Annotated in this window: 54 protein-coding genes and 1 tRNA gene (1 of these 55 cut by a window edge); 31 read left to right on the top strand and 24 right to left on the bottom strand. The window is 61.3% G+C overall.

What is annotated here, in order from left to right; translation table 11 throughout:
• The first annotated feature begins 64 nt into the window (after positions 1–64).
• The 6 genes from ACP154_RS02580 (at position 65) to ACP154_RS02555 (ending at position 6,373) form a co-directional block, all read left to right on the top strand.
• Positions 65–742 (top strand): histidine phosphotransferase family protein, encoded by a 678-nt coding sequence (locus ACP154_RS02580; RefSeq protein WP_107711521.1) that lies wholly within the window; start codon positions 65–67, stop codon positions 740–742.
• Positions 743–844: 102 nt separating this feature from the next.
• Positions 845–3,613, top strand: a complete 2,769-nt coding sequence (locus tag ACP154_RS02575) for a chemotaxis protein CheW (RefSeq protein ID WP_421857159.1) — start codon at positions 845–847, stop codon at positions 3,611–3,613.
• Between the two features lie 12 nt (positions 3,614–3,625).
• Positions 3,626–4,075: a chemotaxis protein CheW gene (locus tag ACP154_RS02570; protein WP_107711519.1), complete on the top strand. Its 450-nt coding sequence runs from the start codon at positions 3,626–3,628 to the stop codon at positions 4,073–4,075.
• 15 nt (positions 4,076–4,090) lie between these two features.
• Positions 4,091–4,456, top strand: coding sequence for a response regulator (locus tag ACP154_RS02565; RefSeq protein WP_107711518.1), 366 nt, complete (start codon positions 4,091–4,093; stop codon positions 4,454–4,456).
• A 13-nt stretch (positions 4,457–4,469) separates the two neighbouring features.
• Complete coding sequence (locus ACP154_RS02560; RefSeq protein WP_421857162.1) at positions 4,470–5,546, top strand: protein-glutamate methylesterase/protein-glutamine glutaminase; 1,077 nt, start codon at positions 4,470–4,472, stop codon at positions 5,544–5,546.
• Positions 5,543–6,373, top strand: a complete 831-nt coding sequence (locus tag ACP154_RS02555; RefSeq protein ID WP_421857164.1) for a CheR family methyltransferase — start codon at positions 5,543–5,545, stop codon at positions 6,371–6,373. Before ACP154_RS02560 ends, ACP154_RS02555 begins: the two co-directional genes overlap by 4 nt.
• Before the next feature lie 7 nt (positions 6,374–6,380).
• On the opposite strand, the gene ACP154_RS02550 is transcribed toward ACP154_RS02555, so the two are convergent.
• From ACP154_RS02550 to fliI, 3 genes are all read right to left on the bottom strand, one after another.
• Positions 6,381–7,049: a hypothetical protein gene (locus tag ACP154_RS02550; RefSeq protein ID WP_421857166.1), complete on the bottom strand. Its 669-nt coding sequence runs from the start codon at positions 7,047–7,049 to the stop codon at positions 6,381–6,383.
• 128 nt (positions 7,050–7,177) lie between these two features.
• A complete protein-coding gene (fliJ, locus tag ACP154_RS02545) occupies positions 7,178–7,597 on the bottom strand; it encodes a flagellar export protein FliJ (protein ID WP_107711515.1) in 420 nt (139 codons plus the stop codon).
• 9 nt (positions 7,598–7,606) lie between these two features.
• Complete coding sequence (gene fliI / locus ACP154_RS02540; RefSeq protein ID WP_421857168.1) at positions 7,607–8,917, bottom strand: flagellar protein export ATPase FliI; 1,311 nt, start codon at positions 8,915–8,917, stop codon at positions 7,607–7,609.
• A 349-nt stretch (positions 8,918–9,266) separates the two neighbouring features.
• Here fliI and ACP154_RS02535 point away from each other — a divergent pair, with 349 nt between their 5' ends.
• From ACP154_RS02535 to ACP154_RS02520, 4 genes are all read left to right on the top strand, one after another.
• Entirely contained in the window at positions 9,267–10,712 is a 1,446-nt protein-coding gene (locus tag ACP154_RS02535; protein WP_421857170.1) for a KamA family radical SAM protein, read from the top strand.
• Between the two features lie 277 nt (positions 10,713–10,989).
• Positions 10,990–11,691, top strand: a complete 702-nt coding sequence (gene ctrA, locus ACP154_RS02530) for a response regulator transcription factor CtrA (RefSeq protein WP_022701410.1) — start codon at positions 10,990–10,992, stop codon at positions 11,689–11,691.
• A gap of 142 nt (positions 11,692–11,833) precedes the next feature.
• On the top strand, positions 11,834–12,793 hold the full coding sequence (locus ACP154_RS02525) for a zinc transporter ZntB (protein WP_421857172.1): 960 nt from the start codon (positions 11,834–11,836) through the stop codon (positions 12,791–12,793).
• Positions 12,794–13,099: 306 nt separating this feature from the next.
• Positions 13,100–15,748, top strand: a complete 2,649-nt coding sequence (locus ACP154_RS02520; protein WP_421857174.1) for a TonB-dependent receptor — start codon at positions 13,100–13,102, stop codon at positions 15,746–15,748.
• Between the two features lie 81 nt (positions 15,749–15,829).
• Here the strand turns inward: ACP154_RS02520 and ACP154_RS02515 are convergent, their stop codons facing one another.
• Positions 15,830–16,957 carry a PQQ-dependent sugar dehydrogenase gene (locus tag ACP154_RS02515; RefSeq protein ID WP_421857176.1) on the bottom strand — a complete coding sequence of 376 codons (1,128 nt, stop codon included), beginning with the start codon at positions 16,955–16,957 and terminating at the stop codon, positions 15,830–15,832.
• Positions 16,958–17,033: 76 nt separating this feature from the next.
• Entirely contained in the window at positions 17,034–18,164 is a 1,131-nt protein-coding gene (locus tag ACP154_RS02510) for a GNAT family N-acetyltransferase (protein ID WP_421857178.1), read from the bottom strand.
• 102 nt (positions 18,165–18,266) lie between these two features.
• On the opposite strand from ACP154_RS02510, the gene rmuC reads away from it, so the two are divergent.
• From rmuC to ACP154_RS02495, 3 genes are all read left to right on the top strand, one after another.
• Positions 18,267–19,754 (top strand): DNA recombination protein RmuC, encoded by a 1,488-nt coding sequence (gene rmuC, locus ACP154_RS02505; protein ID WP_421857180.1) that lies wholly within the window; start codon positions 18,267–18,269, stop codon positions 19,752–19,754.
• 61 nt (positions 19,755–19,815) lie between these two features.
• Complete coding sequence (gene def, locus ACP154_RS02500) at positions 19,816–20,340, top strand: peptide deformylase (RefSeq protein WP_107711509.1); 525 nt, start codon at positions 19,816–19,818, stop codon at positions 20,338–20,340.
• Positions 20,337–20,915 (top strand): hypothetical protein, encoded by a 579-nt coding sequence (locus ACP154_RS02495; protein WP_421857183.1) that lies wholly within the window; start codon positions 20,337–20,339, stop codon positions 20,913–20,915. The genes def and ACP154_RS02495 overlap by 4 nt, the downstream gene beginning before the upstream one ends.
• Positions 20,916–21,017: 102 nt before the next feature.
• Here ACP154_RS02495 and truA read toward each other — a convergent pair whose 3' ends face one another.
• From truA to ACP154_RS02480, 3 genes are all read right to left on the bottom strand, one after another.
• Positions 21,018–21,776, bottom strand: coding sequence for a tRNA pseudouridine(38-40) synthase TruA (gene truA, locus ACP154_RS02490; RefSeq protein WP_421857185.1), 759 nt, complete (start codon positions 21,774–21,776; stop codon positions 21,018–21,020).
• A gap of 2 nt (positions 21,777–21,778) precedes the next feature.
• Entirely contained in the window at positions 21,779–22,711 is a 933-nt protein-coding gene (gene fmt / locus ACP154_RS02485; RefSeq protein ID WP_421857187.1) for a methionyl-tRNA formyltransferase, read from the bottom strand.
• 66 nt (positions 22,712–22,777) lie between these two features.
• Positions 22,778–23,737 carry an SDR family NAD(P)-dependent oxidoreductase gene (locus tag ACP154_RS02480; protein ID WP_421857189.1) on the bottom strand — a complete coding sequence of 320 codons (960 nt, stop codon included), beginning with the start codon at positions 23,735–23,737 and terminating at the stop codon, positions 22,778–22,780.
• A 142-nt stretch (positions 23,738–23,879) separates the two neighbouring features.
• On the opposite strand from ACP154_RS02480, the gene ACP154_RS02475 reads away from it, so the two are divergent.
• Together ACP154_RS02475 and ACP154_RS02470 are read left to right on the top strand one after the other, a co-directional pair.
• Complete coding sequence (locus tag ACP154_RS02475; RefSeq protein WP_421857191.1) at positions 23,880–24,254, top strand: Kazal-type serine protease inhibitor domain-containing protein; 375 nt, start codon at positions 23,880–23,882, stop codon at positions 24,252–24,254.
• A gap of 101 nt (positions 24,255–24,355) precedes the next feature.
• A complete protein-coding gene (locus ACP154_RS02470) occupies positions 24,356–25,168 on the top strand; it encodes a glucose 1-dehydrogenase (RefSeq protein WP_421857193.1) in 813 nt (270 codons plus the stop codon).
• Positions 25,169–25,170: 2 nt separating this feature from the next.
• Here ACP154_RS02470 and ACP154_RS02465 read toward each other — a convergent pair whose 3' ends face one another.
• The 10 genes from ACP154_RS02465 to rpmH form a co-directional block, all read right to left on the bottom strand.
• Positions 25,171–26,874, bottom strand: coding sequence for an amidohydrolase (locus ACP154_RS02465; protein WP_421857195.1), 1,704 nt, complete (start codon positions 26,872–26,874; stop codon positions 25,171–25,173).
• Between the two features lie 49 nt (positions 26,875–26,923).
• Positions 26,924–27,499: a hypothetical protein gene (locus ACP154_RS02460; RefSeq protein WP_107711502.1), complete on the bottom strand. Its 576-nt coding sequence runs from the start codon at positions 27,497–27,499 to the stop codon at positions 26,924–26,926.
• Positions 27,496–28,668, bottom strand: a complete 1,173-nt coding sequence (gene dapE / locus ACP154_RS02455; RefSeq protein WP_421861407.1) for a succinyl-diaminopimelate desuccinylase — start codon at positions 28,666–28,668, stop codon at positions 27,496–27,498. The genes ACP154_RS02460 and dapE overlap by 4 nt, the downstream gene beginning before the upstream one ends.
• A gap of 48 nt (positions 28,669–28,716) precedes the next feature.
• Complete coding sequence (gene dapD, locus ACP154_RS02450; RefSeq protein WP_421857197.1) at positions 28,717–29,547, bottom strand: 2,3,4,5-tetrahydropyridine-2,6-dicarboxylate N-succinyltransferase; 831 nt, start codon at positions 29,545–29,547, stop codon at positions 28,717–28,719.
• Positions 29,544–30,263: a pyrimidine 5'-nucleotidase gene (locus ACP154_RS02445; RefSeq protein WP_421857199.1), complete on the bottom strand. Its 720-nt coding sequence runs from the start codon at positions 30,261–30,263 to the stop codon at positions 29,544–29,546. The genes dapD and ACP154_RS02445 overlap by 4 nt, the downstream gene beginning before the upstream one ends.
• Positions 30,260–31,237 carry a DUF1036 domain-containing protein gene (locus ACP154_RS02440; RefSeq protein WP_421857201.1) on the bottom strand — a complete coding sequence of 326 codons (978 nt, stop codon included), beginning with the start codon at positions 31,235–31,237 and terminating at the stop codon, positions 30,260–30,262. The genes ACP154_RS02445 and ACP154_RS02440 overlap by 4 nt, the downstream gene beginning before the upstream one ends.
• Positions 31,238–31,296: 59 nt before the next feature.
• A complete protein-coding gene (yihA, locus tag ACP154_RS02435) occupies positions 31,297–31,863 on the bottom strand; it encodes a ribosome biogenesis GTP-binding protein YihA/YsxC (protein WP_421857203.1) in 567 nt (188 codons plus the stop codon).
• Positions 31,864–31,959: 96 nt separating this feature from the next.
• Positions 31,960–33,981: a membrane protein insertase YidC gene (gene yidC, locus ACP154_RS02430; RefSeq protein WP_421857205.1), complete on the bottom strand. Its 2,022-nt coding sequence runs from the start codon at positions 33,979–33,981 to the stop codon at positions 31,960–31,962.
• A 15-nt stretch (positions 33,982–33,996) separates the two neighbouring features.
• On the bottom strand, positions 33,997–34,392 hold the full coding sequence (gene rnpA, locus ACP154_RS02425; RefSeq protein WP_133723932.1) for a ribonuclease P protein component: 396 nt from the start codon (positions 34,390–34,392) through the stop codon (positions 33,997–33,999).
• Between the two features lie 23 nt (positions 34,393–34,415).
• Positions 34,416–34,550 carry a 50S ribosomal protein L34 gene (gene rpmH, locus ACP154_RS02420; RefSeq protein WP_022701434.1) on the bottom strand — a complete coding sequence of 45 codons (135 nt, stop codon included), beginning with the start codon at positions 34,548–34,550 and terminating at the stop codon, positions 34,416–34,418.
• Positions 34,551–34,920: 370 nt separating this feature from the next.
• On the opposite strand from rpmH, the gene ACP154_RS02415 reads away from it, so the two are divergent.
• From ACP154_RS02415 to ACP154_RS02405, 3 genes are read left to right on the top strand one after another with little or no spacing between them, the layout of a single operon-like run.
• Complete coding sequence (locus ACP154_RS02415) at positions 34,921–35,679, top strand: TVP38/TMEM64 family protein (protein ID WP_421857207.1); 759 nt, start codon at positions 34,921–34,923, stop codon at positions 35,677–35,679.
• A complete protein-coding gene (locus ACP154_RS02410; RefSeq protein WP_421857209.1) occupies positions 35,676–37,097 on the top strand; it encodes a dihydrolipoyl dehydrogenase family protein in 1,422 nt (473 codons plus the stop codon). The genes ACP154_RS02415 and ACP154_RS02410 overlap by 4 nt, the downstream gene beginning before the upstream one ends.
• A 26-nt stretch (positions 37,098–37,123) precedes the next feature.
• On the top strand, positions 37,124–38,590 hold the full coding sequence (locus ACP154_RS02405) for a sensor histidine kinase (RefSeq protein ID WP_421857211.1): 1,467 nt from the start codon (positions 37,124–37,126) through the stop codon (positions 38,588–38,590).
• A 49-nt stretch (positions 38,591–38,639) separates the two neighbouring features.
• Here ACP154_RS02405 and ACP154_RS02400 read toward each other — a convergent pair whose 3' ends face one another.
• On the bottom strand, positions 38,640–38,807 hold the full coding sequence (locus ACP154_RS02400) for a hypothetical protein (protein ID WP_158267812.1): 168 nt from the start codon (positions 38,805–38,807) through the stop codon (positions 38,640–38,642).
• 73 nt (positions 38,808–38,880) lie between these two features.
• Positions 38,881–39,066, bottom strand: coding sequence for a hypothetical protein (locus ACP154_RS02395; RefSeq protein ID WP_107711491.1), 186 nt, complete (start codon positions 39,064–39,066; stop codon positions 38,881–38,883).
• Positions 39,067–39,328: 262 nt separating this feature from the next.
• Between ACP154_RS02395 and ACP154_RS02390 the strand changes: the two genes are divergently transcribed.
• Positions 39,329–39,814, top strand: a complete 486-nt coding sequence (locus tag ACP154_RS02390) for a GNAT family N-acetyltransferase (RefSeq protein ID WP_421857213.1) — start codon at positions 39,329–39,331, stop codon at positions 39,812–39,814.
• Positions 39,811–41,280 carry a RimK family protein gene (locus ACP154_RS02385; protein ID WP_421857215.1) on the top strand — a complete coding sequence of 490 codons (1,470 nt, stop codon included), beginning with the start codon at positions 39,811–39,813 and terminating at the stop codon, positions 41,278–41,280. Before ACP154_RS02390 ends, ACP154_RS02385 begins: the two co-directional genes overlap by 4 nt.
• Positions 41,281–41,332: 52 nt before the next feature.
• Here ACP154_RS02385 and ACP154_RS02380 read toward each other — a convergent pair whose 3' ends face one another.
• A complete protein-coding gene (locus tag ACP154_RS02380; RefSeq protein WP_421857217.1) occupies positions 41,333–43,084 on the bottom strand; it encodes a gamma-glutamyltransferase family protein in 1,752 nt (583 codons plus the stop codon).
• Positions 43,085–43,470: 386 nt separating this feature from the next.
• On the opposite strand from ACP154_RS02380, the gene ACP154_RS02375 reads away from it, so the two are divergent.
• The 5 genes from ACP154_RS02375 (at position 43,471) to ACP154_RS02355 (ending at position 49,307) form a co-directional block, all read left to right on the top strand.
• The gene (locus ACP154_RS02375) at positions 43,471–44,511 is read left to right on the top strand and encodes a P1 family peptidase (RefSeq protein WP_421857219.1); all 1,041 of its coding nucleotides are present in this window, start codon (positions 43,471–43,473) and stop codon (positions 44,509–44,511) included.
• Between the two features lie 169 nt (positions 44,512–44,680).
• The gene (locus tag ACP154_RS02370) at positions 44,681–45,184 is read left to right on the top strand and encodes a hypothetical protein (RefSeq protein ID WP_107711486.1); all 504 of its coding nucleotides are present in this window, start codon (positions 44,681–44,683) and stop codon (positions 45,182–45,184) included.
• 25 nt (positions 45,185–45,209) lie between these two features.
• Positions 45,210–47,228 (top strand): TonB-dependent receptor plug domain-containing protein, encoded by a 2,019-nt coding sequence (locus ACP154_RS02365; protein ID WP_421857221.1) that lies wholly within the window; start codon positions 45,210–45,212, stop codon positions 47,226–47,228.
• A 137-nt stretch (positions 47,229–47,365) separates the two neighbouring features.
• Positions 47,366–49,060 carry a methyl-accepting chemotaxis protein gene (locus ACP154_RS02360; protein WP_421857222.1) on the top strand — a complete coding sequence of 565 codons (1,695 nt, stop codon included), beginning with the start codon at positions 47,366–47,368 and terminating at the stop codon, positions 49,058–49,060.
• A gap of 170 nt (positions 49,061–49,230) precedes the next feature.
• A tRNA-Arg gene (locus ACP154_RS02355) sits at positions 49,231–49,307 on the top strand.
• Positions 49,308–49,577: 270 nt separating this feature from the next.
• On the opposite strand, the gene ACP154_RS02350 is transcribed toward ACP154_RS02355, so the two are convergent.
• Positions 49,578–49,778 (bottom strand): helix-turn-helix transcriptional regulator, encoded by a 201-nt coding sequence (locus ACP154_RS02350; protein WP_421857223.1) that lies wholly within the window; start codon positions 49,776–49,778, stop codon positions 49,578–49,580.
• Positions 49,779–49,902: 124 nt separating this feature from the next.
• On the opposite strand from ACP154_RS02350, the gene ACP154_RS02345 reads away from it, so the two are divergent.
• From ACP154_RS02345 to ACP154_RS02320, 6 genes are all read left to right on the top strand, one after another.
• Positions 49,903–50,592, top strand: coding sequence for a hypothetical protein (locus tag ACP154_RS02345; protein ID WP_421857224.1), 690 nt, complete (start codon positions 49,903–49,905; stop codon positions 50,590–50,592).
• Positions 50,593–50,654: 62 nt separating this feature from the next.
• The gene (locus ACP154_RS02340) at positions 50,655–51,446 is read left to right on the top strand and encodes a hypothetical protein (protein WP_421857225.1); all 792 of its coding nucleotides are present in this window, start codon (positions 50,655–50,657) and stop codon (positions 51,444–51,446) included.
• Positions 51,447–51,839: 393 nt separating this feature from the next.
• Complete coding sequence (locus ACP154_RS02335) at positions 51,840–52,763, top strand: DUF5655 domain-containing protein (RefSeq protein WP_421857226.1); 924 nt, start codon at positions 51,840–51,842, stop codon at positions 52,761–52,763.
• A 30-nt stretch (positions 52,764–52,793) separates the two neighbouring features.
• The gene (locus tag ACP154_RS02330; protein ID WP_421857227.1) at positions 52,794–53,423 is read left to right on the top strand and encodes a HEPN domain-containing protein; all 630 of its coding nucleotides are present in this window, start codon (positions 52,794–52,796) and stop codon (positions 53,421–53,423) included.
• Between the two features lie 117 nt (positions 53,424–53,540).
• Entirely contained in the window at positions 53,541–53,705 is a 165-nt protein-coding gene (locus ACP154_RS02325) for a hypothetical protein (protein ID WP_421857229.1), read from the top strand.
• Between the two features lie 117 nt (positions 53,706–53,822).
• Positions 53,823–53,999: a hypothetical protein gene (locus tag ACP154_RS02320; RefSeq protein ID WP_421857231.1), complete on the top strand. Its 177-nt coding sequence runs from the start codon at positions 53,823–53,825 to the stop codon at positions 53,997–53,999.
• 328 nt (positions 54,000–54,327) lie between these two features.
• On the opposite strand, the gene ACP154_RS02315 is transcribed toward ACP154_RS02320, so the two are convergent.
• Both ACP154_RS02315 and ACP154_RS02310 read right to left on the bottom strand, forming a co-directional pair.
• Positions 54,328–55,374 (bottom strand): SAVED domain-containing protein, encoded by a 1,047-nt coding sequence (locus ACP154_RS02315; RefSeq protein WP_421857233.1) that lies wholly within the window; start codon positions 55,372–55,374, stop codon positions 54,328–54,330.
• Positions 55,375–55,384: 10 nt separating this feature from the next.
• Positions 55,385–56,843 carry the 3' portion of a nucleotide-binding domain-containing protein gene (locus tag ACP154_RS02310; RefSeq protein WP_421857235.1) on the bottom strand. The gene runs 65 nt beyond the window's last position, so 1,459 of the gene's 1,524 nt are visible here — the last part of the coding sequence; its start codon lies beyond the right edge, outside the window — the gene reads right to left on this strand; it ends in the stop codon at positions 55,385–55,387.

The following is a 56,843-nucleotide window of genomic DNA, read 5'->3' as shown; positions in this document are numbered from 1 at the left end:
GCGCCTGATCCTGACGCAGGGCGTTAACCCTTTTTCCGGTGAGAATCGCATTAAGCATAGAGCCATGAGCACTCAGATCGCCCCCACCGCCGCCGAACTCGCAGCCTTGCTGTCCTCCCGCGTCTGTCATGACATAGCGGGACCAACCAGCGCCATGGGCGCAGCTCTCTCTGTTCTGGATGATGACAGTGCGCTGGATATGCGCGACGACGCCATTGCGTTGTTGCGTACGGGCGCCAAGCAGATCCGAGCCAAGCTGGAATATGCGCGTGTGTGTTTTGGCGCCGCCGGCTCCCGGGGCGGTGAAGTCGCTCTGTCCGAGATTCAAACTCTAGCGAATCCGATGTTTGAGGATTCCCGCCCTGATCTTGTCTGGCCGTCAGAAAACACTGCGATCAGCAAGACCGCAGCCCGTGTCCTGCTGAACCTGATCTGGATCGGTGTGGATAGCCTGCCACGGGGCGGCGAGGTGATTGTCGAAACGTCCGCCAGTGCTGACGGGGGCGCGCGTTTGCGGGTCATCGCCAAAGGCGCGCGCTTGCGGCTGGACGAAGCCTATCAGAAAGCCATTCGCGGCGAGCGTCCTGAAGACGGGTATGACGGTCGCTCCGTGCAGCCGTACTATGCTGGACTGATCGCACGTGAAAGCGGCGGTCGGGCGGAAGCCCAGCTGGAAGGCGACCGGGTTGAACTCGCGGCTTTGATCGGCCCTGAAAGCGGTCAGGTTCAGGCCGCAGAATAATTCATTACATCTTTCGTCAGAATGCGCAGGTTCCCAACCTTGCGTTAACTCTGGGCGTGACAGTCTTGGTGACAAAGCCGCTTTGTAACACCGGGGCTGACCATGGATGAATTGATCGGCGAGTTTCTCGCAGAGACGTCGGAAAGCCTCGACGTCATTGACGAAGAGCTTGTAAAATTTGAGGCGGATCCAACGGATCGCGCGACGCTGGACAACATTTTCCGGCTCTTGCACACCATCAAGGGGACGTGCGGCTTCCTGGGTCTGGAAAGACTGGAAGCCATCGCCCATGCCGGGGAAACCCTGCTGGGCAAGTTCCGCGACGGTGACATGATTGCGGACTCCACGGCGGTGACTGTGGTCCTCAAATCGCTTGACCGGATCAAAGAGATCACAAACGGCCTCGAACAAAACGGCGTTGAGCCAGCGGGCGAAGACCGTGACCTGATTGAGCGCCTTGAAGCGCTCTCCATGGGCAAGGGTGATCCGGGAGAGGCTGGCGGCGCTGCTGCTCCGGTTGCTGAAGCGGCGCCAGAACCGGAAGTTCAACCTGAACCCGAACCTGAGCCGGAACCCGAGCCAGAAATAATGGCGGAAGACGCGCCGGCGGGCTTTGACGCCGATCTGGGGCGTGATCTGCGCCCGGGTGAAGTGTCGCTGGCGGATCTGGAAGCCGCATTCATGTCAACGCCGGGCCCGGAATTTGAGGCGGAGGCTGAAGCTGAAGTTGAAGCCGAGTCCGATAATGACGCCGAAGCGGAAGAGCACGAGGCCGAGGTGAAGGCCGAGGCTGAGCCTGCGCCCAAAGCGGCGGCCGCTCCGGCTGCGGCGAACAAAGCGCCCGCCAATGATGATGCTGGGCAGCAGACCTCGCACAGGTCCCAGGCAACGATCCGCGTGAATGTGGATACGCTTGAAAACCTGATGACGACGGTGTCCGAACTGGTCCTGGCGCGGAACCAGCTGCATCAGATTGTCCGTGATTCAGACGATTCAGCCCTGAAAACACCGCTTCAACGTCTGTCCTCTGTCACGGCGGAACTGCAAGACGGTGTGATGAAGACCCGCATGCAGCCGGTCGGCGACGCCTGGCGCAAGCTGCCGCGCATCGTGCGCGATGTCAGTCAGGAGGTCGGCAAGAAGATTCGCCTGATCCAGGAAGGCGAAGACACTGAATTAGACCGTCAGGTTCTGGAGCTGATCCGTGACCCGCTGACCCACATGATCCGCAATTCCTGCGATCATGGCCTGGAGACCCCCGAAGAACGGGTGGCCGCCGGCAAGAGCGAAATGGGCACTGTGAAGCTGTCCGCCTATCACGAAGGCGGCGCCATCATCATGAAGATCATTGATGACGGCCGGGGCCTCAACGCAGAGAAAATCCGGCAAAAGGTTCTTGAAAAGGGCCTCGCCACCGAAAGCGAACTCGAAACGATGAGCGAAGCGCAAATCCAGCGCTTCATCTTCGCTCCGGGCTTCTCGACGGCTGCCGCTGTCACCAACCTGTCCGGCCGCGGCGTCGGCATGGATGTGGTGCGCACCAATATCGAGCAGATCGGCGGCTCCATTGATCTGTTCTCCGAACAGGGCAAAGGCACGACCTTCACGATCAAGATCCCGCTGACGCTCGCGATCGTCTCCGCTCTGATCGTGAAATCGGGCGATCAGCGCTTCGCAGCGCCTCAGCTCTCCGTGCGTGAACTGGTGCGGGTCGGTGCGGGTTCATCTGTGGCGGTCGAGACCCTGAACGGCGCCAACATGATCCGCCTGCGTGACAGGCTGCTGCCGGTCATCGCCTTGACCGAAGTGCTGAACACGGCGCCGCACACCTCGGCTGAGGAAATGACGGGCTATGTGATCGTGCTCGAAGCGGCGGGACGCAAGATCGGCCTTGTGGTTGATGACGTTCTGGACACCGAAGAGATTGTGGTCAAACCGCTCTCCGGGCCGCTGCGCAGCATCAATGTCTTCTCCGGAGCCACCATTCTCGGCGATGGTTCGGTGATCATGATCCTTGATCCCAACGGCCTGGCCCAGGAAACGTCATCCGCAGAAGACGAAGAGAAGAGCGAAGCGGCAAGCGAGGAAGCCGCAGCCGCCGAAGCGGCCAACGGCCGACAGCGTCTGTTGCTGGTGCGCGCCGGCGGAGAAGAACCCAAAGCGGTTCCCGTCAGCCTCATCACGCGTCTGGAAGACTTTGAATCCAACACCATCGAGCAGACCGACGGCCGTTTCGTGGTTCAGTATCGAGGGCGCCTGTTGCCTCTGGCGCATGCTGGCGGCATGGACACCTTCAAGACCGAAGGTCGACAGCCGGTTCTGGTGTTCGCCGAAGACGGCCGCTCTGCGGGCGTGGCCGTGGACGAAATTCTCGATGTTGTGGAAGAGCGTCTCGACCTGGAAATGGGCTCCGAGCGTCCTGGCGTGATCGGCTCCGCCATCATCAAGGGCAAAGCCACTGAAGTGCTTGATATCGCCTGGCACATGCAACGCGCCTGGGCGGGCGCGCCGCAGCGCAAGGGCCGCACCGGCACGGGCCGCAATGCCGTCTTGCTGGTGGAGGCGGACGCCTTCTCCCGGCGCATGCTGGCCCCGCTTCTGGCGGCGGCGGGCTATGACGTCACGGTCGCCGGCGGTCTGCATGAAGCGCGCGACGCTGCGACAATGGGCGCGGAATACGATGTGCTGGTCGGTGATCCGGCTGCACTTGCGCGTCTTCAGGAAGAAGGCGTTTACACCAATGTGCCTAGACTGGGCGTGGGTGAGCACGATTACGCGACGCCGAGTGATGGTTTTGTCGCCATCATGCCGGCCGGGGATCGCGGCGGCCTGATTGCAGCGCTGGACCAAGCAGCGCGCAGCGCGGCCTAAAGGAGAACAGGCATGTCTGTTGAAGATAGCTTCGAATACGTCACGGTCCGGATCGGCGATCAGCTGTTCGGCGTCGAAGTTAAGCAGATCCGGGAGGTGTTTTCTCCGCAGGATGTCACGTCTGTGCCCCGGGCTCCGGGCGAGATCGCCGGTCTTTTGAACCTGCGTGGCCGTATCGTCACCGCCGTGGACGCGCGCCATCGTCTGGGCTTGCCGCCGCGTGAACCTGGAGCCTCGGCCATGGCGCTGGGTCTTGAGGAAGGCACCGAGCTGTTTGGCGTGCTGGTGGATCAGGTTGGTGAAGTGATGCGGCTGAAACCCGATACGCTCGAGCCGACGCCTGCACACCTCGATCCGCAATGGCGCGCCTTGCTCAAAGGGGTGCACCGCTTGGAAAAAGATCTGTTGGCTGTTCTGGACATCAGAGCGTTGATCGCCTGGCAAGCCGGTCTTGCGGCTTAATCGAGGAGCTTGGGTATGAAGACCTGCCTTGTAGTGGATGACAGCCGGGTGATCCGGAAAGTGGCGCGGAAAATCGTTGAAGATCTCGGCTTCACGTGTGAAGAGGCGGCTGACGGTCAGCAGGCTCTGGATTTTTGCAAGAAAACCATGCCGGATGCGGTGCTTCTGGACTGGAACATGCCGGTCATGAACGGGCTCGACTTCCTGATCAAACTGCGTGAAGAGCCGAATGGGAAGAAGCCGGTCGTGGTGTTCTGCACCACTGAAAACGACATGTCCCACATCACTCAGGCGCTGCGCGCAGGTGCTGATGAATACGTCATGAAGCCGTTTGACGGCGACATCATCGAATCCAAATTTGCTGAGACCGGCCTGGTCTAGAACGGATGCTTGCGTGAGCGTTTCTCCATCTCCAGCCGGCCGGAGCGGTTTGCCCAGCGTCCTGATCATTGACGATAGCGCCGTCGTGCGCGGTCTGGTCTCTCGCTGGATTGAAGCCGATTCCAGATTACAGGTGGCGGCGACTTGCGCGGACGGCGAAGTCGGCGTGCGCAAGGCGGCGGAGCTGCAGCCGGACATTGTCGTGCTCGACATCGAAATGCCGCGCATGGACGGATTGACCGCGCTTCCGCAAATCCTCAAGGCCTGCCCCAAAGCCAAGGTGGTGATGGCGTCGACGCTGACCATGAAGGGCGGCGAAATCACCATGCGCGCCCTGTCACTCGGCGCGGCGGATTATGCGCCCAAGCCCGAGGCGGGCCGTGTGGCCGGGGCGGAAGCGTATCGCAAGGAATTGCTCGACAAGCTGGTCGCGCTCAGCCCGCGTTCCGCAGGTTTTGCGCCGCGCCCGGTGGCGGCGCGTGCAGCGGCGCCGCGTCCTGTTGCGCCGGCGCGCAAGCCCAGCTTGATCGCCATTGGCTCTTCGACCGGCGGTCCCCAGGCGCTGCGTGAAGTCATCGCCGCATTGCCGCGCGACATCAAAGTTCCCATTGTCATCACCCAGCACATGCCCAAGTTGTTCACCGCCATCCTGGCTGAACACCTCAGCAAGCTTGGACTGCCAGCGACCGAAGCCAAGGAAGGCGAGCCGCTGCGTCCCGGGCGCATCTATCTGGCGCCTGGTGATTTCCACATGACATTGCGGTCGGCCAATGGGGTGATCAGCGCCCATATTGACCAATCCCCGCCCGTGAATTTCTGCCGTCCCGCCGTGGATCCGCTGTTCAACAGCTGCGCCAAGGTCGCCGGCAATGGCGTGCTCGCTGTTGTGTTGACCGGTATGGGCCATGACGGGCGCGACGGCGCTCGCACCATCCGCGAAGCCGGCGGCCAGGTGATCGCTCAGGACCAGGCGTCCAGCGTGGTCTGGGGCATGCCCGGCGCCGTGGCCGAAGCGGGACTCGCAGACCAGATCTTAAGCCTGAAAGACATTGGCCCGGAGCTGACCCGGCGCCTGAAAGGATCGCTATGAGCGCTCTGCCTTCCCATAAGTTTGACTTTCTTTGTCAGGATGTCCGCAAGCGTTCCGGCCTGGTTCTGGGGCAGGAAAAAGCCTATCTGGTCGATAGTCGGCTAGGCCCGCTTGCACGGAAGGAAGGCTTTGCGTCTGTCGAAGCGTTGATCGACGCCATGATGCGCGGCGATACCCGGGTCTGTGTGGCCGCTAGCGAAGCCCTGGCGACGCATGAAACGTTCTTCTTCCGTGACAAGACGCCGTTTGAGCTGTTTGAAAACGTCATTGCTCCCGCGCTGAAGTCAGCGCGTATGGGACGCTCCTTGAAGGTCTGGTGCGCGGCGGCGTCTTCCGGGCAGGAGCCGTATTCCCTGGGCATGCTGCTGGACGAGATTCCAGGATTGAACGCAGACATTCTGGCGACCGATATGAGCGCGCCCGTTCTGGAGAAGGCCAAGGCTGGCATCTACACGCAGTTTGAAGTGCAGCGCGGTTTGCCGATCCAGCGTCTGGTGAAGAATTTTGATCAGGTGGGGGATTCCTGGCGGATCAAACCCCAACTGCGTCAGAAGGTGCGTTTTGAGCAGGCCAATTTGCTGGATGACTTTTCCCGTTTTGGCCGCATGGACGTGATTTTCTGCCGTAATGTGCTGATCTATTTCGATATCCAGACCAAGGCAGCAATCCTGGATCGGTTGGCGTCACTGCTGGCGGATGACGGCTTCTTGCTGCTGGGCGCTGCGGAGACAGTTGTGGGGCTGACCGACAATCTGCGCCCGATCAGTGGTCATCGTGGATTATACGCGAAGCCGGCGATGGCGGCGAAGCTGACCAACGCCGCATAAGGTTGCGTCACCAGCGCGCGTGCAGGCCGATACCAAGGAAGTGTTCGTCTTCCTCCCAGTCTTCGCGGCCAAGATGAAATTCCCGCTGTTCGCGCACATAGCCGAAACTGGCGTGAGCGCGGTCTGAGAGTTTGACAGCGACGCCCAGATGGGTGTCGCCGATCACGGTTTCAGACGAGAAGGGCGCGACGGTGTATTCACGCAGGCTTCCGGGCGACAGCGCATAACTCTCACGGCCTGCGCCGCCGACAATCCACCATTGCGGCTCGGCTGCGCCGGTGTCCGGCGTCACGCGCACCTGAATGCCCAGCGCGGTCGCAGACCAGCCATCCCCAGACTCAGAGCGAGCCCGCGGCGTAACAGCGAAGCCTTCCATAGAGGTCTCAGGCGTTTGGGAATTGGAACGAGGCGTGAAAGTCTGTGCTCTGTTAGCCGGCGACAGGATCGCATTGGCGACCCGTCGGGAGGCGTCAGAAATACGTAAATCGCGATAAAAATCAGGATTTTGAAGTGAGGCGGGGTTGAGCCGCGGCGAGGGGAGAGAGTGACCGGTCAGTTCGGAGCTGAGATCGTGGGCTGGCGCATTGGGCGCAGCGCCCGGAACAAAAGCCGCAAAAAGCCCGCTGCCGCCAATGATCGCAGCCAGACTCAATTCCAATATGCGACGCCCCGTCATAGACCTGCCCAAGTCATTTGTCCCCCCAAAGTATTAATACCTCGGTAACTTATTGGGGCAAGTTAAAACTCTCCTGACAGGCGTACCGCGCCTTTAAGGGGCAGACGTCAGGCTGAATGCGACCGGCCCTACTGGGCGCGCTGACGCATCTGGCTTGCGATTTCATCCATCTCGGCTTGCTCGGCGGCCTTGAGCGTATCCTGGATGCGGAGCAAACGCCGCTCTTCAAGCAATTCGTATTTCTTGAGATCGGCGAAGGCCGTTTCCAGACGCCCGCGCAATTCATCCGCCTGAGCGTCGACTTCACCCAAGGATGTGCGCAGCTTGTCCTTGCGCTGGATCACCGAGCGCGCATAGCTGCCATAAGCGAGATAGCCGTCGCGATTTTCCTCCGCGATCGCTTGCTCTTCCGGAACGCTTTCCTCAAGCCGGTCGATCTGGTCGTTGATCGAGGCGCGGGCGCGTTCGATCTCGGCCATTTGCTTTTGCAGTTCTTCCACTTTGAACCGGGCCAGCCGGATCAGCGGTGCGTGTGAACGTGTCGCCATGTCTTATCCCTATCCATCACCCAATATCCCGGCCAGGTTTGCGAAACTCTCGTCAATGGACGTGGTTTCGTCTTTTCCCTGTCCCAGGAATGCTTCAAGCGGTTCATTGACCGCGATCGCCCGGTCCACCTCCGGGTTCGATCCGCTGGAATAGGCTCCCAGTCGGATCAGCTCCTCCATGTCCGCATAGGCGGCGAGGAGTTTTCGTGCTTCACGCGCGAGCGGCGCCTCTTCGGGCGCGTACACTTCGGGCGCAGAGCGAGAAATCGATTTCAGAACGTCGATCGCGGGAAAGCGTCCGCGCTCGGCGATGGCCCGGCTCATTACGATATGGCCGTCCAGAATACCGCGGACCGCGTCCGCGATGGGTTCGTTATGATCGTCGCCGTCCACCAGCACGGTGAACAGGCCAGTGATCGTGCCGGTTCCCTTGGGGCCGGGGCCTGCGCGCTCCAGCAGCCCGGGCAGTTCGGCGAACACCGAAGGCGTATAGCCGCGCGTGGTCGGCGGCTCGCCGGCGGCCAGGCCGATCTCGCGCTGCGCCAGAGCGAAGCGTGTGACTGAATCCATCAGGCACAGAACGTTCAGGCCCTGGTCTCGAAAATACTCCGCCGTCGCCATGGTCGTATAACAGGCCCGGCGGCGCGCCAGCGCGGGCGCGTCAGAGGTCTCGGTGATCACGACAGAGCGCGCCCGGCCTTCGGGGCCCAGCACATCCTCGACGAATTCACGCGCTTCGCGACCCCGTTCGCCGATCAGACCAATGACGATGACATCGGCTTCAGAGCCGCGCGCCAGCATGGACATCAGCACGGATTTGCCGACACCAGAGCCGGCGAAGACGCCCAGACGCTGGCCCAGCCGCATGGGCGTGAAGACATTCATGGCGCGCACGCCCAGGTCCAGCCGGTCACCCAGGCGCTGGCGCGTGTGCGCGCTGGGCGGACGGCCCTTCAGCGCATATTCGACATCGCCCTCGGGCAGAAACCCCAGCCCATCCTGAGGGCGGCAGAAACTGTCCATCACCCGGCCCAGCCAGGCCTTGTGCGGTCGTATAGCGGCCCCGCGCGGATCGAGGGTCGCAATGGCGCCCGGCCGCACGCCCGTCAGGTCGTCATAGGCCATCATCAGGGCGGTTTCGCCCCGGAAGCCGACGACCTCGAAACTCGCTTTCACAGGACCATCAAGATGTGCGCGTGCGCCCAGGGTCAGCGCCATCGCCGGCCCCTCCGCCTCGACCAACAGGCCGTTGACCGCTGATACGCGGCCTTTGAACGTTCGGGTCTCCAGATTGGAGATCCGGTCGATCAGGCTATCCACCGCACTTCTCGCGTTAGCTTGCGGGCGTTTTGCCCGTCTTGAACCCCTGCTTAACCCAAACGCGGTTTCAGCCGCGTAAACGTCGATGCGAAAATGCGCGAACCGCAGCAGCAAGAAACTACCGTAGCGCTGTTTTCTTTTGAGTGTGAACGGCTATGTTCCCTTCAGCTGCAAGGGCCGACGTGACGCGCTGATGCGACCACGCGCCCGGTTGCGAGCTGTTACGCCGCTGATCTAGGCTTTTTGAAAGCTCTGGCGCGCGTTCGAGAGGCCGCCAGTCGGCGGCCCTCACTTGTTCACATCGCTGGCGCAAACGCCGCCGCCGAGTATTCGACGACGAGGAAGCCACATGTCGCTCAACGCCAAGACTGTGCGCATCGCAGGATCGCGCCCGAAGAAAAAAGCCGTTTCGCGTCAAAACAAAGACAATCTTTATGCGCGTATCGACGAGAGCAAGTTCAATCGCTACGTCGTCCATGATCTGCCGCGCTATCGTAAATATCTCGACGAAGGCGGAGCGGCGATCTATTCCGCTGACGAACTGGACGCGTTGGAAGAGGCGGGGGTGTCGGATCGTCTGCCGCCGCGCGCGACCGGATATTATCTCGATCTCGCCAAACGCTCGGATGCGGTCAAGAACCTCATCAAGGCGCGCCCCGAGGAGATGGATGATCTGTCAGGCGAGGCGGATCCGTCCAACCAGCTCAAATACAGCCCCATCCCCGGCTTGCTGCATAAATACGAGCTGTGCCTCGTCTATGTGGTGCGCACTTGTTCAAGCTGGTGCCGGTATTGCTACCGGTCTGATTTCCTGACTGGGAAGACAGGCAAGGACACTGCCTCGATCCATGAGGTGAAGGACTATATCGAGACCCATAACGCCAAGGTCGAACGCGGTGAGATCACCGATAAACCCAAAGTGCGCGAAGTGCTGTTGTCGGGCGGCGACCCGATGGTGCTGTCTAACCGGAACCTGTTTGACTATTTGAACGGGCTGGCGGAAGCCGGGGTCGAGGTCATCCGCATCGGCACCAAGGAAATGGCGTTTTTTCCTGAGCGCTTTGACGACAATTTCTTTGAGATGCTGGACCTCTTCCATGAAGTGCACCCCAATGTGTTGGTCGCCTTCATGGTCCATTTTACCCATGCGGATGAGTTTCTCCGCCTCGATGAAGCGGGCGGTTATGTGCGCGATGAGCGTGGCGGCTATCTGCGCAACCCGCTGGTTGAGCGCGCGGCGACACGGCTCAAGGCGCGCCCCTTTGTGACGCTTGAGAACCAGACCCCGATTATTGACGGGGTGAATGACGACGCGGACGCATTGCGCCTGATGCAGCGTGAGCTCAAGCGCATGGGCGTCAACAACCACTATTTCTTCCAGTGCCGCGAGATTGAAGGCTTCCGCGCCTTCGCTGTGCCGGTGGAGACAGCCTGGAAACTGCATGCCGACAGTCAGCACGGCTTGTCAGGGATCGAGCGTTCGCGCTTCGCCCTGTCCACCGAGGCGGGCAAGATGGAGATGGTCTCCGTCATCGACGGAGATGAGCGCCTGCGCGCGCTGGGCGGCGAGCTTGGCGAAGCGCTGGCGGACGGCCTGGTGATCTTCCGCCTGCACCGCACGCCATACTCGGATCGGCAGAGCGATATCGTCATCGCACGGCGCAATCCGGACGCTTTGTGGATCAGCGGATACGAGGACCGCATCCTTTATGACGGCCGTGTTCGGGACGCTGGCGACAAATGGGCGCCCTTGCTGGCGGCGCTTGCTCCGGCGCTGTTGCAGGCGGCGGAATAGGGCTGAATTTTTCCGAGTTTTCCACGATTTTGAAAAAGCGTCCGCGGGGGTCCTGCGGGCGCTTTTTTACGATTCGTGAGTTTTTTCATGAAAAACCAAGCTCATGATTAAAATAGGATTTATGGTGCGACTCGGTGCGCAGGACTCGATTCCATTCCTCGAGTCAAACAGTCGTTAACTTCCCATAAGGGTTTCTCGCCTCTGATAGCGAACAAGGTTAACGGTTGTGACGTCGTACGAAAGCGGTGATTCGTGCGTCGGACATGGGAGGGAACCGATGCGGGTTCTGCTGATCGAAGATGATCGCGCGACAGCGCAAGGTATCGAGCTGATGTTGAAGTCCGAGGGCTTCAACACGTATGTGACGGACCTTGGCGAAGAGGGTGTCGATCTCGGCAAACTCTATGACTATGACATCATTCTTCTGGATCTAAATCTTCCGGACATGCCGGGTTTTGACGTGCTCAAAACCCTGCGCGTGGCCAAGGTGGATACGCCGATCCTGATCCTTTCGGGCAATGCTGACATCGACAATAAGGTGCGCGGCCTTGGCTCGGGCGCTGACGACTACATGACCAAGCCCTTCCACAAGGAAGAGCTGATCGCCCGCATCCACGCTGTGGTGCGCCGCTCCAAAGGTCACTCCCAGTCGATCATCAAGACGGGCGACATCGCCGTGAACCTCGACGCGAAAACCGTCGAAGTGAACAGCCAGCGCGTGCACCTGACCGGCAAGGAATACCAGATGCTGGAGCTGCTCTCGCTGCGTAAGGGCACGACCCTGACCAAGGAAATGTTCCTCAACCATCTGTATGGCGGCATGGACGAGCCGGAGCTGAAGATCATCGACGTCTTCATCTGCAAACTGCGCAAGAAGCTCGCATCGGCCACCAATGGCGACCACCATATCGAAACGGTCTGGGGCCGCGGCTATGTGCTGCGCGACCCGGCTGACGAGATCAGCGCCGCCAGCGCCTAGTCTCTAATCAAGTCTGATTGAAAAAGCCCCGGGCTCTATGGCGCGGGGCTTTTTCGTGCGTGCCTGACACGTACAATGGTATGGGGCATGCGTGCGCCGTTTCCCGTTGACTCGGGCTGTTTCCAGCCCGGCAGGATGTCTGATGATTGCTCCCACGCCTATTCACGCCTTTGATGTTTCAGATGTTGGCGTCGCCAGCGCCGTGAGCGATCTGCAAGCTGTGTCGCCGGGGCGCGGATATCGCTGGGTGCATCTCGATCTGGCTGACGTGGAAGCCTTTGCCTGGATCGCGGAACAGGCCGACCCTGTGGTGGCCGATGCGTTGATGCGCACGGATACGCGGCCGCGCATGTCTGAACACGCTGACGGCATGATCCTGATGATGCGCGGAGTCAATCTGAACCCCAACTCAGACCCTGAAGACATGGTCTCGCTGCGGCTCTGGGTGACAGAGGGGCTTGTGATCACCACGCGGATGCGCCGACTGGTAGCGGTCGCCGAGATCGCTGAGCGTATGTCTGGGGGCGCAGGCCCCGCCACGCCCGCCGAGCTGGTGTGCGCCCTGGCGCAGGGGCTCACAGCACGCATGGAGCCGGTGCTGGAGGCGCTGGTTGATGAAATCGACGATCTTGAAGAGCGCAGCGTGGACCGGGCGTCCAGGCTGCGCGGCGAACTGGCTGACATAAGGCGGACCACCATTGCCCTCAGGCGCTATCTGGCGCCGCAACGTGATATTCTGGCGCGCCTGTCGCTTGAGGATGTGGGGCCCTTGCATCACCCCCATGTGCGCGTGACCTTGCGTGAAACAGCCGACCGGCTCGCGCGACTGGTGGAAGAGCTCGACATGGTCCGCGAGCGCAGCTCCATCCTCAATGATCAGATGGTGGATGCCCGGGCTGAAGAGATGAACGCCGCCATGTTGCTCTTGAGCGTCGTCGCCGCCGTGTTCTTGCCGCTAGGCTTCCTGACGGGGCTGTTGGGAATCAATGTGGGCGGCCTGCCTGGCGCGCACTGGCCCTACGCTTTTGCGCTGGTGTGTTCGGCCTGCCTGGGGTTGGCGGGCGGTCTGGTCTGGTGGTTTCGCCGCAAGGGCTGGCTCTAGAAGGGTGCTTTGGGCGCCAATGAGCGCGCCGAGGCGCTTAAACAGTCTCAGGGAAAGCGCGTGCCGACATCCTCGGATCGTGCAGTGCGAAGCGCTGATTTTCTCTGTATTTTCAATCGATACCGAAATCAAGCATAGTGTGTTTGCTGCACCTGCTGCTGAGGCATCAATAGCGCACTGGCTCTAAATTTGAGCTTTTATAGGACGCCCTGCTTGCTAACATAATGATGATATTACTATCCTGCTTTTGCTATCGCCAAAACAAAGTGTGCAGCACCAAAGCTGCCGGGCGACGGGGAGGACAGTATGAAGCACTCGATCAGGTCGGTCGCGCTTGGCGCAACCGCTCTCGCCGCCGGTTTGACCGGCATCGCTCAAGCTCAGCAGCCTGATGTCATCACAGTGACCGCGCAAAAGCGCGAACAGACTTTGCAGGAAGTGCCGATCGCGGTGTCTGTTGTGCAGGCGGAAACCATCCAGAACGCACAGATCATCGACGCGATTGACCTTCAGTCTGTCGTGCCGTCCTTGCGGGTGAGCCAGCTGGAGCGCAGCTCGAACGCGACTTTCATTATTCGCGGGCAAGGCAATGGCGCCAACAATCCCGGCATCGAGCCGTCGGTGGCTGTGTATATCGACGGGGTGTTCCGCCCGCGCGCAGGGTCTGTTTTGTCGGACCTGATGGGGATCGAGCGCGTTGAAGTTCTGCGCGGGCCGCAATCAACTCTTTTCGGCAAGAACGCCACCGCTGGCGTGGTCAGCATCGTCACCGAGCAGCCTGCGTTTGAATGGGGCGGTCAGGGCGAAGTGACGTTCGGCAATTACGGCCAGTCCATTTTCAAGGGCTCTGTGACCGGACCTCTGTCGGAAAATGTCGCCTTCTCGCTCTCTGGCAGCATGAACCAGCGCGACGGCTATTATGACAATGTCGGCACGGGCGGCGATTACAATGATCGCGATCGCTATGCGGTGCGCGGTCAGCTCCTGATGTTGCCGACGGACAATCTCGAGCTTCGCCTGATCGTGGATTACGACGAAATCGACGAGAAGTGCTGCGGCACCGACCGGATCACCGATGGTGCGGCGGGTCCGGCCATCCGGGCGCTCTTGGGCGGCCAGACGTCTGCGGGTCCGGATTTCGAATATCAGATCGCGACGGATCGGGCGAACCAGAACCAGATTGAAAACTCGGGAATTTCCTTACAGGCGGACTGGGAACTCGGCGACAATCTGACTTTGAGCTCCATCACCGCCTTCCGGCAGTATGAAGACTTCGTCGACTATGAAGGCGATTTCACGGACCTTGATATCCTGGGCACCAATATCCGCGGTCTGGATGTGGATACCTTCACCCAGGAATTCCGCCTGACAGGCGATTGGAACAATCGCGCCTTCTTCTTGCTGGGCGCGTTTTATTCCAATGAAGACATGACGGTCGAGGACGCCCGCATCTATGGCTCCGACGCGCGCGCCTATGTGGATATTCTCACCGGCGGCGCACTGGCGGCGTTTGAGACCCCGCTCGGCTTTGCGCCGAACACCTTCTATGCCGAAGGGGGCGGCACGCGGTTTACGGCGGAGCAGACGGACGAGCAGTACCAGATTTTCGGACAGGTGGACTTTAACCTGACCGAGCGTCTGGTTCTGACCGCGGGTCTGGCGTATTTCGAGACCAACAAGGAAGTTGACTTCACCAATGTCATCCGCACGAACCCCTTCTCTGACCTGAACTTCGTTCAGCTGGGCCTGGGAAGCTTCTTGCAGAGCGTTGGAGTCAATCCCAATGATCCCGCGCAAGTGGGCGCCTTTGCGGCCGCTCAGCCCAGCGTGTTCGGTGCATTCGTCAACGCGTCGACCACGTTCAACTCTGTCGCTCTGAACAATGGCGGCGTATTGGTGAACGGTGTGGTGGTTGATCCGGCAACCGGTCTGCCCCTGGCCAACCCGCTTCTGGACTTCTTCCAGCAGGGCCTGCAGCCACTGGGCGCGCTAACCCCGTTCCCCAACTCGGTGGAGTCGGGTGAAACCAGCGATAATGACGTGCCCTACACCTTCCGACTGGCGTATGACGCGACGGATCGCACCAATGTTTATGTCTCCTACGCGCGCGGCTTTAAAGCCTCGTCTTGGAACCTGACGCCGGACACCCGCCCCGACACGGCTGACGTGGCGGCGCTGCGCGCGGCTGGGGAGCTGGCTGCGGACAATGCGCTGGGCCTGCCGACCGTGGTCAACACGGCTGAAGCGCTTGGCGTTGCGGGCAATCAGCGCTTTGCACGCCCCGAGATCACGACCACGCTGGAAGTCGGCTTCAAGACGCGCTTCTCCTGGGGCTCTCTGGATGTGGCGCTTTTTGATCAGACCATTGAAGACTTCCAGTCTTCTGTGTTCCAGGGCGCCGGCTTTGCGGTCATCAACGCCGGTGAACAGTCCAGCCAGGGCCTGGAGTTTGACAGCACCATCAATCCGCCGGCCATTCCCGGCCTGACCCTGACCCTGTCAGGCATCTGGATGAACGCTGAATATGAAAGCTATCCGGGCGCGCCTGTGGTGACCGGCAGCCAGGTTGATCTGGCGGATGGCGTTGCGGATGGTCGCGGCGATCTCTCCGGCCAGTCTGTGGCGGGGATTCCTGAATTCGCGGGATCCTTCGGCTTCACCTATACGCGTGACTTCTCCGGTGGCGAGGCGTTTATCCGCGCTGATTACCAGTACGAGTCAGAAGTCCGACTGCTCGAAAACCTGCCTGACACCATCACGCGTCAGGTCGGCACGCTGAACGCAGCGGTGGGTGTGAATCTCAATAACGGTCTGGAAGCGCTCCTGTGGGGACGCAACCTCAACGAAGACGAGTACTACACCTCAGGCTTCCCGACGACGCTGCAGTCCGGCTCCTTCTCGGGCTATCCGAACCAGCCTCGGACCTATGGCGTGACGCTGCGCAAGCAGTTCTAGGCCCAGGCCGGATCAGACTAAAAAACCCCGCCGGCTTGACCGGCGGGGTTTTCTTTTGTCTGGGCTAAATGGTTTTTTTGACTAGTCAGCCTGGGCGGGAACCAGGCGCAGGACGGACCCTTCAAAATCATCGGTCAGCACGTAAAGCGCGCCATCCGGACCGGTGCGCACATCGCGGAAACGCTGACCCATGTCCGCCAGCAGCGGCTCGACGCTGATGACTCGATCGCCGTCAATTTCAAGACGTTCGACGGAGCTGCCCGCCAGGGCGGAGACGAACAGATCGCCCTGCCAGTGCTCGAAAGCGTCGCCGGTGTAAAAATCCATGCCCGACGGTGCGATAGAAGGGTTCCAGTACCAGATCGGCTGGGTCAGACCCTCGCGTTCGCGCTCTTCGGTGATGATGGTGCCGTTGTAATTGATCCCATAGGTGATCACCGGCCAGCCATAATTATCGCCTGCCGCGAGGATATTGATCTCGTCGCCGCCACGCGCGCCATGTTCATGAGCCCAGATGGATCCGGTGGCGGGATTGCGGGCGATGCCCTGGGCGTTGCGATGCCCAAAGCTGTAGACGCCCGGCGCGCCGTTCTCGATCACAGGATTGTCGCCCGGTATGGAGCCGTCGAGATTGAGACGAACCACTGCGCCGAGATGATTGGCCGGGTTCTGGGACTCATCTTGATGATTGCCGCCGTCACCCAGGGTCAGAAACAGCGTGCCGTCGGGATTGAAGAGGATGCGGCCGCCAAAGTGAAAGCCGCGGGCTTTCTCAAAATTGACGTGGAAGATGTCTTCGACGTTCTCAAGGGCGGTCAGGTCTGCGCTCAGGCGCGCGCGGGCGAGGGCGGTGTTATTCGCCTCAGACGTGCCTTCGGCATAGCTGAAATAGATCATGCGGCTGTCGGCGAAATCCGGCGCCAGCGCCACGTCCAGCAGGCCGCCCTGGCGCTCGACCAGCAGGTCGTCGGGCAGGCCGCTTACCGGTGCGTCGCGCAGGCCGTCCTGATCGATGACCCGCAACCGGCCCTCACGTTCGGTCACCAGATATTCGCCCGTTGGCAGAAAGGCGATGGACCATGGGTACTCCAGCCCGCCTGTTACGGTTTCGATGATGAAGTCGGCTTGTTCGCTTTCAATAACGTCCTGGGCCTGGCTGGCGGACGACAAAGCCAGCACGCTCAGGCTGACGGCGGCGAAACGGATCATGACGCTCTCCCCTAACTGGTGTTTCGGAAAGATAGGCGATCACCCGCCAAATGAAACATGCAATCGGTTTTCAGCCTCAGGCGGTCAGTCGTTGGGGCGCCTTGAGGAAAGCTTCGCCCATGCGTTTGACGCGTCGGGTCAGCTCGGGCTCCGCCGCCGCTGTATGCGCCCAGCGGCGACGCAGCTTGAGCGGCGCTTGCGAGAACGGCGCAGGCAGGACTTTGCTGACGGCTTCTGCGCCGTCCCAGACTGTGAGGCCCGCCATGGCGGCGCTCGGTTTCATGGCGCGTCCGCCGTGCAGCACGGTCTCGTAATCGGTGTAGGCGTCTTTGTAGGCGTAATCACCGCCGCCGAGATCGATACGGGTGATGTGCATGTTGGGTGCGGCCTCAATGATGCCCTGCAACAGAAGATGACCTGGGGAGACCGCACGAAAGGCCGGGTCATAGGCCGGCATCCAGGAGTGATAGATGTCTCCGGCGACGATGCCCATTTCCACCGCCGCCAGCTGGTCGCCCAGATAAAGAGATGCGATCAGGCCTCGGAACGGCCCGAAGCTACGCGCGGCGCAAGTCCGGATCACCCCGTCTATCCATTGGATATCAAACAGGTCCAGCAAGCCCGTCTGCCGGTATTGCGTGCTCTTCCAGGTGCGCAGGGTTTCAAAACGTTCGCCCAGCGGATCGCCAAACTCGATGCGGACCGGACCGAACTCGCGCTCGGCCTTGCGCTGGCGCTGGCGCAGTTTCTTGAAATGCTTGTGCTGGGTTTGCTCTTTGCGCGCCATCCAGTGGGTGACGCCTTCACTGAGATCAATGATGGAAGATCGGGTCTGGCTGCGCACCTTGCCCAGCGTTTCCCCCTGCCAGTTGTCATACACCAGGACATCCGCGCCCATGGCGGACAAAAGGGCTTTCTCACAGACCTTGAAGCCGGGAATGGCGGCGAAACCCTGATAATCTGACAGCGGCGCGCCGACCGGGCGCGCAATGCCGCCCTGAGGGGCGTGATAGGCGAAATAGCCGATCGGAGTGCTGTTCTCTTCGGCGATGATGACATGTACGTCGTGGCGCTGGGCGTCCACGTCCTGGGCGAAATCGGGCAGGAGATAGGGGCTGGTCAGCCGGCCGTCAGGCCGCGCGAGGTCACGCCACCGATCGAGATCGCGGACACCCAGTGCTGACAAAGGCGTATCAAACAGACGCATGTTCACCCCCTGAAGTCTTCTTTCAGGTGAAAATGCAAGGCGCGCGCCGACCGGGACTCATGTATGGTCCTGTTTCGTTCTGGTCTGACGCCGAGGTACGCCATGGATCCTGTTTCAATCGCCTTGATCGCCCTGGGCGGTGCCTGTCTCGTTCTGGGAATTGTGGGCGCTTGGGTCCTGCGCAAGGCTTGGGGCGAGGCGGATGGCTTGCGCGCTCAACTCAGCGACGCTCAGAGCGCACTGTCTGAGGCTCAGCTGGAGTTGCGCGAAGCGCAGACCGAGGCGCGGCGTGTGGATGAGCTGAAAGCCGAGCTCGCCAGCGAACGCGCGATGCGCGACGCCGCCGAGAAGGCGCTGGCGGAGGCGCGAACCACCGCTTTGCGCGTCGACGGGCTGGAAGAGCAGCTTGAACAGACACGCCAGGCGGAAAGAACAGCCTCCTCTGAATTGCAGGCGCTGAAAGAACGGCTCGAAGAGCGCGAAGCGGCGGTGAAGGCCGAGCGCGATCGCCTGACGGCGCTGAGCCAGGAGATGCAGGACCGCTTCAAGACGCTAGCAGACGAAGCGCTGGATGCGTCCTCCAAGAAGCTGCTCGAACAGGCGCAGCAGAACTTCAAGACCCAACATGAACAGGCCCAGGGCGGCGTGAAATCGCTTGTGGATCCGATCCGTGAGCGGCTCGATCTCTTCCGCCAGCAAGTGGACAAGATGGAGCAGGAACGCGCCCGCAATTCCGGTGCGATCGCCGAGCAGATCACCAAGCTGTCCCAGGGCCTTAATGACCAGCACAAGGAAACCTCCAAGCTGGTGAACGCCTTGCAGCGCAAATCCACGACGCGCGGGCAATGGGGCGAACGGACAGTGGAAAACATTCTCGAGCTGGCGGGTCTGACCAAGAACATTGATTACGACGCCCAACACCAGACCCGCGATACGGACGGGGCGGCGTTACGTCCGGACTTTGTCATCAAACTGCCCGGCGGCGGCCGGTTCGTGGTGGATTCAAAAGTGGCGCTGACCGCCTATCTCGATGCGGTTGAGGCTGAGGACGACGCGACCCGCCGCGACGCCCTGCGCCGTCACGCGGCGCAGGTCAAAACCCATGTCAAACAGCTCGCCAAGAAGGAATACGCCGCCAGCGTGGACGGGGCGATCGACTTTGTGGCGCTGTTCATTCCCGGCGAGAGCTTTTATTCCGCCGCCATTGAGGAAGATCCGGGCCTGTTTGACGACGCCATCAAGGCCAATGTGATCATCACCACGCCCGCCACGTTGCTGGCGCTTGCCAAGGCCGTGGCCTATGGCTTCCGTCAGGAAAAGCTCGAACAGAATGCTCAGAAAGTCGCGGCGCTGGGCGATGAGCTCTATAGCCGCCTGACCACGTTCACCGACCATTTGGGCCGTGTCGGGGCCGGTTTGAAATCGGCAACACTCAATTATAACAAAGCCGTGGGCTCGTTTGACAGCCGCGTCCTGCCCAAGGCGCGCGACATGGCCCAGCTCAATGGCCAGATGAAGCTGGTGGACTCGCCCGCTCAGGTCGATGAAACGCCAAGACTGGTCTCCGCGCCAGAGACCGATCAGGCTTGACCGGGCGCTGCGACAGCGAGACTAACTTGAACCTAACCGTTTGCACGATTACCTAACAGCTATGGCTATTCGAGAAATCCTCACCGTTCCCGACCCGCGTCTGAAGCTGGTGTCCAAACCCGTCGACGCGGTGGATGATGAACTTCGCGAGCTGATGGATGACATGGTGGAGACCATGTATGCGGCGGACGGCATTGGTCTGGCTGCAATCCAGGTGGGCGTAGACAAGCGCGTCATCGTCATGGATCTGACCGATGAGCGCACCACGCCGAGCTTCTTCGTCAATCCGGTGATCACGCCGCTCACAGACGATCTCAAACCCTACCAGGAAGGCTGTCTGTCCGTTCCTGATGTTTATGACAGCGTGGAGCGGCCCAAAAAGGTCAAGGTCGAGTTTCTCGACTATGACGGTGAAAAGCGCGAACTGATCGCTGAAGATCTCTTTGCGGTGTGCATCCAGCACGAGATGGACCATCTCGAAGGTGTGGTGTTTATCGACTATCTGTCGCGCCTAAAGCGCGAGCGGGCGGTCAAGAAAGTCCAGAAACTCGTCAAGCAACGCGGTCCTGTAGAGGCGGCGGAATGAGCCTTTTGCGCATTTTGATGGCGTCGGCGCCGCTGGCGCTCGCTGCCTGTGCGCCTGCGGCTCAGTCCGACCCTGACCTGTTTGACCGTTTGAGCGCTTATTGCGGGCAGGCGTTTGAAGGCGAAGTGACATCCGAAGATGAGCGCGATGCGGATTTTGCGTCCGAGCGCCTTGTCATGCATGTGCGTGAATGCGGCGAGACCGAGCTGCGCGTGCCGTTTCATGTGGGCGAGGACCGCTCGCGGACCTGGGTGATCACGCGCCTGCCTGAGGGCGGGCTGCGCCTCAAACATGATCATCGTCATGAAGACGGTAGCGAAGATGTGCTGACCCAGTATGGCGGCGATACGGTCGGGACTGCCGGTATGACCCGCGCTGATTTCCCAGCGGACGCCGAAAGTCAGGCGCTGTTTGAGCGTGAAGGCATTCCGGTTTCCATGGCCAATGTCTGGTCGATCACGCTGTCTGAAGACAGCTTCATCTATGCACTGGATCGCCCGGACCGGCATTTTGCGGTGGCGTTTGATCTGACCGAGCCGGTCGAGACCCCGCCCGCGCCCTGGGGCGCGGAGTAGTAGGTTTTCTTCAATTCTTTCCCGGCGAAGGCCGGGACCCAGAGATCATGTAGCGCTGCATGTCCGGCTCTGGGCCCCCGCCTGCGCGGGGGAAGAGGGACGTTATTCCGGCTCAAACCCGTCCGGGTAGTCCACGAGCGACAGATACAGCCCGTCGGGCGGGGCGACGGGACCGCAGCGCGTACGATCCGCCGCGTCGAGCGCCGCCTTGAAGTCTGCGGGCGTCCATTTGCCCAAACCCACTTCGACCAAAGATCCTACAATGGAGCGCACCTGGCGGTGCAGGAAGCTGATCGCTTCCACCGTCACATGGATTTCCCCGCCTGACTGAAACACCGCGATCTGATCGAGGGATTTGACGGGGCTGTCCGCCTGGCACTGGGAATCGCGAAAGGTCGTAAAATCATGTGTGCCAATCAGATGCTGGGCGGCGGCGTGCATGGTAGCGACGTCCAGCGCTTGCGAGACGCGCCAGACCTGACCGCGGGTCAGGGTCAAGGGCGCGCGGCGTGCCTGCAGGCGATAGATATAACCGCGCCGGTTCGCCTTGAACCGGGCGTGAAACGCATCGCTGACGCGCTGCGCCTCCACTACCGCAATCGGATGAGGTTTGAGATGATGGTTCAACGCATCGCGAACCTTATCGGCGGGCAAATCCTTGTCCAGATCCACATGGGCGACCTGACCCAAGGCATGCACACCGGAATCTGTGCGGCCCGCGCCGTAAATCTCGCGCGGCGCGCCATCCAGCTTTTCCGCCGCCTGCTCCAGCGCGCCCTGCACCGACGGCCCGTTTTTCTGGCGTTGCCAGCCCACAAACGGGCCGCCGTCATATTCGATCGTGAGCTTGTAGCGCGGCATGGCTAGCCCAGCATCGTCCCGGCGGGCACGTCCGTGCCGTTGAGAAAGGCCTTCGCGTCCATCACACCCTTGCCCTCGCGCTGAAGACGGGTCAGGCGCACAGCCCCGCGTCCGCAGGCGACCAGCAAGGCGTCGTCCAGCACTTCTCCGGGCTCGCCGTCGCCTTTTTCAGGCTGGGCGAAATGGACCTTCACGCGCACCGGTCTGGTTTCGCTCTGCAGTTCGAAATACGCGCCGGGCACGGGCGACAGGCCGCGGATCTGGTCGGCGACTTCGCCGGCGGGCTTGGCCCAGTCGATACGGGCGTCCTCGCGGGTGATCTTCTTGGCGTAGGTGACGCCCTCTTCGCTTTGCGGCGTTGCGCTTAATGAGCCGCGCTCAAGCGCAGCAAGGGTGCGCGGCCAAAGCTGGGCGCCCGTGCTCATCAGCCGGTCATGCAAGGTGGAGGCGGTGTCGGTCTCGGCGATCGGAACCACTTCGCTCATCAACACAGGACCGGTGTCGAGCCCCGCCTCCATCTGCATGATTTGGACGCCCGTGACCTCGTCGCCCGCCATGATGGCGCGCTGGATCGGGGCCGCCCCGCGCCAGCGCGGCAAGAGCGAGCCGTGAAGGTTGAGGCAGCCCAGGCGCGGCGCGTCGAGCGCCTGTTGCGGCAGGATCTGGCCATAGGCGACCACGCATGCCGCATCGAGATCAAGGCTCTCAAACTGAGCAATCACTTCAGGGTCGCGGAAGCTTTCGGGCGTATGGACGGTCAGGCCGAACAGTTCGGCGAGCTGATGGACCGGGGTTTTGACGGTCGCCTGACCACGGCCGCGTCGGCGGGCGGGCTGGGTGTAGACCGCGACCACATCATGACCGGCGCCGACAATCTCGGCGAGCGAAGCGGCGGCGAATTCAGGGGTGCCCATGAAGGCGAGGCGTAAGGTCATGGCTCTAAATCAATGCTGTCAGGTTACGGGCCTGCACCTAGACCGAAGTGCGGTGGAGTAAAAGCCTTACACCGCCTTCAGCCCTGTAATCTCTTCGCTGAGCGTCCAGAGTTTTTGTGCGGTCGCGCTGTCGCGAATATGGGAGTGAACGCCATAAAACGCGCCTTCGGGCGGGTTCAGTGCGCCGATATTGCAATCCTCGCAATAGACCCCGCCGCGATCCTCCAGCAGGGGCGATGTCGCCGCCCACAGCGAGGTGGAGGCGCCTTGCTCGACCGTCTTGAACACATCCTTGGGCGTGCCGTCTTCGTTAAACCAGCCCATGGCGCGCATCTCCTCGTCGGCGAGGTCGCGCTGCAGTTCGGTCATGATCCCGCCGGGATGGACCGAATAGGCTTTGAGCCCCTGATCCTCATAGCGGCGGTTCAGCTCCAGCGCGAACAGGGCGTTGGCGCTTTTCGAGCGGCCATAGGCGGCGCATTTCTCATACGCGCCAGCTTCCCAGTTCCAGTCTTCAAGCATCACATCACTGATCCGGTGCGCGAGCGAGGACAGCGCTACGACACGGGCGCCGGGACGGTTGAGCAAGAGGTCTGAGAGGTGCGCGAACAGGGCGAAATGGCCCAGATGATTGGTGGCGAACTGGCTCTCCCAGCCCTTGGAGTTGCGCCGCAAGGGCGTCGCCATGATCCCGGCATTGTTGATCAGCAGGTCGATCCCGTCCGCCGTCAGAGCGCGGATATCTTGCGCGCCTGTCTTGACGCTGTCGGGCTCCATCAGGTCGAGCGTCACGGTTTCGACCGGTAGTCCGTCCAGAGCGGATCGGGCCTTGTCTGGCGTTCTGACGGTGACGATGACGTGTGCGCCAGCTTGGGTCAGAGCACGGGTGGCCTCAAGGCCAATACCGGAATAACCGCCCGTGATGACAACACGCTTGCCAGCCAGGTCCGCCGCTTTCGCGACCTCTTGGGCGGTGGAGCGCATGTGAAACGGGCTATCGACGGGCTGCTGGCGGTTATCAGTCATGATCAAACCTATCCTCTCGCTGTGAATGTCAGTGTCGCGCGTCACATCACAGGACGCCAGCTTTCTGAGGGTTCGTCGTTCAGGCGCGGGTCAGCCAGTCGTGCTAAATTGGGATAACGAAGGCGTTTCAAAGGGGACGAACATGCGGACCATTCTGACTGTATTGGCGATTTTGGTGCTCGGCGCGTGTCGCGCGGCGACGCCGGATGAGGGCCCTGTCACGGGCGGACCGGGCGGCGGCGATTGGCGTATCGTCGGCTTGGGCGAGGCCTGCGGCGGCATGGCTGGCGTCAGATGTGAAGGCGCAGACGCCGGGGCCAATTATTGCGCGTACGCCCCCGCAGCCCAATGCGGCGCGGCGGACCAGATGGGCGTTTGCACCGCGCGCCCGCAAATGTGCACCCGCGAGTATCGCCCGGTTTGCGGCTGCGACGGCCAGACCTATGGCAATGCCTGCACGGCCGCCGCGGCGGGCGCCAGCGTGGTGCATCAGGGCGAATGCCAAGCACGCCAATAAGCGCCGGACGACGGCGCCCGCTCAGTCTTGGGCTTGATCGTGCGGTTCTTCCGCAATGCGCTGGAACCGGGTAAGCAGTCTGCTCAACGACAGGAGACCCCATGGCACAATTGACCGGCAAGACCGCGCTGATCACCGGCGCTGCGCGCGGCATCGGCGCTGCGATCGCTGAAGCGTTTGTGCGAGACGGCGCGGAGGTGCTTTTGACCGATATCGACGGCCCCGGCGCCGAAGCGCTGGCCGCACGACTGGGCCAGCGGGCGCACGCTCGGACGCTCGATGTCGGTCAACCCGCCGATTGGTCAGCCGCGGCGGACTGGATCGAGCACAGCTGGGGCGGGCTTGATGTTCTGGTCAATAACGCCGGGATCACCGGGTTCGGCGTGGCGGAGCAAGAACTTCACGATCCCGAGCACGTGACGCTGGAGGACTGGCGCGCCGTGCATCGGGTGAACACTGATGGCGTCATGCTGGGCTGCCAGTGGGGCATCAAGCTGATGAAGGGGCGCGCGGGCGGCTCGATCATCAATCTGTCGTCACGCTCGGGCGTGGTGGGCATTCCGGCTGCAGCGGCCTACGCCGCGTCCAAGGCCGCGGTCCTCAATCACACGCGCACCGTGGCGCTCTATTGCGCGCAGGCGGGCTATGACATTCGTTGCAACGCCATCCTGCCCGCCGCCGTGCTGACGCCCATGTGGGACGACATGCTGGGGGAGGGCGAGGCCCGCGACCGCGCCGTCGCCGATGTGGAGGCTGGCATCCCCATGGGGCGGTTCGGGCGCCCGGAGGAAGTCGCGGACGCCGCGCTGTTTCTCGCCTCAAGCGCGTCGAGCTATATGACCGGGACGGATCTGCATCTGGATGGCGGCATCCTCGCCGGCGCGGCGTCCTCACCGCGCCGGGCTGAGGACTGAGCTTACTCCGCGCGCCAGACCACCTCGCCATCCACCACCGTCATCACCGGGCGAGCCTCTACCAGGTCCGCGTCCGGCACGGTCATGAGATCGCGATCAAAGACCGAGAAATCTGCGATCTTGCCCACTTCGATCGTACCCAGCTCGTCTTCACGGAAACTGGCGTAGGCTGGCCAGATCGTGAACAGCTTCAGCGCCGTCTCGCGGTCAAGCGCCTGATCAAGATTCCAGTGATCATCGGCAAAGCCGCTGAGATCGCGGCGTACGGCGGCGGCGTAGAACTCGATCCGCGCCTCGCCACGTTCCACAGGCGCGTCAGAGCCGCCCGCAATGATCGCGCCGTCCTCGATCAGGGTTCGCCAGGCATAGGCGCCTTCCAGCCGGTTCAGGCCGATCCGGCTGGCGGCGAAGTGCAGATCGCCGATGGCGTGGCTGGGCTGCATGGAGGCGATCACCTCCATATCGCCAAAGCGCGGAATGTCGTTGGGGTGCAGCACCTGGGCGTGCTCCACACGCCAGCGCGGCTCCGCAACGGCGCGCTCTTCGGCGGGGATAGCGGTAAAGCTGTCCTCCATCCAGTTGAGCACCTCACGATTGCCCGCATCGCCGATGGCGTGAATTGCGAGCTGCACGCCGTCATTCAATGCGCGCTGCATCATCGCTTCGGCGCGCTCTTCTTCAGACAGGAACAGGCCGGTCGTGTCCGGCGCGTCGTCATAGGGCGCGAGCAGCGCCGCCCCGCGTGAGCCAAGCGCGCCGTCCATGTAGAATTTCACGCCGCGTGCAATCACCCGGCCATTGCTTTCAATGCGCGGCGCCCGGGCGGCGACGGCGTCATAATCTTCCGGGTTGGCGTAAACCGAGACGCGGATCGGGAAGGCGCCGTCTTCAGCCAGAGCGGCCATGATGTCCACATCCGCATAAGGCACGCTCATATCATGCACGCCGGTCCAGCCTTGGGACGCCATCACCTCAGCGCCAAGACGATAGAGCGTTTCACGTTCCTCGCCGTCGGGTTCGCCCGCCAAAGCGGCGAAAGGCGCCATAGCGGTGTCGATGAACATGCCATTGGGTTGGCCGGCCTCATCCTTGAGAATCGCGCCGCCTTCGGGGTCGGGTGTGTCTGCGGTGATGCCCGCTGCTTCAATGGCAGCGGTGTTGGCGACCAGCGCATGGCCGTCCGCGCGCACAAGGATCACCGGACGCTCGGCCTCGACCGCATCCAGATCGTCGGCGTTGGGAAAGCGCTCTTCGGGCCAATGCGTTTCAATCCAGCCGCGTCCGGAGATGATCGAGGCGCTGGCGTCCGAGGCGGCCTCGGCGACGCGGGCCTGCAGATCGGTGATGGAGGCGGTTCCCTCCAGGTTCAACGAGCGTTCGCGCTCGCCGACGCCGATGATATGCGCATGCGCATCCGTGAAACCGGGAAACAGCGTGGCGCCCGCCAGATCGACGGTCTCTGTTGCATCACCGATGAAGGCTGCGCCGTCCGCAGCGCTGCCGACAAAGACAATCCGGCCGTCATCTACGGCGACCAATTCGGCGGTGGGGCTCGCCTCGACGCCGGTGTAAATCGGACCGCCGATGAAGATACGATCGGCGCTTTCGGGACGCGTCACCTGTCCCTCGCGCGGTTCGGAACAGGCGCCCAGCGCCAGCGTGCAGACACTCAAAGACAGTGCGGCCAGTGATAAAGTACGGTTCATAAACCCCTCCCCGGGAATATTTGAGAGGGAAACTAGCGCGGTGCGGGCCTCAGGTCACGGTCATGATCATCCAGTCGATGATCAAGGGCACGCCCGCGGCCGCCGCCGCCAGCAGGGGCGGCAGGCCCAGGGCGGCGTGCGCGATGCGCCAATGGATGAACAGGCGCACGAAATTGTATAGCGAAGTGACTTGCCCCATGGCCCCGGCGTCCGCCAGCCCGGCCGGGTAGAGCGCCAGCATCAGCGCCTGAACATGGACCAGCAGCAAGACCGTCCAGTTGTGGGTGACAAGCCAGCTGGCATAGCGGTCCTTGACGCCCAGAACCATCACCATGCCCATGGCGACAATCGGAAAGACCAGCCAGAATCGCGCCCAGCTGAGCAGAGCGTCCAGCAATGAATAGCTCGCATCCGCGTCGAAATAGCTGGCGTTGTCAGCGATGAAGTAGTTGATGCCGTAGATCAGGAAGATGAAGGCGGGCAGCCCCAGCACGACACCGATGAAGGACCGGCTGACGCCCTCCGCGCTCATGTCGAAATGCTTGCGCCAGTCGGGCTTGAACGCCAACAGCGCAAAGACGCCGTCGACGCCGGAGCGCATATCCTTGAGGGCCTGATTGATCATGAGAAGGTCTTGAAATACCGGTCCAGCACGTCGGCGTAGATCGCGGCGAGGCCGGTCACGTCGCTGACGGGCACGCGCTCATCCACCTGGTGCATGGTTTCGCCTACCAGGCCAAATTCGGCCACCGGGCAATAGTCCTTGATGAAGCGCGCGTCTGACGTGCCGCCGCCTGTGGTCAGGGCCGGTTCGCGCCCCGTGTGGTCCTTGACCGCGTCGCGAAGCAAGCTGGTGAACGGGCCGGTTTTGGTGAGGAAGGCGTCGCCGGTCACGGTTAGATCAAGATCAATCTCGCAAAACGTGCCTGCTTTCGCGGCGGCGGCCTCTTCGCGAATCCACTGTTTCAGATCATCCCCGGACTGGGCGGTGTTGAACCTGATATTGAACTTCGCGCTCGCCTTGGCCGGGATCACGTTATGCGGGGCGTTGCCCACATCAATCGTTGTGACCTCAAGATTGGAGGGCTGAAAATGCGGCGCGCCCTCATCGAGCGTGCGCGCGGTCAGCCGGCTCACAAGATCGATCAGGACCGGGATCGGGTTCTCGGCTTTTTCGGGGTAGGCCACATGACCTTGCTGGCCGGTGACGGTGATCACCCCGTTGAGTGAGCCGCGGCGGCCCACCTTGATCGTATCGCCCAGCACATGCGGATTGGTCGGCTCGCCCACCAGGCAATGATCGAGCGTTTCACCCGTCTCGGTGATCGCTTCGAGCAGTTTTTTCGTGCCGTTGATCGCCGGGCCTTCTTCATCGCCGGTGATCAGGAAGGCGATGGAGCCGGACGGTGTGCTCTGGCTTTGCAGATATCGGGCGACGCCGGCGACCATGGCTGCGATCGCGCCTTTCATGTCCGCAGCGCCACGCCCCCATAAGACCTCATCGGCGATGTCCGCATCGAACGGCCCGCGGCTCCAGGCGGCGTCATCGCCTGCCGGCACCACATCGGTATGCCCCGCAAAACAGAACACCGGCGCTGTCGTGCCCAGACGGGCATAGAGATTATCGACGTCTTCAAACTTGAACCGCTGGCAAACAAAGCCGAGCATTTCAAGCGCCTCGGAGAGTATATCGAGCGCGCCCGCGTCCTTGGGGGTCACGGACGGCGCCTGAATCAGGCGGCGGGCGAGCGGGATTGGGTCGGTAAGCGAAGACAGATCAAGCATGGCGCAGATTTAGGGCGTTTTGACGCCCGGCGCCATGCCTGAGAGACCTGTTCTTGCCTAATCGCGCAGCAGGGCGTTTATCGAGGTTTTCGCGCGGGTCTGGGCGTCCACGCGTTTGACGATGACGGCGCAATAGAGCCCCGGCTTGCCATCTTCACCGGGCAGGTTGCCGGGCACCACGACGGAATAGGGCGGGACCTCGCCGCGGAACATCTCGCCGGTCGCCCGATCGATGATCTTGGTGGAGCCGCTCAGATACACGCCCATGGCCAGAACCGCGCCTTCGCGCACGATCACGCCTTCGGCGACCTCGGCGCGCGCGCCGATGAAGCAATTATCCTCGATAATCACCGGATTGGCCTGCAGCGGCTCGAGAACGCCGCCAATGCCGGCGCCGCCGGAGATGTGCACATTCTTGCCGATCTGGGCGCAGGAGCCGACCGTGGCCCAGGTGTCCACCATCGTGCCTTCATCCACATACGCGCCGATATTGACGTAGGACGGCATCAGCACCACGCCCTTGCCGATGAAGGCGCCGCGGCGCACGGCGGCAGGCGGCACGGCGCGAAAGCCGGCGCGTTCAAACTCGGCGGCGTCCCAGCCTTCAAATTTCGAGGCGACCTTGTCCCACCAGGGGCCATGATCAGCGCCGCCGGGGATGATGCGGTTGGGGTTCAGGCGGAAGGACAACAGAACCGCCTTTTTCAGCCATTCATGCACCACCCAGTCGCCGTCTTCGCCGCGGCTGGCGACACGGGCTTGCCCGCTGTCGAGCTGGTTGAGGGCTGTGTTGACCGCATCGCGGACCTCGCCCTGGGTTTGGGGGGTGAGCTGGTCGCGGATGTCCCAGGCGGCGTCGATAACCGATTTCAGCGCATCAGGGTTCATGGCGTCGTCTTCTTTGCTGTGTCCGCAGCAACATGCCAGTCGCCCAGAAAAGTGCGCAGGCAGTCCGCAGCGTAGTGAATATGATCGGGATGTATCAGCGGTTCGGGCGTCACGCCATCCGCCAGCGCTTCGACAGGGGGATGTACCAGCACCGTGGTAAAGCCGATTTCATGAGCGGTTTGCAGGTTCTTGACTGAATCCTCAAACATCACCGTGCTTTGCGGTCTGATCGAGAAATGATCGGTGAACCGCTCAAAGCCGGCTCGGTGCGGTTTGGGCGTAAAGTCTGCGGCCTCGATGTCATAAAGATCTTCAAACAGGCCGTTGAGCCCCAGACGGTCGATGACCTTTTCGGCATGCTTGCGCGAGCCGTTGGTGTAGACAATGCGGCGACCCTCAAGCGCGGCCACATGATCAGCCAGCTCAGGATCAGGTGTGATCACGGAGTGATCCACGTCGTGGACGAAATCCAGAAACGCGGCGAGATCTTTCACCTGATTGTTGACCAGCAGCCCGTTCAGCGTGGTGCCATGGGTGGTGTAATAATGCTGCTGCAAAGCGTGGGCTTGCTCGCGCGTCATCGAGAATTCACGTTGAACCCAGTCCGTCATCTTCTCGATGACCTGGCTCATCACCGCCGCATCGGCGGGATAGAGCGTCTCATCAAGATCGAACACCCAGGTGTCCACATGGCGCAGGTCAGGTGTTTTGATCACGGAAGGGGTTCCTCAAAATCATCAAGATCAAGCCGCATTACGCTGCCGCCATTGTCCGCATCGGGCGCGGCCCGAAACAGGGCGGGCTGAAAGCCGGAGGTCTCACAGTCTCCGCGCGCCTGGCTGGTGAAACGCGCGGGCGTGATGCAAAACGCTTCTGTGCCGGAGGCCAGCGGGCGCAGCGCGTCGCCATCGATCAGCTGGGCGTAGACATAAGTTTCGTCACCCGTCAGTTGGGCGGACAGCGTCTGGGCGCAGCCGCCCGGTGCGATGCGCCACCAGCCGCGGGTTTCAAATCCGTCTCCAACCGCCCGCGCCACGGCGACTCCGATCGGCAGACTGGCGTCGTTGCAGACCTGAAGGCCCAGCCCGGAATTGCGTTCCAGCGCCCTCTCGTGCAGCGCTTCGATCAGCTCGCTGCGTTCTGCGCCAAAGCTGCGGCCCATATCTGATTCAAAGGCGGCGACCTGGCGGCGGGTGCGGCGACCGGCATACCCGTCAATGACGTTGATGTCATAACCGGCTGATTGCAAAAGGCGCTGGAGACCGGCTTCTTCAGCCCGGTCGCCAAAATCAGCGACTTCAACCAGCACGGCGCTGTCGCGCTCGGCGTCGCTCAACTGCCGGAATTTTCGGGTTTCAAGCCCCAGCAAGTCGCAATCCGCCACGCCTTCGAACGAGAAATCCGCCTCATCCACGCAGATATCCAGGCTGCCGCGCCATTCGCGCACGCCGCCCAGATAAGCGCGGGTGGTGCGCGCATACAGATATTGTTCGGTGTCTGTGGCGGGGCCGATTTCCGCGCACCCGCCCGGCGCGATGCGCGCCCAGCCTTCCACCGCCAGTCCGGACGGTGTGCGCCACGCCTTGGCCGCCTCCACCATGAAGCTGGTTTCATTGCACACCTGGCCCGCCTGGGCGGCGCCGCCCAGGCCCAGCATCATCACCAGGGCCAGAATGATCCGGTTCAGCATCTCAAGGCTCCCGTCGCTCCACACGCTTGCCCGGTATCGTAGGGCGTGGTCCCCGCCCGCTATAGGGCCAGGGTGGAGATTTCCCCGCGCAGCTCGTCCAGCCCGTCACGCTTGGCGCTTGAAGTTGCGGAAATCACTGGGAAGGCGGCGGGCCGCCGGGCGATTTTCTGCGTGGTCTCCTCAAGGCGCTTTTGCGCTTCGCTGGGCTTGAGCTTGTCGGTTTTGGTCAGAACGATCTGGTACACCACGGCGGCGCTATCAAGAACCTTCATGATCTCTTCGTCAGAGGGTTTGATGCCGTGCCGAGAGTCGATCAGCAAGAAGACGCGCTTGAGATTGACCCGGCCGCGCAGATAGCTTTGCGTCAGGCGCGTCCAGCGCGCAGCGACCTCCTTGGGGGCTTTGGCGAAGCCATAGCCCGGCAGGTCGACGATCCGCAGCCGGCCTTGCATGTCAAAGAAGTTCAGCTCTCGCGTCCGGCCCGGTTCTGTGGAGGCGCGGGCAAGCTGTTTGCGACCGGTCAGGGCGTTGATCAGAGAGGATTTGCCGACATTTGAGCGGCCTGCAAACGCGATCTCGGGCACGTCTGAAGCCGGCAGCGTGTCCATGGACACCACGCCCAGCATGAAGTCGATTTCACCGGAGAAGAGTTTGCGGCCCGCTGCGAGGCGGGCCGCTGTTTCAGCCTGGGCGTCTGGAGAGGGCTCGGTCAGGGCCGCCTCCTATTTCTTCTTGCCGCCGCGCGGTTTTTTGGCCGCGGGATTGGAGCTGACCCGGCGACCCGGGGTTGCGGGCTTGGCCGGCGTCTCGGTCTTGGCCGGGGTTTCGCCGTCTGTGATCGCTGCGTCGGCGTTGGTGTCTTCCGCCAGTTCGGTGACGGCTTTCTCCACCTTGCCCTCGATCACCTCATTGGTGGCGGTCGGGGTGTCCTCGCCCTGATATTTCGCGGGCACGGCCGAGCCGGTCAGCTTGGCGCGGAGCTTGAAGAAGTTGCGGTCCAGCTCGGTCACCACGCCCTGACGGCGCATGATCAGGTATTGCTGGGCGATGGTCAGGGTGTTGTTCCACGACCAGTAGATGATCAGGGCGGCCGGGAAGGGCGCCATGATGATAGTGAAGATGATCGGCATGAAGGCGAAGATCTGACGCTGGATCTTGTCCGGCGGCGGCGGGTTCAGCGATTGCTGGGCCCACATTGTCACGCCCATCAGCAGCGGCCAGATGCCGATCGCCAGGATCTGACCGATCAGCGGAATGCCGGACGGATCGTAGGGCAACAGGCCGAACAGATTGCCGAACATGGTCGGATCGGGCGCCGACATGTCCTGGATCCAGCCAAAGAACGGCGCATGGCGCGCGTCCAGCGAGATGAACACGGTCTTGTAAAGCGCGAAGAAGATCGGGATTTGCGGCAGGATGGGCAGACAGCCCGCCACCGGATTGATCCGCTCCTTGCGATAGAGCTCCATCATGGCCTTTTGCTGGGCCTGAGGGTCGTCTTTGTGGCGCTCGCGGATTTCTTTCATCTTCGGTGCGGCCGAACGCATCTTGGCCATGGACGCGAAGGCGCGGTTGTTGAGCGGGAACAGCACCAGCTTGATCAAAAGCGTCACCACCATGATCGCCAGGCCGTAATTGCCCAGAAGTCCGTAGAAGAAGTGAAGCGCGGCGAAGAAGGGCCGGGTCATGAACCAGAACATGCCCCAGTCGATGGCCATGGTCAGTCGATCAATGCCCAGCTCGTTTTCATAGGCGGCCAGGATGGGCTGCGCTTTGGCGCCCGCGAACACATAGCTCGACGCTTCCAGGCTGGCGCCCGGCGCCAGGATTTGCGCATCGCTGAGATAATTGGCTTCAAAGACGGGACGGTCAGGGCGCGAGACCACACGGAACTGGGCGCGCACATTGCCTTGGTCCTGAGGGGCCACGGCGGCGAGCCAGTATTTGGAGGTGATGCCCATCCAGCCGCCAGGGCCGGAGCGCTCGATCAGGCCTTCATCTTCCCATTTCCTGAACTTGCGCGAGAAGTGCGTGCCGTCCACCACGCCGACCGCGCCTTCATGCAGCACGAAGAAGTTCTGAAGATCCTCCGGCACGCCATGCTGGCGCACCAGCGAATAGGGACGCAGCGACACCGCCGCAGAGCCGTTATTGATGACGCTGTCGGAGACGGTGAACAGGTAATTGTCATCGACGCTGATGGTGCGGCGGAAGGTCAGGTCGCCGGCTTGGTGCTGGAGCACGACGGGGGTGTCCGGCGTCAGCACATCGCCTTCGGCCAGGGTCCATTGTGTGCTCAGGCCCGGCAGGCCCTGAGGCGCGTTGGCGTCGCCCAGCCAGCCAGCGGCGGCGTACTGATACCCGTCAAAGCCTTCCGGGCTGAGAACTGTGACAGGCTCGCCGGAATCCACTTCGGTGTCGTAGCGCAGCAATTGCAGGTCATCGAGCCGCGCGCCGGTGAGAGACAGCGATCCCGACAGCGCCTCGGTGCGAATGTCGATACGCTGGGAGCGGGCCAGCGCGTCGTCGCGGCTGAGACCGTTCTCACCACTGCCGGGGGCAAAGGCGCTGGGCTCGGCCTGGGGCGCGTCATCAGTGTTTGTGGTCTGCGCCTGGCTGGCGAGTCGGGCCGCTTCAGCGGCCTCACGGTCGCGGGCCATCGGATCCAGCACGAACACCTGATACAGCAGCAGGATGCCGATCGCGATAACGGCTGCGAGCAGGAAGTTGCGGTTCTCACCCATGGGAGGAACGATCCCTTACGTCTTTGAGGGCGTGTGATCCCGCAGATCGCCCGTCGATCCACGCTCACGCCGCGCGAGGCTTATCAACGCGGCTTTGACATCGTCAAGCAAGGCCGGCCAGGACCGGTTCGCCGTTTGAGCGCGCGCAATGAACACATAGTCGGTTCCGGGCCGCCCGTGGAGGGGCAGTAACAGGCGCGCTGCTGCGCGCAATCGGCGCTTGGCGCGATTGCGCGCCACGGCGTTGCCGATTTTCTTTGTCGCGGTGAACCCCGCGCGGGTCAGCCCGTCGGGGTCATCCTTGCGCGCAAGCATCTGAATGACAACAGACGGCCTGGCGATGCGCGGCGCGTCTCGCGCGCGCAAAAAATCGCGCCGCTCGGTGATCCGTGCGGCGCGATCTGGATACATCGTCGTGTCGACTGTCGCCTGAATTAGGCGGACAGACGCTTACGGCCCTTGGCGCGGCGACGCGCCAGAACCTGACGACCGGCTTTGGTGGCGGCGCGGGCACGGAAGCCGTGGCGGCGCTTGCGGACCAGATTGGACGGCTGGAATGTACGTTTCACGGTTCGGCTCCCATTGGGATCAGCGGCCGGGCCCCCGGCGCTTCAAAATTCGAGCCGCGGTGGATACGGGAGGCAGGGGCTTGAGTCAAGCGCCCCACCGCCTTTGAGGGCGGCGATGAACTGCACTTTTAGCATATTTATCGCGCCTGTGCGCACATTGTCAGCGCGTCCATGGCGCAGATGTTTTTCGGGAGGGCGCATTGTCGCCTGGCTCAGCCCGTAGAATTACGGACGGGACGCCATAAGCGTGTGATTTTGAAATAAACTTTCACACCAAGGTGATGCTGGCTCATGGGGATGTGGTTTTCCCCTACTCGACACCACGGTCTATATGCAGTCACAACGCTGAGACGAGAAAAGGGATTTCCTGATGGAAACGGACGATCACACCACTGAAGACGCGCCCACTGCGGCGAAGCCGGCCAAGCCGCTCTGGCGCCGGTTGGCGCCGCTGGTCGTCCTGATTGCAGGTCTGGTCGCCTTTTTCGCGCTGGGCGGCTCGCAATATCTGGATGCGGAGCGCGCTCAGGCGGTGCTGCGCAGCGTGGACGGCTGGGTTCAGGAGAATCTGGTGCTGGCGCTCGCAGCCTACACGATCTTTTATGCGCTCGCGGTTGCCATTTCGGTGCCGGGCGCGCTGTGGTTCACCATCGGCTCGGGATTCCTGTTCGGTCCCTATTTGGGAACGGGCGTCGCCGTGTTCGGCGCGACCGCTGGCGCCACGATCATCTTTCTCGCCGCCCGTTACGCGTTCGCCGATTGGGTGCGCGAGAAATTTCCAGGCTATGTGAAGAAGCTGCAGGACGGGTTTTCGCGCGACGCCTTCACCTATGTCGTGATCTTGCGCCTGATTCCGGTCTTGCCGTTTTTCGGGATCAATATCGCGACGGCTTTGCTGAACGTGCCGGTGCGCGCTTATGCGCTGGGCACGCTGGTGGGCGTCATCCCGGGCGCCTATGTGTATGCGACGCTGGGCGCGACCATCAAACGCGCCGCAGACACCGGGGTGCCGTCTTTCGGATCGCTTCTGACGCCTGAACTGATTTTCGCCATGGTGGCGTTCGCTGTTCTGGCAGTGCTGCCGGTGGTCTATCGCCGGATGACCCAATCCAAGGGAGACGCCGCATGAGTCGCGAACGCATCAAGGCTGATCTCGCCATTATCGGGGCAGGCGCGGCGGGTCTCGTCACCGCATCCGGCGCCGCCCAGCTGGGCCGCAAGGTTGTTCTGTTTGAAGCGGGCGAGATGGGCGGCGATTGCCTCAATTATGGCTGCGTGCCGTCCAAGGCGATCCTGACCGCCGCGCACAAGGTCCAGGCCATTCGCGACGCGTCAAAGTACGGCATCACCGTCGGCGAACCCAGCGTGGACTTCGCCAAGGTGCGCGAGACGATCCAGACCGCGATCACCACTATTGAACCCAATGACAGCCAGGAGCGGTTTGAAGGCTTCGGCGTCAAGGTGGTGCGCGAATACGCCCGCTTTGAAAACGAAGACACCCTTGTCTCAGACAGCGTCGAAGTGAAAGCCAAGCGCATTGTGGTCGCCACCGGCACACGCGCATTCATTCCGCCGATCGACGGTCTGTCGGGCGCGCCCTACCTGACCAATGAAACGATCTGGTCGCTGGAGACCCTGCCCGAGCATTTGATCGTTCTGGGCGCGGGGCCGATTGGCGCTGAGCTTGGACAGGCGTTCCGGCGTCTCGGCTCTGACGTCACGATCATCGAGGCGGGCGTACCCTTGGCCCGGTTCGAGCCTGAACACGCCGCTTTGGTGACCGATGCGCTGATGCGCGACGGAGTCACCCTGCATGCGGGCCTGAGCGCTTCAAAAGTCAGCCATGACGATACGGGTGTCTCGGTCACTCTGTCTGACGGCCAAAGCGTCAGCGGTAGTCATATCCTCGTCGCCACGGGCCGCAAGCCGGTGACGGACGGTCTCAATCTGGAGGCCGCCGGCGTTGAAACCGATGCGCGCGGCATTGTCTGCGACGATCGTTTGCGCACGTCGAACAAGCGCGTGCTGGCGGCGGGCGACATCGCGGGCAAGGGCGGATTGACCCATCTGGCGGGCTGGCATGGCAGCGTCATCCTGCGCAATCTCTATTATGGCCTCAGCACCGGTCAGTCCTCGCAACCGATTCCCGGCGCGGTTTATACCGATCCGCCCATCGCCCAGGTTGGATTGACCGAAGCGCAGGCGCGGGCCGAGCATGGCGACACAATCAAAATCGCAAGCTGGGGATTTGACGATAACGACCGCGCCATTGCGGAAACCGACGTGCGCGGCGGCGTCAAGCTGATCCTGGGCAAGGGCGGCAAGGTGCTGGGCGCGCATGCGGCCGGCGCCCGCGCCGATGATCTGATCCAGATCGCTGGCGGCGTGATGGCGCGGGGCGGTACGGTGCGCGATCTCACCAGCCCAGTGGCGCCGTATCCGACCCGCGGCGAAATCTTCAAGCGTGCGGCGGGATCCTATTATGAACCGGTGGTGTTCGGGGCGATGGCGAAACTGCTCGCCCGCGTGCTCAGCGCCTTTCACTAACGCTCAAGACCGGCTGGGGAGGCGGCGTGGAGATCAGGGTCAACACTCAGCATGGCGCCGGGCGCCAGGCCGCTGCGATCCAGGCGATCAAGGCCGTGCGCAAGGCGGTCCTGTCCATGCCGGGCAAGTTGCTGGGCCTGTCCATCGGCTTTGTGATGCTGGCGGAAGTCCTGATCTTCTTTCCTTCCGCAGCCAATTATCGCTCGGACTGGCTGATCGAGCGCACCGATGACGCCTATCTCGCCTCGCTGGCGGTGGAGACCGCCGATGAGATGGGGCTTGGGGACGCGATGATCGCCAACCTCCTCACTGGCGCTGACGCCGTGATCGTGGGCCGGGTTTATGACGGCATGAACGTGCCTTTGCTGGCCCGTCCGGGCGGTATTGGCGCAGCGGCCGTGGTCGAAGTCACGCTGGCCGAAGAAAATCTGTTCGAGCGCATCTTCAACACGATCGGCGTGTTTCTGGCGCCGGAGGGGCGGTATCTGCTGATCATTGACGAACCCATGGCGGCCGAGGCGAGCCTGATCAGCGTCGTGGTGCCTGAATCCGGACTGAAGCGCGATCTCCTCGCCTATTCAGGCCGGGTGCTCTGGTTGTCCATCTTCATCGCGGTGATGACTGGCGGTCTGATCTATCTGTGCCTGATGTTCATGTTCGTGCGCCCCATGCGCAAGCTGGCCCAGGCGATGACCCAGTTCCAGCAAGACCCTGGCAATCCGGCTTGCACGGTGGCGCTGTCGCGTCGCTCTGACGAGATCGGCGAAGCGGAAAGCGCGCTGGCGGCGATGCAAGACGAAGTGCGTACCGCCTTTCGCCAGCGTGAACGACTGGCGGCCCTGGGCGGGGCGGTGGCGCGCATCAATCATGACCTCAGAAATGTACTGACCAGCGCCCAACTGATCTCTGACCGCTTGGCCACCAATGCGGACGACCGGGTCGCGGCCATGGGCGCGCGCCTTGTGCGCGCGGTCGATCGCGGCATCCGCCTGTGTGAAGACACGCTGCAATACGGCCGCTCTGAAGAGCGTCCGCCCGAGCTGCAGCCCGTCTTGTTGCGCGCGGCGCTGGATGATGCGGCGGGCGATGCGTTCGCAGCCACGGGCGCGGCGGACTGGCGCAATGAGATTGATGAGCTGATGCAGGTGCAGGCGGACCCAGACCATCTGCACCGCATCTTCCTCAACCTGTTTCGCAATGCGTTGCAGGCGATGGAGTCGTCAGACGCGCCTCTGATCCAGGTGCGCGCGCGCCCGTCTCGCGAGGGCGAGCATGTGCTGGTCGAGGTGTGCGACACCGGGCCGGGCGTGCCGGACCGGATTGCGGAAACCCTGTTTGAACCGTTCGGGCGCACAGGGTCCAAGGGCGGATCCGGTCTCGGCCTGTCCATCGTGCGTGAGTTGGCGCGGGTTATGGGCGGGGATATCTATCTCAAGACCAGCTCGGGACCCGGCGCCGTGTTTGAAGTGCGCCTTCCCGCCATGGGCGGCTAGACCGGACAGGCGGTGATTCTGTCCGGTCTGCCTGTCGCCCTGTCAGCGCCTAAAGCTCGTCAAACTCTCTGTCATAGCGGTGCTCGACAGGGTCCCACCGATGCGGGTTGAAGCGCACCGAACGGTCCGTTTCAAACGGATAGCTGGGCGTCCAGGGCGAGGTGGCGCGACGTTTCTTGGCTTTCTGGGCGGGGCCCGTTTTTTTCAATCCGGCCATGGCCGATAATCCTGAATGTTGAAGAAGGGAAGCCGGGCGGATCTGCAGCCCGCCCGTCGGACGCCGGTCGGGGTTATCGCCCGACAGCAGACAGCATGGCCCACAGATCGCGGGCGCGCACCTTGCGCGGTCGCGGCGTGTCCGCACCGGGATGAAGGTGGGCGTCAGCGCTGTTGGGTCTGTAAAGAGAGGCGGCTTCCCCGCCAAACATGGCCGACCGGGCCGAGCTGGCGATTGAGGACTGATACTGCGTGCGCATGGCGCACACTCTCCATAACAAGATAGACGCCGGCGAATGCTGGGGCGTCGCGACGCGTGCGGCGTCACGACCAATAGATGGTGATTGAATTCCGGTTTCGGCAAGTGGAGTTTTTGCGCGACTGAAAACAAATTGTTTCAAACCGGGCTCTGCCCTTGTTTTCAGTTGCAGGTTGCGGAGTTCGGGCGTAAGCACCTCCGCGATGGCAGAGCCGCGCGAGGGCGCGCGGACCAGACTGCCAGCCTGTGGAGCTTTGGCGTCTATGACGCAAGGCGTGAGCGTCCGCGCCGCAACCGTCGCGGACCTGGCGGATCTGATTCATCTCGAAACGCTTTTCCCCGAAGGCGACCGGATTTCTGCGCGCAGCTGGCGCCGTTTCATGGCGCGCGAGGGATGCGTTGTGGTGGCGACGGAAATGGGAGCGCCAGAGGTCCTCGGGGCCGCGGTCATCTTGACTCGCAAGCGATCGCAGACGGCGCGCATCTATTCGTTGGCGGTGGATCCGCGCGCTCAGGGACGCGGCGTCGGGCGCATGCTGGTGCAAGCGGCTTTGGCGCAAGCTCAGGCCGCGGGTTGCGCGCGATTGAGCCTTGAAGTGCGGCCGGACAACGCCGCGGCCCGCACCCTCTATCGCACATGCGGGTTTGAGGACCGCGGCGTCATGCCAGAGCATTATGCGGATGGGACGGCTGCGTTGATCATGGACAAAGAGGTCCCGAGCGGACCTGTGGAGACGAAGACACAATGACGGACTGGCTGATCCTGGTTGAGAGCGATTCCGATCTCAAGCAGACCGAGACGCCGCACAAGGTGATGCGGGTGTCAGATTACCTGACCAGCCCGGCCCTGTTCGCGGCGCGGCGGCCCTATGTGCTTAATCTGGCGCGATCTTACGCCTATCAGGGCGCGGGGTATTACGCGGCGCTCCTGGCGGAGGCGCGCGGTCACCGGGTCAGCCCGACGGTGCAGACCATGGTCGAGTTGTCGCGCAAGGATCTTTACGCGCACGCCCTGCCTGACCTGAATGCACGCCTGGCCGATCTCCTGGCCAAGGGCGCTGCTCCGCTTGAGCATGTGTTCATCGCCTTCTCCAAGACGCCGAACACGGGCTATGGGCGTCTGGCGCGCGAGGTCAGCGATTGGTTCAGAACACCGGCGCTGGAGCTCGAGATCAGCCATGAGCGCACTCCGCGCATCACCCGCATCCGGCCCGTTCCGCTCAACAAGATGAGTGCGGACCAACGCGCCTTCTTCCTCACGGCGCTGGAGAGCTATACGCGCACCAGTGTTCGTCATCCAAAAGCGAAAGCCCCGGCCAAATGGTCGCTGGCGGTTCTGGTGGACCCGAACGAACACACGCCGCCCTCCCAGCCGTCCGATATCAATCGCCTGATCGATGTGGCGGGCAAGATGGGCGTGGATGTCGAGGTGCTCGACACCCATGATCTGCCAAGCCTGGCCGAGTTTGACGCGCTCTTCATCCGCGCGACCACCGCCATCGACAACATCACCTATCGCTTCGCCCGCCGCGCCGATCAGGAAGGCATGCCGGTGATCGACGATCCGGTGTCGATGATCCGCTGCACCAACAAGGTTTATCTCAAGGAATTGCTGGAAAAGGCGGGCGTGCCGATCCCGCCCACGGAAGTCATCGACAAGAAGTCTGATCTCAAGGCGGTTTTCGAGCGTCTGGGCGCCCCCGTGATCCTCAAAACGCCGGACGGCTCCTTCGGGCTCGACATGGTCAAGGCTCAGACGCTTGAAGAGCTGCAGGCGGGCGCGAAACGCCTGTTTGACGAGACCGCGCTTCTGATCGCGCAAGGCTTCGTGCCGACGACATTTGACTGGCGCATCGGTGTGCTGGGCGGCCAGCCTCTGTTCGCGTGCCGCTATGGCATGGCGAAAGGGCATTGGCAGATCGTCAAGCACGGCGAGAACGGCAAGATGACGGCGGGCCGCACCTCAACGCTCGCCATCGAGGATGCGCCGCAAGAGGTGGTCGAGACCGCCGTCCGCGCCGCGCGTCTGATTGGCGACGGGCTTTACGGCGTCGACCTCAAGGAGACCGATCAGGGCGTCATGGTCATGGAGATCAATGACAATCCCAATCTCGAACACTCCGTCGAGGGCGCGGTCCTCAAGGACGCGCTGTGGAAAGCGATTGTAGACTGGTTTTCGACCCGGTTGGAAAAACGCCTGTCCGCCGGACGCTAGATGCAGAAAGGGCCGCGCAGAGCGCGGCCCTGTTCAGGTCCGGGGCGGTTGCCTAGGGCTGTTCGACCGTGCCGTCCCGGCGCGGATCCGCGGCGCCGATCAGCGTGCCGTCTTCGAGTTCGCGGATGATATGAATGCCGGAGTTTTCTCCGCGTCCGCCCTGGATCGTGAAACCACGATCGCGCAGCTCGGCCATGAGGGTTTCATCAAAGCCCTCCTCGATATTCACGGTGTCGCCGCGGGCGACCACATTGGGCAGGGCGGCGGCGTCTTGCGGGCTCAGCCCCCAATCGAGCATCCCCACCAGGGATTTGGCGGTATAGGCGATGATCGAATTGCCGCCTGGTGACCCCGTGGCCAGCTCGAACGCGCCGTTGGCGTCGAGGACAATCGTGGGGGACATGGATGAGCGCGGACGCTTGCCCGGCTGGACCGCGTTAGGCAGCAGCCGGCCGGCGTCATCGCGCGCGACGAAGGAGAAGTCCGTCAGCTGGTTGTTGAGGAAAAAGCCGCCCACCATACGGCCGGATCCGAACGGGCTTTCCACCGTGGTGGTCATCGAGACCACATCGCCGTCTGCGTCCATGATCACGAAATGGCTGGTGCCCGGTCGGTCGTCCGTGGCGTCGTCAGGCTGTTCGTCAGCGCCCGGCGGCGTGCCGTGGGTGACGGCGGGAATGGCCTGGGCGGGATCAATCAGCCCGGCGCGCGCCGCAAGATAGTCGCGGTTCAGAAGGCCCTCGACCGGCACGTCCACAAACGCCGTATCGCCCACATAATGATCGCGGTCGGCATAGGCGAGGCGGCTCGCTTCAATGAACAGCGCCCAGCCATCGGCGGTGTCCGGGCCGTGCGCGCTCATCTCGAAAGTCTCCAGCATGCCCAGAATGGCGCCCACCGCGATGCCGCCCGACGCGGGCGGCGGAGCTGAACAGATCTGGAAGTCGCGATAGGGCGAGCACAAAGCGCTGACCTTTTCAGGCTCATAGTTCGCCAAATCCTCTACGGTCAGAGATCCGGGGCGGGGCGCTTCATTGACGGTCGCGACAATGGCGCGGGCGAGATCGCCTTCATAGAAATTGCGCCAGTCCTGCGCGATCAGGCGCAGGCTGTCAGCATAGTCGGGATTGGTCAGCACATGACCCACGGGCCAGGCCTCGCCATTGGCGTCAAACAGATAGCTCGCGGCGGCGCCCGTCTCTTCCATATCGGTGAAACCGGCCATGCGCTGGGAAATATTGTTCAGGCGCGGCGCAACTTCAAAGCCGTTCTCCGCCAGGGTGATGGCGAAGGTGAAATTCTCCGCCCAATCAAGCTGGCCATGATCAGAATGAGCCATCTGCAGCATGGCGATGGCGCCGGGCGCCCCGGTGGACAGGCCCGAGCGCCAGGCTTGCACATAAGGATAGGGGGCGCCGGTCTCGGGATTGATGAACAGATCTTCGTCCGCGCTCATCGGCGCGCGCTCCCGTCCATTATAGACGCTGACCTCGCCGGTATCCGCCTCGTAATGGACCATGAAGGCGCCGCCGCCAATGCCCGAGCTTTGCGGCTCCACAAGGCTGAGCACGGTCTGAACCGCGATCGCGGCGTCCACGGCGTCACCCCCGGCCCGCAGGGCGGCGAGCCCGGCCTCGACAGCGTCCGGGTTCGCGGCGGCGACCATGCCTGAGGCCGGCGCCGTAGCCGCCGGGGCTTCTGGAGCCTCCGCTTCCGGTGACGGCGCTGCCCCGGTTTCAGACGGCGCGTTGCAGCCCGCGAGGGCGAAGGCGGAAGCGGCGGTCAGCAAGGTGAAGCGGGTCATGGAGTCCTTTCACAGCCCTTTAAGGCCGGGTTCGCGTCTTGGCCGGTTTACAAATAGGGAGTTTCAAACGGACAGGCCTTGTCCATCAAGTCATCTTTCAATCGCCGAGCTGCGCTATGCAGTGCTGCATCCCAATCTGGCGGAGAGATTGTCAAACAAGGTCCCGTTCTCGGGCTTCAGCCCGTACGGCTTTTCAGGGCGTTTCGTCTACGGACGCATTCGCTACGCCTGGTAGGCTGATGCGACTGTGAAGGCGCGACCCAAGTCGAGATGATCTGGCGGGGGTCTTTTTTTGTCGGTCTTCCCACTAAGCTGGGATAACGTATTCAGATTGCGAACCGAGCGCTCTGGGGGAGCCTGTGCCGCATTTGGATCGACGTTCTTTCATGATGCTTGCGCCGACCCTGGCGTGCGTCGCTACGACAGGAGCCAGCGCCATGGGCGGACCGGCCAGCCGAAACGATATCACCGACATTCAAGGGTTGCGCGTGGGGCGGGCCGAGAGCGCCAGCGTGAAAACCGGCGTCAGCGTTGTGCTCTGTGACCAGCCCTTCACAGCCGCGGTCGATGTGCGCGGCGGCGGCGCCTGCACGCGTGAGACCGATGTGATGAACCCGGGCGGTTTAGTAGAGACCGTTGACGCGCTCGTGCTGTCGGGGGGCTCTGTCTATGGTCTGGCGGCGGCGGATGCGGTTACAGCGGCGCTGGGTGAAAGCGGTCGCGGATACGCCCTGTTTGATATGCCGGGGGTTCCGGCGTCACCGATCGTGCCGGCGGCCTGTCTTTATGATCTCGCCAATGGTGGGGGGAAAGACTGGGGACGTACGCCGCCTTATCGTGATCTGGGCTTTGCTGCGCTTGACGATGCGAATCGGGGCGGTCCCGTCATGATCGGCGCTTACGGGGCGGGGTATGGCGCGAGCGCGGGAACCTTGCCAGGGGCGGTCGGCTCGGCCAGCTGGCGCGGAGAGGATGGAATCACCGTGGCGGCTCTGGTCGCCGTGAACTGTTTCGGCTCGGTCACCATGCCGGGCCAGGACGATGTGTACTGGGCCTGGCCATTCGAGGTTGGCGAGGAATTTGGCGGACGGCGCCCGGACGTCAGCCAGAGGGCTGATCTGGAGGATTGGGGCGCCGCCAAGCTCAATCCCGGACTTCGCACTCAGACAACGCTTGCCGTGGTGGCCACGGATGCGGCTCTGACCCGTGACGAAACCCGCCGTTTCACAGTCATGGCGCAAGATGGACTGGCGCGGGCGATTCGTCCGGTACACGCTCCCGTTGATGGCGATGTCGTTTTCGGTCTTGCAAGCGGTGCGCGAGACATAGAGGAGCCTCGACCGATCACCCTGACTCGTCTTGGGAATCTCGCGGCCGATTGCTTAACGCGTTCAATCGCCCGTGCGGTGCATCAAGCACGACCTTGATAAATGCGACACTAACGCCTAATAGGAAAACGCATACTTGTAGGCGCCTGTTTTTGAACAGGTTTATACTTGTTTCGCCTGTCTGGGGAACACTCGATTAAGAGGCTGTTCACCGCTTTGCTGCATCCCTGCAATGAATAGGTTCACTATACTTTGTTGGGGTTTGAGAATGATCCGCATTTTAAGCGCAGCTGGTTTGTCCTTGCTGCTGACCAGCGCGGCCAGCGCGCAAACAACCGAGCGCGACCTTGCGGTCGTCGGGCGTGCGCTGAGCTTCCTTGAAGGCGCGTCCGGCTCTGATCGGACGGTCGCCATTGTGTACGATCCGGCCGGCCAGGCCGAAGCGGAAGCGCTGAATAGCGCCATGGCGGGCGGTCTCAGTGCAGGCCGCGTGACCTTGAATGGCCAGCTTATTCCTCTCGGGCAACCGGTCAGCGGCGTGCATGCCGCCATGTTCGTCGGGGGCGCGGCCTCTGACGCTGGCGCCGTACAAGCCGCCACCTCGGCTGGCGTGATGACGGTCTCTACCGACATGGCCTGCGTGCAGGCGGGCAATTGCGTCATGGGCGTCCAGAGCGAGCCTTCCGTACGCATCGTGGTGAACAACGCGGCTGCAAGTTCAGCTTCCGTCAGCTTCTCCACCGCTTTCGCCATGATGGTCGAAGAAATCTAACGCTGCCTCCTAAGGAATCGAGACGATGAAAAATACCCTGCTTTATTCCGCGGCGGCGCTGATTGCGACCTCCGCAGCCGCCAACGCCCAGTCTATCGACTATCAGGTGATGGGCGACATGTTTGGCGAGCCGGTGACCACCGGCGCTACGGGCGCGCCGCAGCGCTCCACCGAAGTGCCCGCAACGATGATCATCATCACCCAAGATGATATCGCCAGCGCGCCTGAATACGACATTCCCGGCATCCTGCGCCATTACAGCGGCGTTGACGTGGCTCGCTTTTCCATGGGCCAGGGCGAGGTGGGCATCCGCTCCGCCGCCACGCCTTACACGCCGCGCCTGCTGGTGCTTGTGAACGGCCGTGAAGTCTATCTCGACAGCTATGGCTACACCGCCTGGTCGACTTTGCCGGTGACCCTGGAAGAGATCCAGCAGATCGAGGTGGTCAAAGGGCCTCAGTCGGCGCTGTACGGCTTCAACGCCGTCGCGGGCGTGGTCAACATCATCACGCGCAACCCCGCCTATGGCGATTACGCCAACGCCACCGCTGAAGTGGGCACCAACGGCTATCAACAATACCGTTTGTCGGGCGGACGCGCGCTGAATGACCAGATCGCGCTGCGCTTCAGCTATGGCCGCACCGATGGTCGTGATTTTGACGCGGAGCCTGATGCGCTTGACGCCAATATGTTCCGGGCGATCAACCCAGACTTTGAACGCGAGCACTTCGCAGTCGGTGGTTCGGTCCAATTCACCAACAAAGTGGGCCTGACCTTCGAAGCCACTCAATCTGAAAGCCAGATGCTCGAGATTAGCTCTGTCTATACAGCGCCTTCTACACATTACGAGCTGACCTCGTATCAGGCTGAGCTGGGTGCGGATACGGACTTCGGCTATTTGACGCTGAGCGGTTATCACAACCAAAGTGAGATCGGTTATATCTTTGGCACTACGCTGGCCGATCTCGATGGCGAGCTGACCTCATTCAAATTGCAAGATCTGATCAAGATCGGCACGAATGACACTTTGCGGTTTGCTGTTGAATTCCGCACCGCCGAGACCGCCTCTTTCCCGGACCCGACCGGTGGCGATCTGAACTATGAGACCCTGGCGTTCTCGGGCATGTGGAACCACAAGTTCTCCAGTTCGCTCGAAACCACCCTGGCGGTTCGCTACGACATGGTGGACTGGAGCCGTGACGGCTCTCCGAACCCGGCCCTGTATCCGTTCACCCAAGACGATTACAGCGTCAGCATTGAAGAGTTCAGCTATAATGCGGCTCTGGTCTACACGCCGGAATTCGGTGGTACGGTTCGTCTCTCCGCCGCTCGCGGTATTCAGGCGCCGACCATGTTTGATATGGGCTTCTTGCTGCCTGTCTTAGGGCCGAGCAACTATGTCTTGAGCGGAAATCCGAATATTCAGCCGAGCATCGTTGATAATTTCGAAATCGCGTACGATCGCGATCTTGAAAATGGCGTTGCCCTGCGCACGGCTTTGTTCTGGCAAAACACCGATGATGTGAAGGCTGCGATTGGCCTTGCTCCTGAAGTGTTGCCGCCCAACGCGCCTCTGCCGGCGTTCCTCTTCGGCAATCGCGGCGAATCAAAGCTTTGGGGTTTTGAGGGCTCCCTCGCCGGAATGATCGGCGACAATGTCAGCTGGGACGTCAACTACACCTACAAGTCTCTCGACGACGACTTGCCGGGCTTCGGCGTGCTGCACTTTGCAGACTTTGAAGGCGTGACGCCCGAGCACACGTTCAACGCCCATCTGGGCTGGACGGGTGAGCGTCTGAGCCTGGACGGCTACATGAACTATGTGTCGGACACGACCATGCCGTTCCAGCCTGTGTTTGGTTCTTACGCGTCTCGCGAGATCGACGCGCATGTGTCTTTCTCGGGCCGCGCCAGCTACGCCCTGACCGACAATCTGGACCTGTCATTGACGGCCCAGAACGTCAACTTTGACGATGGCGAGCTGACCACCCCGGTCTATGAGACCGAGGCGCGGTACTGGGTGAGCCTGCGGGCGAACTTCTAAAGGCCTGATTGCGGCGCCGCCTCGTCTGTGACGAGGCGGCGTTCGCTGCGACGAGCGTGCATAACCTATTAATCATATCAGGCTTAGGTTGGTGATAACCATATGCTCGCGCTGGGATTACAAGGGGTCGCGCTATCATGTTCAAGCGTCTGAGATTTAATGACTGGCCGTTTTCACTCAAGTTCGGCGTCGCGCCGGCTCTAGCGGTTCTGGCCTTGATCGGCATCGCCCTGATGGGGGCTTTCGCCCTGAACGGAGTGGCCAAAAGTCAGGCGGCCACCGTTGAACGATTGACGGGGGTTATTGCGCTCGACTCCCTGAGAACTGAAACGGAATCTTTGAACGCCGACGTCTATCAGACGCTGACGGCAGTCGCAGCCGGGCAGTCGGTGGACGTGTTCGCCGCGTTTGACGGCTACATCGCCCGCGTAGGTGAATTGCGCGCAAGCTTTGCGGCTATGGGCGCCGAGGCCGGACCGGAAAGCCAGGAGGTTTTCGCAAACCTTGATGAGCAGCTGGAGCTCTATGCCGGCGGTCTGGAAGTCGTGGGCTCCATGTTGGAGATGGACTTCGCCAGCGCTGTGGGCTTCGTTGAGCCCTTTGATGAAGTGTTCGCGCAAATGAACGCTGATATTGTCCATTTGAGTGAAAGCGCTGTCGCCGATGCGCAAGCTGGCGCCGACGCTGCGAACGCCTCTGCAGCTCAGACCAAATGGATGTTCGCCATCGTCACCTTGCTGGTGGCGCTGGGACTGGCCGGGGTCGCCTTCGGGTTTGGCCGGGCCGTCAGCCAGTCCGTGAAAAACATTGCGGACGCGACCCAGAAACTGGCCGGAGGGGATTACACCGTCGATGTCACGCATCTCAAGCGTGCCGATGAACTCGGCTCGATCGTTGAATCGCTCGAGACCTTCCGCAATAGCGGCCAGGAAGCCGCCAATCTGCAACAGGAACGCCAACGTGCGACCGAGGCCGAGGCGGAACGCGCGCGCAAGATCGAAAGTCTCGCCGCGGACTTTGACTCCGCTGTGGAACGCACGCTGGAAGCTGTGACCATGTCCGCCAGCGCGCTTCAGGAAACCGCTGAAGTGCTGGTCGGCGCCTCCGCCAACACCACCAGCCGCGCCGGTGAAGTGTCGGGCGCCGGCGCTGTGGCCTCGCAAGCGGTGGCGACCGTGGCCTCGGCCGCAGAAGAGCTGTCAGCATCTGTGTCCGAGATCGCAGCCCAGGTCGAACGCTCAAGCGAAGTATCCGGCCAGGCCAAGGACCGGATGGAGCGCGCCTCCTCGGAGATGACCCAGCTGACCAGCGCCGCCAATGAAATCGACCAGGTGGTCAAGTTGATCTCTGACATCGCCGAGCAGACCAACTTGCTGGCGCTGAACGCCACCATCGAGGCGGCCCGCGCTGGTGAGGCCGGCAAAGGCTTCGCCGTGGTCGCGAGCGAGGTGAAGACGCTGGCCGAACAGACCGGACGGGCCACGGGTCAGATCTCCAACCAGATCACCCAGATCCAGTCCGCCACAGGCGCTGTGGAAAGCGCCATGGATGAAGTCCGCGGCGTGATCGAGGAAATGCTCAACGTCGCCTCGGCCATCAATGCGGCCATCGACGAGCAGCGCTCGGCCTCCAATGAGATCGCCAGCTCGGCCCAGAGCGCGGCGACGGAAACCCAGCGTGTGTCCGCCAATATCGAACAGGTCAGCCGCTCTGCGGACGAGACCAGCGGTCAGGCCGGCACCGTGCAGGAAACCGCCGCCACCGTCCGCCAGGAAGCGGGCGGGCTGGCCAGCCGCGTGCGCGAATTCCTCTCGGCTGTGCGAGCAGCGTAAGGCTTTTCAGCGGGCCGGTTGCAGCGAAGGGACCCAGCGTCTCGGCTGCAGCCGGCCCGTTTGCAGTAAAGGTGAGAAAAGCGCAGCCCGGACGCTTGCCAAGCCCAAATCCCTTGGCTAGTTTCCGCGCCTCGCTGACAGGGACGCAACGCGCCCCAGCAACGAAACAGGCGCCGGTAGCTCAGCTGGATAGAGCACCAGACTACGAATCTGGGGGTCGGGGGTTCGAATCCTCCCCGGCGCGCCATTCTTCCCAATTGTTATAATTGATGAATTTGAAGCGAGCACAGTGCTCGCTTCTCGGTGCAATTGCGCCGTGGAAGCACTGTGGAAGCAATCTGTGAGCACCATGATGGCTCTTGAGCTGTGAAGATGTGTCGCAGGACGAAGTCTTAGAAAAATCCGCCTATACGCACCCTGGTGCTTTGGGTGTAACCCGCTTCCCACAATGACTAGACCCATATGGGGCTGAAACGAAAACCGCCCCCGATATGATCGAGGGCGGCTTACTTTACGCTTAGTGTCTTGTCGTCCTGTCGGTATGGTTTTCGACCCATTCGTCTAGGTCCTCTCGGAGGTACCGCACCCTCTTATTGGGGAGTTGGTGATATTTGGGGCCTTCACCTTTAGAGCGCCAGCTTTCCAGCGTCTTATAGGAGAAGCCGATCCAGAGGGCGGCAGTCTTGGTGTCTAGATATTTAGAGCTCGTTCTTTCCATATCTTATAAATTTCCATTTTTTGATTTGGGGCATGATTTGCCTCTTAGGTTTGAATCGATATCGACCATCGACATCGATGTCTTCTTAATATATTCTCCAGGAGAATGAATCAAGGGGGTGTTTGTGGCGCACTATGAAAAATTCTGGTCCCTGGCGATTACAGATGATGAGGACCGCACGCATACTGTTCCGGAAGACGTGATCAGATCGGACCCGCTAATTCGTGGCTACTGGGTCGACGAAGAGGTCATGGAAATTGCAGGAATTGAGTCTTCCTCAATAATCATGAAGATGAAATGGGCTGATGCTGTTAGGCCAAGCCACATCGCAATAAAGCCGAAAGGCCGAAAGCGTGCCTGGTCTGCTCGGAATGTATTTAGAGCGTTGCTGACAGCTGAGCTGGCACAGCTTGGAAGAATGTCTTTTTTAGCGGCTGCAAAAATTATTGGCTCATCTCATGTTAATCACCTTGACCGTCTAATGAATATTGACAGAATTCTGGTCGCTATAGCGGAGCACATTCAGGATAAAAGTGTTGGCAACATGTGGTTTGCACCGGGTGTGATTGAAAAACCCGCGAAAGACTGTGCAATAATTATCGAAGACTGGTCACTGGTCTCTTGGTTCCAAAAAGGGGAAGAGTACCAGCCCTTGGCTAAGATTGTTGCACTTGAGAAAAAGGACCCGGAGATACTCGGCCATTACACCAGACAAGAACATTTCAAAGCACGAGTGACGCTGACAATCCCGGTGGAGCCGGTCATTGAGCGTTTTTTGAACGCTGTCGCCGTTAAAAAATATGGCATGGGGTAAACTAGGGTTTGATAGCATGTAGCTGCTGCGCACATGGCGGGCTGGTCGCGATATAATAGGTCATGCTTTCTAATTGTGATAAACGCCACTCCAAGACCCTGTGCGCAGCTGATTACGTCAACATTTTTGATCAGTGTTCAGCTCATGCAATCGCCATAACGATCCAGCCAAATTTCACAAGGCATGGTTCGGCGAAGACCGCACGCGAAATCGATATTTACAACAATGTCGAACGGGTCCGCCGCCTCGTTAAAGACCTATTTTATGATCTGGATCGCCGGTATCTGCGTTGTGCAAGGCCACAATTTGTTGCGCCAAACATGCGTTTCAATGGTCTAGTTGTATTGGAAAAGCACTTAACGAATCCGCATGTGCACATCATCCTAAGTTGTGCTGATCCAATAGAGCAGCGACTTCGATACGCTTTCTTACTGGAATTACTGTCCACCGAGGCAGAGCCTGGGAATGCGGACGAGATGGCGGCTTGGGAGTTTCTAGAGCGACATGGCGGTTGGTGCGGGGCTGAGGTTCGTGAGCGGACTGTCTCTGTACTGAAAGCTAAGGCGCCGAAGGGAACGGCAAAAGTCCAACTTCTCTCCACGGAATCAGATAAGCGTGTATTTTTTAGTTATGTGGCAAAGAGCTGGAAGGTAGATACGCAAAGCTGTTCAAGTTCGATGTTTCATCAAGACTGGAATATGGACTTTTGGGAGCTGAGCGACCTGCACTCCGAGATCGGCAAGCGCGATCCGGCTCGTTTTTGGGCCGTTGACCCTGAGCGGCCAAATCGCATCACCTTGAATTTGGATAAACCAATCATTTGGCGACGTTCCGGAGATCGGATAGTCCGCTAAACATACTCAAGATCACGCAGCATCTGACCTGTTCCTTTGGTGGGGTGCTGCGCTTGAGGTTGATACTGCTCTTATCCGGTACGGTTCCTGTGCTGGAGTTAGAAGCATGCGAGAAAATTGGGTGCTCCATTAGGCGTTAGAAGATCATAGCATTATTGCAGGGGTGCGCCTCAAGCGATCATACGGTTTGACCAAGCCTTTCTAGCCAAACAGGTCGTTGGGTTCGCGTGGAGCCGAAGGCGACCGAAGAGCGAAGCCGACACCTGACCGCAGCGAAGCGGAGGTCTCACAGTGAAGCAGCCCACCACGCGTTCAACATGACATGTTTGAGAATGTGGTTGCGCAGGTTTTGGCCTTCACATTGAATGAAGCCATACCTTCATGGAGACAGGCTTGAGCGACATCAAACTTTTCCGCACGGACTCAGGCTCTGTTGATGAGCTGCCAGGCTCTGCAATCGCCCTCGAACGATCATTGCAATCGCTCTTTGAGAAAAATCTAGAAGCCTTGCTTGGTGTCACCTTTTTGGCCTCTGAATTTTCGACCAGCAATGGCGGGCGAATGGACACACTCGGCATTGATGAAAACCGCTGTCCGGTGATCATTGAGTATAAGCGCGACCGGAATGAGAACGTCATCAATCAAGGTCTCTTCTACCTTGATTGGCTCATGGATCATCGCGGCGATTTCGAGATGCTGGTCGCCAAGCAATTCGGTCACGAGCTTGCGAGTGCAGTGGAGTGGTCCTCACCTCGGCTCATATGCATCGCAGGGGACTTCACCAAGTATGACGAGCACGCGGTGAAGCAGATGGGCCGAAACATCTCGCTCATTCGCTATCGCCGTTTCGGTGACGATCTTTTGCTGCTCGAACGACTGGCCGAGGCTTTCGCCGATCCCAAGAAACCTTCATCCGTCTCGGCTCAGGTTGCGTCGCTGATGGCCGGGAAGCAGGTCAAGTACAAGACAGTCTCGGAATACCTCGAAGACGCTGAGCAACCGCTCCGGGACCTTTACGAGGATGTCCGAAACCACCTGCTCGGCCTCGGCGAGGACGTGACTGAGAAGACGCTTCAGTTCTACGTCGCCTTCCGCCGGATCAAGAATTTCGCCTGCGTTGAGGTGAAGCCTCAACTTGGTCTGGTCCGGCTCTATCTGAAGGTCGATCCGGATAGCGTTGACCTGGTTGAGGGCTTCACGCGCGATGTCCGGAAGGTCGGGCATTTCGGCACCGGCGACCTTGAGGTCACGGTGTCGAACAACGCGGATTTCGAGAAGGCAAAGCCGCTGATCTTGATGAGCTATGAGGCGAGTTGATTTGACTAGCAATAGAATTGAGGAGGTACAATGTCCGGCGCGTACACAGCCTTCCAAGATCAGCTCAAGCTGATTGATCAGCTTATTGCAATTCATGGGAAGCTTCAAAAGGGCCGAGGGCGTCGCCATGAACAAGACGCGATCCACCGGGCCGGTGTTGTCCTTACCGTGGCGGCTTGGCAAGCCTACAATGAGAAGGTGCTTCTTGAAGCTGTTGAGAAGATTGATGCCGCTATGCGTGATCCACATGCAGGCACGCCAGCATGGGTCGTTCAATCGTTCAGCTTAAGACGTGCGCAAATTGAATCGACAGTGAAGAAATTCAACACACCTGACGATGTAAGAGTGCGCGACCTATTCAATCAGACAATAGGATTGAATCCGTGGCCACATTGGGAGTGGAAGCGCGGCCCTAGGCAGTGGGATTCCAAAGAAGTAAGGAAACGAACCAATACATGGGTTCTTGTGCGTCATTCGATTGCACATGGCTTTGAATTGCCGAATGACGTGGATTGGCTGCAAGGAACAAGCGGAAATCCGCGATTGACTTTGAGTTTGCTCAAGGAGTGTCGCGCTCACTTCATTCATATAGTTGATTTGATGGACGCAATTGTCGGCAACCATCTGAAATCAACTTATAACATGGCATCGCCTTGGTAGGGAATTTACATTCAACGAATGCAAAGTATTTTCCCACGAGACACCCTGCTCATCATCAATACACTCTCCTTCGTGACGCGATTTCAAGCGTCCGGATCAACGGACGAAGGAGAGACCATGAATAAAACTGGCCCCGGCCGCCCACAAACCTCTGTGAATACCGGCACGAGCTACGCGCTCGCAGAATGGCTGAACGAGAGCCTTGCCGAACTGTCCGGCATGACCAATGCCGAGATCGCTGCCGAGCTTGGCTATGAGCGCTCGAACATCGTGGCGATGTAGAAGACTGGAAAGACCCGCGTCGCCCTCCACGCCCTGAAGGGGATCGCGCGGCTGACGACCACGCCGCTCGAACAGCTCTTTCCGCTGTGGGTCGAGCAGTACGCGCGGGAGAAGGGCGTGAAGGCGCAGCCCTACCTCGAAATGCTCTCGCGGATCGTGACGCCCGCCGAGTTCCGGCACATTCAAGCGATCCGGGACGCCGGTATGACGTGCGAGCACATGACCGAAGACCATGACCGCATCATGTCTTTGATGCTGATCGGTCCGGCGGGACGGGCGAAGCTGTTCACGTAGGCCTGGCTTGGAGTGGGTTGGCCTCAAACCGGTCATCAACTCGTTCTGGCTCAAGTATGACAATTGTTGGCCCCAAGTTCACCGCTTGTCGGCGGTTTCAGCCTGACACCCTCATCCAACACGTCGCCATTCGCTCCCTGGCGGTCGCAGGCGCGCGCCGTGAAGTCGTCCGCTGGTCACCATGCCGAACCACGCCTCGCGCCCCTGTGAGCGTCTGGCGAGGATTGGCGGTGTATAAGTTTGCCTTATCGAAATTCGACATGCGGAGTCCTGGTCATCGATCTTTGAAATCCGACGCCTCACGGGTTGAAGAGCGCCATACCCCTGATCATCCTGCGCCGGAGTGATGATGCACCACAGGGGCTTCGCCAGGCCGCGGAAGCGCCAAACTCCACGGATACGGAAGCGCTGCATCGCGATCGTACTGGTAGACGCGCGCGCTTGGCAGATTGCGCCAATCGTAGCGGCGGCCGAGCTGGATCGCGAGGCTTGCGGGCGCAGCGACGAATAGGTGAACTCTGTCTACTCCTCGCGCCTGCAGGGTCTTGAGCGCGTCGAACCATGTTTGCGCGATCTGCTCTTGCTCGTCACGCCATTTGGCGCTGGTGTGGGGCATGTGGATACGGACGTGGGGCAAATCGCCGATCTGGCGCACAACATCTTCCGGTCTGATCCCATACGAAACAGAGAGCGAAACCGCAGCCTCGCGTGTGCCCTCCTCGATTTCGTCGAGTCCTTCGGTCGCGATGGCTAGCGTGTCGCCTCCACGTGCCGGCTCGAACCACCGCTCTTTGGACCGATCCCAGTCCATCACCGTCACTTCGAACTCATCGTCCAGTTCGTAGCCTAGCAGCATTAAGAGCGGCACTGGAGCAAGTCCGGCCACAACGAAAGAAGTATCGCCCGGGTCGCGTCCGTTCGCACGCTGCCGCATCCCTGACGGGACGGTGCGTATCTCGTTCGCCGCAGCAAGAGGATCGATCATCATCCCATCCTGGAGGGGATCACGCAGATCGAGCGGCCACGGTTCGCGGCGCCCTTGAAGCCTCGCTGGAACGCGGTTCACAAGCGGCGCGTCCGGGACGCTTCGCAGACCGAGCACCTGAAGCGCGAACACTCGTCGCCTATCTGCATTCCTTAAAGCGGCGATGCTTCCACCGGCGATCATGATCACACCAGAGAGCGCGAGCATGACCGACAGCCAAGTAAGGGGGCTACCCGTGCTGAGCCCAAAGGAAACTCCGCCGACAACGGCTTGGAAGCCAATGCCTCCACCGCCCAACGCGGCCAACACCAACCCCGTCCTGACCAGCAGGCGATGGGGGCTGAACATACCGTTCGCAATCCGATGTCCGAGGTCGATCCAGTCTTTCATGGTGCTGTCCCTACCTGATGTTCACGATGAATTGGCCGCTGCGCGCGACCAAGTAGCCGGCCTTGACCACAAAACACTCGATACTGTGCGGCCCGCTGTAGAGAGTACGCTCACGATGGGTCAGCGCGCCGCGCGTAACGACACCCGTATTAAAGTCGCCACGTAGATCGTTTGCGGCTTCTGCTTCAGTGCCGGTATTGATCACCTGCCAATACACATCGAACGGGTGTGGGATGTCGGCTTCGGCAACAAAGTTCAGCTTTGAATTCTTCCACAACGGCTTGCCGTCGCTGCCGATGTTCTCATCCCGGTAGCCGTTGCTGGACACCTCAACATGGGTGATACCGACATGTCCGCTGCGCCCGACCGGCCAAGGCGGCTGCTTGGCCTGCCTGTTGGTCAGCCGCCTCAGACGCTGCAAGCCAGCTGACGCTCGCGGTCGCTCTTCCGCCACTGCCTTCCGGACCCGCTCGCTCACACGCTCCTGTAGGGCGGCGAGCGCTTCCTCGCGAGAGCCAGCGTTCAGAACTGCCTGGAAGTCGTTCATCGCGCGCTGGTGCCAGTCATAGAAAGCCTGCTGGCGCTCGGGATGGGTCGCCCAGCGATCGGCGAAGTTTTCGTCGGGGTTCGTCGGGTTCGCCACCCATGGCACGCCGTCGCGGTCTTCAATCAAGTCCGGGTCCGGCATACGCGGGAGCACGTTACGGATCGCGTCGACCAGCGTCGCTTCCTCGTTGTAAGCGTGTGCCGCAAGCGTCGTGATGATGATTGAGATCGGCTTGTGGTCGCCGTCACTGTCAGCGAAACACCGGTCGCGGTGGTGCTTGAGCAGCTGCACCAGCTGTTGCAGCGGCGTCTGCACTCGGTAGGCCGGCACATCCTCCACTTCACCCTTCGCAACAGCTTCCAGGGCGAGCGCATTGCGCCTCTGTTCGTAGAGCGTCCCCATCTGGCGCTTGAACCACTCCGCGTATCCCTTCGGATTGCTGCGGGGCCATTCGCCCGTGTAGTTCTTGTATTCGGGCGTTTCGTTGTCAGTGATCGCGATCGCCGTGTCAGCAAGGGCGCTGTCGTGACCGTGCTCTTCCAGAAGCAGGCGCTGCCGAAATGAGTCTGGGAGCGCGGGCAGCACGTCTAGGTGAAACTGAGCGCCGTCCGCGTAGTTGAGCGTCCAACACCGCCGCGACTCTTTCGGCGGGCTCATCCCATATCGGAGCGTGTAGGCGAGCATATCATCGCCGACAGCGCGCTTCAGCCGCTCTTGCGTTACATCCCGTGTCGTCAGGTCAAGCTCGCAGACGAGGTCGATGTCGTATTCATCGCCGTCATTGGCCGGGCGAACCGCAGTGCCCAGCCTGAACGACCCCTGCACGTACATTTGTGGATCGTGTTGAGCGAGCGGGCCGCCGTCTCGGTTCAAGTGGTCGCCGACGGCGTTGTAGCTCTTCTCGGCCTGTTCGTACCGCGAG

Source organism: Oceanicaulis sp. (genome assembly GCF_965249665.1).
Lineage (GTDB): Bacteria > Pseudomonadota > Alphaproteobacteria > Caulobacterales > Maricaulaceae > Oceanicaulis.
The sequence above is the reverse complement of the archived record's forward strand: the minus strand, read 5'-3'. Positions and strand labels throughout refer to the sequence as shown.

Bases quoted from the DNA above. Each gene is read 5' to 3' on its own strand.
- ACP154_RS02580 (WP_107711521.1), top strand. From the start codon at position 65: ATGAGCACTCAGATCGCCCCCACCGCCGCCGAACTCGCAGCCTTGCTG.
- ACP154_RS02575 (WP_421857159.1), top strand. From the start codon at position 845: ATGGATGAATTGATCGGCGAGTTTCTCGCAGAGACGTCGGAAAGCCTC.
- ACP154_RS02570 (WP_107711519.1), top strand. From the start codon at position 3,626: ATGTCTGTTGAAGATAGCTTCGAATACGTCACGGTCCGGATCGGCGAT.
- ACP154_RS02565 (WP_107711518.1), top strand. From the start codon at position 4,091: ATGAAGACCTGCCTTGTAGTGGATGACAGCCGGGTGATCCGGAAAGTG.
- ACP154_RS02555 (WP_421857164.1), top strand. From the start codon at position 5,543: ATGAGCGCTCTGCCTTCCCATAAGTTTGACTTTCTTTGTCAGGATGTC.
- ACP154_RS02550 (WP_421857166.1), bottom strand. From the start codon at position 7,049: ATGACGGGGCGTCGCATATTGGAATTGAGTCTGGCTGCGATCATTGGC.
- fliJ (WP_107711515.1), bottom strand. From the start codon at position 7,597: ATGGCGACACGTTCACACGCACCGCTGATCCGGCTGGCCCGGTTCAAA.
- ACP154_RS02535 (WP_421857170.1), top strand. From the start codon at position 9,267: ATGTCGCTCAACGCCAAGACTGTGCGCATCGCAGGATCGCGCCCGAAG.
- ctrA (WP_022701410.1), top strand. From the start codon at position 10,990: ATGCGGGTTCTGCTGATCGAAGATGATCGCGCGACAGCGCAAGGTATC.
- ACP154_RS02525 (WP_421857172.1), top strand. From the start codon at position 11,834: ATGATTGCTCCCACGCCTATTCACGCCTTTGATGTTTCAGATGTTGGC.
- ACP154_RS02520 (WP_421857174.1), top strand. From the start codon at position 13,100: ATGAAGCACTCGATCAGGTCGGTCGCGCTTGGCGCAACCGCTCTCGCC.
- ACP154_RS02515 (WP_421857176.1), bottom strand. From the start codon at position 16,957: ATGATCCGTTTCGCCGCCGTCAGCCTGAGCGTGCTGGCTTTGTCGTCC.
- ACP154_RS02510 (WP_421857178.1), bottom strand. From the start codon at position 18,164: ATGCGTCTGTTTGATACGCCTTTGTCAGCACTGGGTGTCCGCGATCTC.
- rmuC (WP_421857180.1), top strand. From the start codon at position 18,267: ATGGATCCTGTTTCAATCGCCTTGATCGCCCTGGGCGGTGCCTGTCTC.
- def (WP_107711509.1), top strand. From the start codon at position 19,816: ATGGCTATTCGAGAAATCCTCACCGTTCCCGACCCGCGTCTGAAGCTG.
- ACP154_RS02495 (WP_421857183.1), top strand. From the start codon at position 20,337: ATGAGCCTTTTGCGCATTTTGATGGCGTCGGCGCCGCTGGCGCTCGCT.
- truA (WP_421857185.1), bottom strand. From the start codon at position 21,776: ATGCCGCGCTACAAGCTCACGATCGAATATGACGGCGGCCCGTTTGTG.
- fmt (WP_421857187.1), bottom strand. From the start codon at position 22,711: ATGACCTTACGCCTCGCCTTCATGGGCACCCCTGAATTCGCCGCCGCT.
- ACP154_RS02480 (WP_421857189.1), bottom strand. From the start codon at position 23,737: ATGACTGATAACCGCCAGCAGCCCGTCGATAGCCCGTTTCACATGCGC.
- ACP154_RS02475 (WP_421857191.1), top strand. From the start codon at position 23,880: ATGCGGACCATTCTGACTGTATTGGCGATTTTGGTGCTCGGCGCGTGT.
- ACP154_RS02470 (WP_421857193.1), top strand. From the start codon at position 24,356: ATGGCACAATTGACCGGCAAGACCGCGCTGATCACCGGCGCTGCGCGC.
- ACP154_RS02465 (WP_421857195.1), bottom strand. From the start codon at position 26,874: ATGAACCGTACTTTATCACTGGCCGCACTGTCTTTGAGTGTCTGCACG.
- ACP154_RS02460 (WP_107711502.1), bottom strand. From the start codon at position 27,499: ATGATCAATCAGGCCCTCAAGGATATGCGCTCCGGCGTCGACGGCGTC.
- dapD (WP_421857197.1), bottom strand. From the start codon at position 29,547: ATGAACCCTGATGCGCTGAAATCGGTTATCGACGCCGCCTGGGACATC.
- ACP154_RS02440 (WP_421857201.1), bottom strand. From the start codon at position 31,237: ATGCTGAACCGGATCATTCTGGCCCTGGTGATGATGCTGGGCCTGGGC.
- yihA (WP_421857203.1), bottom strand. From the start codon at position 31,863: ATGCTGGGCGTGGTGTCCATGGACACGCTGCCGGCTTCAGACGTGCCC.
- yidC (WP_421857205.1), bottom strand. From the start codon at position 33,981: ATGGGTGAGAACCGCAACTTCCTGCTCGCAGCCGTTATCGCGATCGGC.
- rnpA (WP_133723932.1), bottom strand. From the start codon at position 34,392: ATGTATCCAGATCGCGCCGCACGGATCACCGAGCGGCGCGATTTTTTG.
- ACP154_RS02415 (WP_421857207.1), top strand. From the start codon at position 34,921: ATGGAAACGGACGATCACACCACTGAAGACGCGCCCACTGCGGCGAAG.
- ACP154_RS02410 (WP_421857209.1), top strand. From the start codon at position 35,676: ATGAGTCGCGAACGCATCAAGGCTGATCTCGCCATTATCGGGGCAGGC.
- ACP154_RS02400 (WP_158267812.1), bottom strand. From the start codon at position 38,807: ATGGCCGGATTGAAAAAAACGGGCCCCGCCCAGAAAGCCAAGAAACGT.
- ACP154_RS02395 (WP_107711491.1), bottom strand. From the start codon at position 39,066: ATGCGCACGCAGTATCAGTCCTCAATCGCCAGCTCGGCCCGGTCGGCC.
- ACP154_RS02390 (WP_421857213.1), top strand. From the start codon at position 39,329: ATGACGCAAGGCGTGAGCGTCCGCGCCGCAACCGTCGCGGACCTGGCG.
- ACP154_RS02385 (WP_421857215.1), top strand. From the start codon at position 39,811: ATGACGGACTGGCTGATCCTGGTTGAGAGCGATTCCGATCTCAAGCAG.
- ACP154_RS02380 (WP_421857217.1), bottom strand. From the start codon at position 43,084: ATGACCCGCTTCACCTTGCTGACCGCCGCTTCCGCCTTCGCCCTCGCG.
- ACP154_RS02375 (WP_421857219.1), top strand. From the start codon at position 43,471: ATGATGCTTGCGCCGACCCTGGCGTGCGTCGCTACGACAGGAGCCAGC.
- ACP154_RS02370 (WP_107711486.1), top strand. From the start codon at position 44,681: ATGATCCGCATTTTAAGCGCAGCTGGTTTGTCCTTGCTGCTGACCAGC.
- ACP154_RS02365 (WP_421857221.1), top strand. From the start codon at position 45,210: ATGAAAAATACCCTGCTTTATTCCGCGGCGGCGCTGATTGCGACCTCC.
- ACP154_RS02360 (WP_421857222.1), top strand. From the start codon at position 47,366: ATGTTCAAGCGTCTGAGATTTAATGACTGGCCGTTTTCACTCAAGTTC.
- ACP154_RS02350 (WP_421857223.1), bottom strand. From the start codon at position 49,778: ATGGAAAGAACGAGCTCTAAATATCTAGACACCAAGACTGCCGCCCTC.
- ACP154_RS02340 (WP_421857225.1), top strand. From the start codon at position 50,655: ATGCTTTCTAATTGTGATAAACGCCACTCCAAGACCCTGTGCGCAGCT.
- ACP154_RS02330 (WP_421857227.1), top strand. From the start codon at position 52,794: ATGTCCGGCGCGTACACAGCCTTCCAAGATCAGCTCAAGCTGATTGAT.
- ACP154_RS02325 (WP_421857229.1), top strand. From the start codon at position 53,541: ATGAATAAAACTGGCCCCGGCCGCCCACAAACCTCTGTGAATACCGGC.
- ACP154_RS02315 (WP_421857233.1), bottom strand. From the start codon at position 55,374: ATGAAAGACTGGATCGACCTCGGACATCGGATTGCGAACGGTATGTTC.